A 57,671-nucleotide genomic window follows, 5' to 3' on the forward strand; every position below is an offset into this window, starting at 1 on the left:
TGCCGATGACTCATCTTGATGGAACCGCAATCCGAGATGGTCAAGTTGGCCCTATCACGAAAATGCTGCAACGATCATTTTCTCAGAGTTTGTTACAATCCAATATGTCATCTTCTTAAACACGAATAATTTCTATCCTTTCTACATTCAATATATGTATTTAAATGGAAATCAAGGTATAGATTTATGCCTTGATTTTTTCTTGTAATCTTTTTGTCATATTCAGATTCCCGCATAAGTCTTGACAGTAATCGACATGCTCTTTAGAATTTTTAACAGTTGGTAAATATTTCTTCACTACATTACAGACAGAAAGGAATCGACAAATTATGAAAAAATACCTTGCCGGTCTTGCGGCAGTGTCTGTAGCAGGAGGAGCAGCACCTACACTTGATAGTGTTCAAGCTGCCCCTGAACAAAATACACAAAAAGCTGCTACAACTGTCCAAGCTTCTGCATCAAACAGCTCATCTTATAAGGTTAACGCTGACGTATTACATGTTCGTGCAGGATCAAGTACTTCTCACGACATCATCTCGCGCGTTTATAACGGTCAATCACTAAACGTGATTGGCGAAGAAAATGGTTGGTACAAAATTAACATGAATGGACAAACAGGCTTTGTTAGTGGTGAATTTGTATCAAAAAATGGTGCGAGCAATTCAAATGTAAGTACAACAGGTGGAAAAAATAAAGTTACTGCTGATGTATTACGTGTACGTACCGCTCCTAACACTTCTAGTTCTGTTTCAGGACGTGTATATGAAGGACAAACATTAAACGTAATTGGTCAAGAAAATGGTTGGGTAAAAATCAACCATAATGGACAAGTAGGTTATGTAAGTGGTGAATTTGTATCTGGCGTTTCTGCTAATACAGGTTCTTCAAACAACAATACGAATAATAACAACCAAGAATCTGTAAAACCAGCAAGCGGAAACTATACAGTAAATGTATCTTCCCTTCGTGTTCGTACAGGTCCTAGCACTTCTCACACAACTGTAGGTTCTGTTACAAAAGGACAAGTAGTACAAGTTGTTGGCGAAGTTCAAGATTGGTTCAAAATCAATTATGCAGGCCAAACAGCTTACGTAAGCAAAGACTACGTAACAAAAGGCGGTTCTAGCGATAACGCTACACAAGGAAACAACCAAAATAATAACCAAAACAATAATGTAACTGTTCAAACTGGTGGTACTTACGTTGTTAACGCAACATCTCTACGCGTTCGCACAGGCCCTGCTACTTACCATAGCGTAATTGGTGGTGTATTAAATGGTACGACATTAAACGTAATTGGCTCTGAAGGTAGCTGGTTTAAAGTTAACTATCAAGGAAAAACAGGCTACGTTAGTAGCGAATTCATGAAATTCGTTAAAGGTGGCACTACTACTCCTGAGCAACCAAAACAACCTGAACAACCTAATCAAGGTGCAATTGGTGACTACTACATTAATGCTTCTGCCTTAAATGTACGTAGTGGTGAAGGTACAAATTATAGAATCATAGGCGCACTTCCACAAGGACAGAAGGTTCAAGTAATCTCTGAAAACTCTGGATGGAGCAAAATTAACTACAACGGTCAAACTGGTTATATCGGAACACGTTACCTTTCTAAAACACCAGTTGGCGGCGCAGTAGATAATAAGCCTAACAACAATCAAAATAACAATCAAAACAATAACAACAATACAGGTAATAATAGCGGCAACAGTTCTTCTATACTTGCATATGCAAAAGGAATGCAAGGCGTACCATACGTTTGGGGCGGAACTTCTGCTAACGGTGTGGACTGCAGTGGCTACATCTACCACGTATTTAAGAAATTTGGTCATAACATTAGCCGTCAAAGTGTTGCGGGATATTGGGGTAGCCTACCACAAACTTCAAATCCACAACCAGGCGACTTAATTTATTTCCAAAACACTTATAAATCGGGTCCTTCTCACATGGGTATTTACCTTGGGGGCGGATCATTTATCCAAGCCGGAGATAAAGGTGTAGCAATCGCTTCATTAAGCAATTCTTATTGGAGTAAGCACTTCTTAGGTTATACGAAAGCACCTTAAGTTATATTTTTAGAGCCTTCTAGATTACTAGAAGGCTCTTTTTAATGTGTATAACCTATTTCCCTAAAAAAATAATGTATCTATTTTCCTATTTCATACACTATATTCTACAATAATGATCCATAACGTTATCATAATGTATATTTTCACATAAAAAACATAACCTATTTCATGTCTAATCATTTTATATGTGTTTTTTTGAAGAATTTTCTTTTTATTTAAACTTTTCGTTAGACGTTTGACCTCTGATGTCCATTATGATAAGTTACTTAAGATGTTATATTTGCAGAAGTATAGACAACTGTTTTATACATTTTTTTACTATGAGGAAGGAGCATACACTGCATGAATCTTTTATGGGGAATTGGCGGCGTGATTGGAGTATTAGCAATCGCTTTCTTACTATCTTCCAACCGCAAAGCTATTAATTGGCGCACAATTTTAATCGCGCTAGCATTACAAATGTCATTTTCATTTATCGTATTACGATGGGATGCCGGAAAAGCAGGTTTAAAACACGCTGCAGATGGCGTTCAAGGATTAATTAATTTTTCTTACGAGGGAATTAAGTTCGTTGCTGGGGATTTAGTCAACGCAAAAGGACCTTGGGGATTTATCTTCGTTATTCAAGCACTACTTCCAATCGTATTTATTAGTTCATTAGTAGCAATCTTATATCATTTCGGTATTATGCAGAAATTTGTTAGTATCATTGGTGGCGGGTTAAGTAAACTTCTTGGAACTTCTAAAGCAGAAAGTTTAAACTCAGTAACAACTGTATTTTTAGGACAAACTGAAGCTCCAATCTTAATCAAACCTTACTTAGCACGTTTAACAAATAGTGAATTCTTCGCTATTATGGTAAGCGGTATGACAGCTGTTGCTGGATCAGTTCTTGTCGGCTATGCAGCAATGGGTATTCCGTTAGAACACTTGTTAGCAGCAGCAATTATGGCAGCTCCATCAAGTCTATTAATTGCAAAACTAATTATGCCAGAAACAGAAAAAGTAGATAATAACGTTGAACTTTCTACAGAGCGTGAAGATGCAAACGTTATTGATGCAGCAGCACGTGGTGCATCAGAAGGTATGCAACTTGTTATTAACGTAGCAGCAATGTTAATGGCTTTCATCGCATTAATCGCTTTATTAAATGGCCTATTAGGATGGATTGGCTCTTGGTTCGATATTAAACTTAGCCTTGATTTAATCTTCGGTTACTTACTATCACCATTTGCAATTTTAATCGGGGTTTCTCCTGGTGAAGCCGTACAAGCAGCAAGCTTTATCGGTCAAAAACTTGCAATCAACGAATTCGTTGCATACGCAAACTTAGGACCACATATGGCAGAGTTCTCTGCAAAAACAAATCTAATTTTAACATTCGCAATCTGTGGATTCGCAAACTTCTCTTCTATCGCAATTCAATTAGGTGTAACAGGAACATTAGCTCCTACTCGCCGTAAACAAATTGCACAATTAGGGATTAAAGCAGTTATCGCTGGTACACTAGCTAACTTCTTAAACGCAGCAGTTGCAGGTATGATGTTCCTATAAAATAAAACAAGTCCCCTCTTTCTAAAGAGGGGACTTGCTTTATTTTCTCAGTATATATTAAATACTTTATGCTGAAATATAAAAACATTATGATACAATAATTATCAAGTCTGTTTATTTTTTCTTACAAAAGAGGGATACTACTTTTTGTTGCCTCTCAAAAAGAATATAGTCATCCGGTCTATTTCTTAATAATTGCGCATACTACAAGTATCCTTGTATGAATTATCTTTAAGGAGGAAAGTTTTGTGAAAGATAACTTCTATAAAGTCCTCTCTATGTGGATTTTACAAATTTTATTTTATTTTACAACTGTACATGTAACGCAATATGAGCATGCTCTCATTTTTACAATTATATATGTAATTGTTAATGTACTATTTCTATTTTTGCCTGATAAAACTGCATTTGTTTTCTTCATATTAGGAACCATTATTTCGGTATTCTACCTGTTCTACCAAGCATGGCTTTACTTATGGAGTACATCAGAACAATGGGAATACATTATTACTCACTTCCTAATGGCAGCAAATTTCTTCATTGTATATATCTCCACTCATCTATTAAAGAAGGTTATTCATGAAAATAAAGAATTAACCGAACGTGTGAGAACGTTAGAACAATACATCGGAGAATCGAAATTATTAACAAGACAAGAATTTGAGAGACGACAAGCATTATTAATCAATGCAATGAATCGTCGTAATGAAACAGGCGTTATGATTTATTTTGATTTCACTTCCTTTAGTAAATATACGAAGGAAAGTGTTATGGACCGTGTAGCTTCCTTATTAGTTGAAACGGTAAGAGCTGACTTTGACCTTGCTGCTAAATATGATAATAATACGCTCGTTATTTTATTACAAAATACAAATGAAGCCGGTGCTGACATTGTAATGAACCGCCTAAAGCCAAAAATGGAGCAATGGCTTGCTGCTGAAGCGATCCAAGATATAAAAATTTCACGCGAGCAAATTGGGAACAAAGGACAGACGTTATTATGATGACACTCGTTATACTTCTTTTATTCCTCCTGTTTTGCGTACTTGTTTTTTGGATTAGCATCACATTTTCGATTAAGTATGTACTTATTTTTACAGCCTTTCTATTCTCTGGCTTACTCGTTTACTATTCTTTCTTAACACTCGCAGGTTTAGTTCACCGAAATAGGAAACGAAAAGATCGTACGCTAGAACATTACCCAAGCGTCGATATTTTAATACCAGCTCACAATGAAGGCGTCGTTATTAAAGATACTTTAGAGGCGATGGCAAAGATTGAATATCCAGGCAAACTAACTGTTTATTTATTAAACGATAACTCGCAAGATGAGACACCTGAAATTGGTGACGATTTTGACAAAGCTTATGCTCATATTCGTCACATTCGCGTTCCCCCTGGTGAACCAAAAGGAAAATCACGTGTATTAAACTATGGCCTTAGTATTTCAGATGGTGAATACTTCTGTGTTTATGATGCAGATAACCAGCCTGAACCACATGCATTGCGAATGCTTGTAGAACACGCTGAAACAACCGAGGATGCTGTTGGAGCTGTTGGGCATGTTCGTACTGTAAATGAAAAAAGAAACTGGCTAACACGAATGATTTCGTTAGAATTTCAAATCTTCCAGCTCCTTATGCAATCCGGACGCTGGTTACTATTCCAAACAGGTTCACTAACAGGAACAAACATGCTTCTTCGTCGCGCTGCATTAGAAGAGCTTGGCGGCTATGACCCTTATGCAATTGCTGAAGATGCTGAATTAACATTACGAATTACACAAAAAGGTTATCTCCTGCCAATCGTTCCAGAGTCAATTACATGGGAACAAGAACCTGAGCATTTAAAAATCCTTATTAAGCAGCGTACACGTTGGCTTCAAGGGAACTTGTACATTTTAGAAAAAATGTTTTCTTCATTAAGTTTCTTTAAAGGAAAACTGCTCGTCCATTCTTTACAACAAGTTTTAGTATATGTTGTATTTTGGTTATTCTTAATCATTTCGAACGTTTGGTTTGTAATTGGGTTACTCGGGATATTCCAAATTCAATATAGCATTCCGCTACTATTCATGTGGTATGTCGCATACGTTACATATGTTTCTCAATTATTTAGTGCCCAGAGTGTGGAACGAACCTTTACACCAACTAATATTTTTATTAGTGTGATCATGTACTTTACGTACGCACAGCTCTTTACGTACTTATTCATTCGTAGCTTAATTTTATACTTACGTGCAAAGAGCAAGAAACAAGTCATTGGCTGGGATAAAACTGTTCGATTCAAAAAAGATAAATAATAAAAATAAGCACAGAGCGCCGTATGCTCTGTGCTTATTTATTGCCGTATAAAATATATATCAGACAATACCCCTTAGCTGAAAGTAATTTCACGTCCATCCCCCAACGAACGATCGACCTTCATTTATATACGAAAAAGTGATTGCTATTTTTGTAGAACCAATTGCTTCTCTTGTTGCTCTTTACGCGTTTCAGTCTTAGGTTCCGTGCTTTCTTGGACACTACGATGTGCCACACGTTTCAAACAAATATGCTTCCACTTTCTTTCGTAACGTTTCATTATTCTAGATGTCCCCCTTGAATACGCTTTAAAACTATTTGAAATCGCTTACAGGAAATAATATAGCACATATATATAAACGTGACAACACATTTCCGACAATTTTTTGTCAAAAATACGAATAGAATTTGCAAAACATCGAACATTGTCGAAATATATCGATTTTCATTCGTATAAAAGGCATACTACTAATATAGTATGCCTTTTATTTCCCTTACTTGCAGTTCAAGTTCCTTCTATATAAAAAAGAGCTGATACATAATCAGCTCTTTTTCCTTCTATTATTTATGACGCTTCATACGTCCTTCTTTTTGTAACTCTTTAAATAAGGCTGCCATCATAAAGAAAATAACGAAGACGAATGGGAATGCTGCAATGATAGCTGCCGTTTGTAAGGCTTCTAATCCACCTACATATAATAAGATAGAAGCTAGAGCAGCTAAAACGATACCCCAGATCATTTTAATGCGATTTGGTGGATTTAAACTACCATGTGTCGTTAACATCCCTAAAACGAATGTCGCTGAATCTGCAGATGTAATAAAGAATGTAGAAATAAGAAGAATAGCTAGAACAGATAAAGCCGATCCAAAGCTTCCCATCTGGTCAAACATAGCGAATAACCCTACTTCTGTTCCCATCTCTTTCACTTTTTCAAAAATATGTGCATCACCGAACAGCTCCATATGAATACCAGTTCCGCCGAAAACAGAGAACCAAAGGGCACCAATTACGGTCGGTACGAGCAACACACCGATAACAAACTCACGAATGGTACGTCCTCGTGAAACACGAGCAATAAATGTACCTACGAATGGTGACCATGCAATCCACCATGCCCAATAGAAAATTGTCCACGATTGAATCCATTGGTTTCCACCTTCATCTAATGGACTTAATCGGAAACTCATGCTTGGTAATTCCTGAATGTAAGCACCAATTGTTGAGGTGAAGTAATTCATAATAAAGTTTGTTGGACCCACAAATAATACAATAATCATAAGTGCAAATGCCAAAATAATATTCGTATTACTTAAATATTTAATTCCTTTATCAAGACCTGTTTGCGCAGATAACATAAATAACACTGTTACGATTGCAATAATAACTAACTGAGTCGTTAATGAATTCGGGATGGATGTTAAATAACTAACACCACCGGCAATTTGTTTTGCACCAAGACCTAATGATGTTGCCACGCCAAACACAGTCGCGAAAACAGCTAACACATCAAATAAATGAGCAATACGTCCATGGTCCCCGCCTTTAAATAACGGTCCTACTGTCGCACTAATTGTACTTGCTTTTCCTTTTCTAAAAGTAAAGTAAGCAATACAAAGCGCTACAAATGCATATAGTCCCCAAGGATGTAATCCCCAATGGAAAAATGAAAAACGCAGTGCAAGACGTGCACTTTCCTCAGTTGCACTCTCTCCAAACGGAGGTGCATACAAATGGTTTAATGGTTCCGCAACGCCCCAGAAGACTAAACCGATACCCATACCAGCACTAAATAACATAGCAAACCATGTCATATAACTATAATCAGGCTCGTCATCATCTTTACCTAAACGAATAGAACCGTATTTCGAAACAATTAAAAAGATAGACACACCTAAAATAATAGAAACAGAAATAATATAGAACCATCCAAACTTACTAACTAATGCAGTTTGAATTGCGGTTGTTACATTTCCTAGGCTACCTTTTCCCATAATAGATTCGGGAATAATCCCCCAAAGTGTAAATGCAATACATAATGTTAATGAAACGATGAATGTTTTTGTCAGTTTCCTCATCAAATCCCCCTTCGTAGGTTTCACTTTTGTAAATAACATAAATTCCGATATGTAAAATCGGATAGAAAACTATGATTTTTGTGGTGTTTTTCTTACTTTCACCTTCACCAATTCGAATTCTTATGGACAGCCTTACCTTCCGTATAACCTTTTTCACTCTGCAAGAGCTATAAGATCGAAATACTGCTGTCAAATTGTGCGAGAAAAATGCGGATGGGAATATATTTCCCCAAAAAAAGGTGTGTTACAGATGTAAAAAAGGGCATTTTTCTTCCTTGCAACCCTTTCTTTTTGTAACAATTATGCGGTTTTTTTGCTAGTATATAGCACGTGTTTATAATTTCACAAATGAAATGTTTATGTTTATATAACTATATTACCCATAAAACGGTAAAATACTCAAGGAATGTAATCGTTTAGTAAACATCATGTAACACTCCTGTAATATTTTTATTTACGTCGAAAACAATATGTTGTATTAAATATTTTGAATATAAGTAGAAACCTACTAATCATATAGAATGAAAAACGCTTTCCTATATTTTTTGTTATATTACAGCATGTTAACGACTTATTACGAATGGTTTGTAATTGTGTGTTTTCCCCAAATCCGAAAAAATCTGTTGCTATAATGAGGACACGAAAACAAACGCAATGGAGGCTATCATGAAAAAATTAATTGGTATAGCAACAGCAGCAGTTTTTGGTCTTGGGATTTTCACATCATCTGCTAATGCAGAAACTGTTGTAACAACAGACGTACTAAATGTACGCGAAAACCCTACTACTGAATCAAAAGTTGTCGGTAAATTACTAAACGGTAATAAAATAGATGTTCAAAATACAGAGAACGGATGGTCAAAAATCACTTTAGATGGTAAAGACGCATTCGTAAGTGCAGAGTTCACTAAAAGCATCTACTACGTAACAGCTAACGTATTAAACGTACGTGCTGAAGCGAACACAAACTCAGAAATTCTTGGGACGCTTAAGAAAGATGATATGATTGAAACAACGAACCAAGTACAAAATGAGTGGTTACAATTCGAATATAACGGAAAAACAGCTTACGTTCACGTTCCTTTCTTAACAGGTACAGCACCTGTTATTGAGAAACAAGAACAACCTGCTCCTGCTAAAGCTGTAGCACCAGCTAAAGCACCTGCAGCACAAGCAAAACAAGCTGCTAAGCCTGCTGTAAAAGCTGCTAACACTAGCGCACCTGCTGGTGGTCGTGAGTTAACAGTTGTAGCTACAGCATATACAGCTCATCCGAGCGAAAACGGTGGCACATATGGCGGCCGTGTATTAACTGCAATGGGTCATGACTTAACAGCGAACCCAAACATGAAAATGATCGCTGTTGATCCGAAAGTAATCCCATTAGGATCTAAAGTATGGGTAGAAGGTTACGGAGAAGCTATCGCTGGAGATACTGGCGGTGCAATTAAAGGTAACCGTATCGACATCCTACTTGGATCAGATAGCGCTGCTCAAAAATGGGGCCGCAAAACTGTTAAAGTGAAAATTTTAAAATAACCAATGACTGCTAAGGCCAGTTCTCTTTGTTGAGAGCTGGCTTTTATTTTTTATATAATACATATAAGGAGGTTATACCCATGAATGTACAAGCAAAAGTAGACTGGATCGGTACACCAAAACCGTATATATATAAAGATGAAGTAACATATGACGCTACTTCTATTGATTTTTCACTCACAAATGATGACAATCGCTATAAATTAATTGTGCTCAGTTCTGAAGAAAATACACATTACAAAATCGTCCAATATGGAATCAAACCCGGCTCACAAAAACCATTTCCTATCGACATTCCATTCGAACAAAACATGTTACCAATTATAGAGCAAATATTACATGATCCGTATGTACAAGCGATATTAAAGGAAACGCGCTTCTAATCGTAAAAAGGCTATCTCTATAATTGAGATAGCCTTTTTATATTAGCGAGTTGGACCAGATATTTCCTCTGATTTCAACGTATTATTTGCTCCAAGAGAATGATATAGTATATTTCCATTCCCATCCACTGTTACAATATGATCATTACTAAAGCTCTTAAGTTTAACAGAGCCATCACCATAACGAATATGGTACTCTTCATATGTCGTTACTTTATATTTCGTAGCACTTTGACGCTCTACACTACGAACTTCCATTGTTAATAAGTCTTCTGTAATTCCTTTTTTGTATAAATATTGTAAATACTCACGGTCCTGTTTATAAGATGGTCCGCTCTTATCATAATTATTTGCGATAATACTAAAATCATTTGATGAAATCGCACGTACATTATCATAAATATGTGTTCGTACAAATTCACCAGCTGCTGAGCTCGATATTTCTTTTACGCTTGGCGTTTCTTTTGGGAACTTTAAATAATATGTGCTTTGATCCCCAACTTTGATACTTTCGGATTTAATAGTACCAACCTCTGTGTTTTTCTCTAAATGCACTTCTATCGTTTCATCTGTCGCTACAGGTCCCAATTTATAACTTCCGTTACTCAATTTCCCACGCTTTTTACCATTCACAAAAACAGTTGCTTCATTTTCATCAGAAGAGATAGTTACATAATTTCCTTCAAGTGATAAATTCACTTCTACTGTCCCTTTCTTTTCGTCTGCTAAATCCACTTCTTTTTCTGTCTCTAATTGAGTAAGTTCTGCTTTCGCCTTTGCCTTCACAACATAAGAACCTGGGAAATATGGCCCTAATTCTTTTGAAGTTTTACTACTAGAAAGCTCTATTTCTTTTTTATCATTTACATATATTTCAGCATTCTTCGCGGTTGTGCTAACATTCATGTAGTACGATTTCATATTGAACTTATACTTCGGATATAAGAACCATTCTTTCCCGTCCTCTATAATTCTCCCATCTTCAAAGGATACTGTACCACCTACTGAATCTTTAGTTATCGCCTCTTTTTGCAAGTAGTATAGTAATGCTTTATTGTACGAAGGGTTGTCTTTTAAATAACGTATGTATGCCTGAATGTCTTCTGACTTCACCTTTAGACCTGGATCATCTACTTTCACAAACTCATCTATTGCACTAACATCGTTTTTTTGGAATGCCTCAAGCATTTCATTTACTTGCTTCTCTTTTGAAAATTTATATGCCCCGAATTGATATACTCCAAATAGTAAAGCAGCAATTACGATGAAACCAATGAAAAGAAATATATTTTTCTTACTTCGTACTGGTCGTGTCTCTCGCTGTATCTCCTCACTAGAAGCAACCATACTTGCCGAAGTATCTTCTGATTTATTGCGGCATCTAGGGCAAAAATTCAAATGACCTGCAAACTGTTCCTTACAAGTTTCACAAAACTTCAATATGCTCTCCCCCAATTTTTCTCTAACTTTATTGTGATACAATAAAGCTTATACTTTTTCTATAGCAGGTAATTTCAGCCTTCCTTATTCACTTTACTCCCCCAATTCGGGCCTTCTTTCTCCCTATAAACATTATATATATTACCATGATTTTCAAGTTGTGTAATCCAAATTTCATTTTTTCTGTTTTGGGCATTTTTTGTTTATAATGGTAAAGGAAAGAAATATGTGTACGGAGGAATATTATGCTGCAACACTCAATTACGAAAGATGAAATTATGATGATTGCGAATGAGTTCGTTCAAGGACTAGATCCACAGCAAACAGCTGATCAGGAACATGTCGCTACAGCTCGGCACCTATATCGTAGTGGTGTTGTCTACAACGTTGACTTTGATGGCTATACGCTATCAGGAACTGTAGATGCTGAAGGCAGCGTATATAGCGTCCATATCCTGATTCGTAACGTAGCTGAAAGCTATTGCGATTGCTTCGCACCAACGCAATGTGAGCATATGCTCGCTGTGTTACTATCGGCAGCATCTAGTTTCGGGCAAGTAGGAGATGTATTAACTTTATTCAAAAATAATACGAAACCTTCCCTTCCTCCTATTCGAACTGCAAGACAAGTATTGCAATCATCAGCTTTTGAAGAAACGGATTATAAAAGTTGGCAATCCTATTTTGATAACGAATATGAATCATTTAAAAAAGAACAAGCTCGGCTTACTTATAAACAAATGTATTTTCTTATGAGTATTTTTACGGACTTCTATACGAAACTCGAGCGGAAAGCCCCGCGTATCGTTGTAATACATGAATTGTTCAGGCTACATGCAGCGCTTTATTGCTTTCAAAAATTATTAGAAGAAATTCAGGACTTTGAAGCAAATAAAACGTATTCTTATCATCAGCCTGTTAACGTCGTTCGCCTATTTGTAGATAAAGTGGAATCCATCGTTCGGGACTTACAATCAGAATCGATTCCTTCAGAGTCTAAATCAATTCTGCAAGAAACAGCTCGTCTCGTTCACGAAGTATTTTTCTCCACCGATGCCTATACGCAAGAGAGGTTCTTTATTTATCGTCACATATGGAGTGAACTGTTACACAATAACGAGCAACTACAAGAAGAAGAAAAACGAATCGATACGAAAATGAATCCACTTTCCAAAGCATTAGCATCTTCTCATCTACTCTTTTTAAATGACGAAGATCGATTAGCGATGGACTTACTAAAGAAACAACCTGCTTCTGTTGTAAGTCTGTACTTCTATTGGTTAGAGGAATTATTAAATGCAATGAAATGGGATCGTGCGAAAAACTGGCTTTCCTTTACGTATAAACAAGTGAAGAAAACGATACATGAGCACGAAAATACAATTTTCATAAAAGATATCGTTCGCTTATTCGTCATCATGTATGAAACATATGCAACCCATACAAATGAACAAGCAGGACTCGAAATGATTTTGCAAGAGCTATTACCATATAGTTTCGCAAACTATGAACAATACGTACTGGCGAAAAAGCAGTATCGCACATGGGCAGAACTTCAGCTCTTACACGGTTTTGAAGCAATTGAACTTTTGAAAGAACCGCTGAAAGATATTGAGAAGGAAGCACCAGAAGCAGCCCTTCCTCTTTATCACCTTGCTGCTACCGAAGCTATTGAAGAGCGAAATCGCAAATCATATAGACGTGCAGTTCGTTACTTAAAGAAATTACGTACATTATATAAACGATTAAAGCGTACCGATGAATGGGATGCTTTCATTATTCACATCGCAAACTTACATTCACGTCTGCGTGCACTACAAGAGGAATTACGGAAAGGAAAATTAATCGATGATCAATCAAACTGAAGTAACAATTAGGCTCCAGCACGTTAGTCACGGTTGGTTCCTTTGGGGAGAAGATGATAGCGGTACTCCATTATCCGTAACAAGTTGGAAACGAAATGCATTTACATGGCACTCCACTTCCTTCTACGGCACGTTTCTAAAAGAAGCAAGCTTTGAAGGAAGACAAGGTGTTATGCTAACAAACGCACAAGCATTTGAATACATCGCGAATAAACCGATGAACTCCTTTGCCCGTATTCAAATGAACGGCCCTATTACAGCACTTACGGAAGATGCGAACGAATTGTGGGATGCCTTCACAAGCGGTAGCTTCGTACCTGATATGGAGCGTTGGCCTAAACAACCATCTTGGAAAGTTCAACATACTCCAATCGAAGATGAAACATTGGCATCTCTTTTCTCGGCTGCAGTAAATGAAAGCATATTACAAGATAACCGTTCAAATGACGGATGGGAAGATGCAAAGAGACTTTATGAACATTACGATTTTACGAAAAGACAATTAGACGCAGCACTACATGAAGAAGATTGGCTTCGAAAAATTGGTTACATTGAAGATGACCTTCCCTTTACAATCGGACTACGACTACAAGAGCCGCAAGAAGAATTTGAAATGTGGAAGCTTGAAACAATTGTTACACCAAAGCGCGGGGCACATCGCATATATGTATATGAAAGTATCGATTCTTTACCAAAACGATGGCACGATTATGAAGAACGTATTCTTGAAACACAAGAAAGCTTCAGTAAGCTCGTACCGTGGTTAAAAGAAGGGGATACATTCCGAAGTGAACTCTTTGAAACAGAAGCGTGGAACTTCTTAACAGAAGCAAGTAACGAATTACTCGCCGCAGGTATTACAATCTTATTACCATCGTGGTGGCAAAATTTAAAAGCGACAAAACCAAAATTACGTGTGCAACTGAAGCAAAATGCTACGCAAACGCAATCTTTCTTCGGCATGAATACACTCGTTAATTTTGACTGGCGCATTTCAACGAACGGCATTGATTTATCAGAAAGCGAATTTTTTGAACTCGTTGAACAAAACAAACGGTTATTCAATATAAATGGTCAATGGATGCGACTAGATCCAGCCTTTATTGAAGAAGTACGAAAGCTCATGAATCGTGCTGATAAGTATGGACTTGAAATGAAAGATGTCCTTCAGCAACATTTATCAAACACCGCTGAAACAGAAATTGTAGAAGAGGATAGTCCATTTAACGATATTGAAATTGAACTAGATGGATATTATGAAGAGCTATTCCAAAAACTATTGCACATTGGAGATATTCCGAAAGTAGATGTCCCTTCTTCACTAAACGCTACACTCCGCCCGTATCAACAACATGGCATTGAGTGGTTATTATATTTAAGAAAGCTTGGATTCGGCGCATTGTTAGCTGACGACATGGGGCTTGGAAAGAGTATTCAAACGATCACTTACTTACTATATATAAAAGAAAACAATCTCCAAACAGGTCCTGCTTTAATCGTGGCTCCGACATCTGTTCTTGGAAATTGGCAAAAAGAATTTGAGCGTTTCGCACCGAATTTACGTGTTCAGTTACATTATGGAAGTAACCGAGCTAAAGGGGAATCCTTTAAAGATTTCCTTCAATCAGCAGATGTTGTATTAACGTCTTATGCATTAGCTCAGCTTGATGAGGAAGAACTTAGTACGTTATGCTGGGATGCTGTTATTTTGGATGAAGCACAAAATATTAAAAACCCACATACGAAACAGTCTAAAGCAGTGCGAAACTTACAAGCAAATCACAAAATCGCATTAACTGGAACACCGATGGAAAACCGCCTTGCCGAGCTTTGGTCTATTTTTGACTTCATTAATCATGGATATCTTGGCAGCTTAGGACAATTCCAGCGCCGCTTCGTCTCACCGATTGAAAAGGACCGTGACGAAGGAAAAATCCAACAAGTTCAACGTTTTATCTCGCCGTTTTTACTGCGTCGTACGAAGAAAGATCAAACAGTCGCATTAAACTTACCAGATAAACAAGAACAGAAAGCTTACTGTCCACTAACTGGTGAACAAGCTTCCTTATATGAACAACTTGTTCAAGATACATTGCAAAATGTAGAAGGATTAAGCGGAATTGAACGACGCGGATTTATATTACTCATGCTGAACAAACTTAAACAAATTTGTAATCACCCAGCTCTTTATTTAAAAGAAACAGAACCGAAAGACATCATCGAACGTTCCATGAAAACGAGCACGCTCATGGAACTTATTGAAAATATAAAAGATCAAAATGAAAGTTGTTTAATCTTCACGCAATACATTGGTATGGGGAACATGCTAAAAGATGTGTTAGAAAAACATTTCGGTCAGCGCGTCCTCTTCTTAAACGGTAGTGTACCGAAGAAAGAACGTGACAAAATGATCGAACAGTTCCAAAACGGAACGTATGACATCTTCATTTTATCGTTAAAAGCAGGTGGTACAGGGTTAAACTTAACAGCTGCCAACCATGTCATTCACTACGATCGTTGGTGGAATCCAGCGGTAGAAAACCAAGCAACAGATCGTGCATATCGTATTGGTCAAAAGCGTTTCGTTCACGTTCATAAACTGATTACAACGGGGACACTTGAAGAGAAAATCGATGAAATGTTAGAAAGAAAACAGTCATTAAACAATGCCGTCATTACAAGCGATAGTTGGATGACAGAACTATCTACAGATGAGCTAAAAGAATTACTTGGTGTATAAACAAAAGGAGCTAATCTTTTCGAGATTAGCTCCTTTTTCTATTCCAAAACCAATTACTTATTATAATCCCTGTTAATCCGCCGCACGTATCTAGCAATGAATCTTGCCACATCGGTGTACGATCTCCCGTAAACCATTGATGAATTTCATCAAATGTTGCGTATCCCGCAACGAAAAGGAGAGCGTATATAAAACACCTTTTTCTCGAACAACCTGATCGATGAAAAGCGTAATACGTCAATGAACCGAGCATAAAGAACACCATAAAATGAGCACCTTTACGAAGGAAAAACTCAATAAATCCGCCTACACCTTTATTTGCAATACTAACAGGTGTACCACCGCCGTAATCGATAGATACCCATGAAAAATGCTCTTTCACAAACTCCACATTTACATATTGTTCAATATCCGAACGCATATCCTGCTTTTTATACGGTTGTGCCGAGGAATAGAAAATCAGCCCCATCCATAGTAAAACAGGAATCCAAAATAACCATTTACGATTCATTCTTCCGAAACCCCTCTCTTATTCTTTTAAGAGTACCAAAAAAAAGAATAAATTTCACGCCAAAACATGACATTTGCATCCTATTTATATAGTGAAAGGGGGTGATAAACATGGCAGTCGAAACAATCGTAATGGATTTAACTTTACGTCTCGTCTTAAACAATGGATTAGATAAGAATGGAAAAACAGTTTTTAAGAACAAACAATTTAAGCGCGTAAAAACAAACGCAAACTTAGAGAAAGTACAAACCGTAGCTCGTGCTCTAGCTTCTCTACAAGCATCACCACTTCACGCTGTACAACTTGTTAGCACATCAGATCTTTCTAACCTTTAAGGTGGCAATGTAATCAGTGGGGATGTCCCCACTGATTACAAGATAAATAAAAAGGAGGAATCAACGTATGCAAGTACTAGAATTAATTTTCGCGAAAGAAGATGGAAAAACAGTTGTCTTTTCTATCGAGAAGCCGATCACACCTATTGATGCACAAGTCGTAAATCAAGTAATGGATACGATCCTTGCCTCATCTGTATTTTCATCAATTAATGAAAATACCCGAAAAAAAGGAGCTCGTCTCGTAGAAAGGACTGTATCTGAAGTTCCTATTACCTTATAGACAAAAAGACGAATCTGCATCATTTTGCAGATTCGTCTTTTTTCTTCGGCATTTCAATTGGAATAAAGATTTTTGAAAAACCGACGCATACATATTTATAATGTTCTCCGCCGATATCAAATTCCGTCTTATATGTTGAGAAGAATATATAATCATCTCGCTTCGTATAATGATCGATTAATAATCCAACTTGTGGCTCAACATATTTTTTCGCCAACTTCTTACCAGCCGATGCTAAATCGCCAAGGAGACCCTCTTCATTTTCCTTTTGAACTTCATCTAGCTTCTTACTTACATCATTACGTTTCATAAACTGCTTTGCTGCCCAATCTGTATATTCACCTTTACTCGGATTACTATTTGCTAAATATACTAGAAGAACAACAACTAGAGCCATAATAATATACCTTTTCTTCATACTATCTCACCGCCTACTCTTTTCTATTTTCATATATATGTACAAGCGATGCAAATTAGAAAGACTATCATCTATTGATTGTAAACGAATAGCTAAAATTTACAATATGAAATAAAAGATTAACAATTAATTTACTTAATTCGTATATAATTATATTGAGAATTATTATCATTTATAAAGGGGGAATTAAATTTATGAATGACGAAAATGCTATTATTATTTCTAATTCAACAATGATGTTAGAACCTTGCAAGCACCCTTCTTATTACACAAAAGTGATCGACAGTAGTGGGAACCATCTTTACTCCTGTCAAACCGCTCTCCAGCTCATAAAAAAATCTTGTTTAACCAATGTTCACTCTACTTATCAAGGCAGACGGAAAGCAGTTCAAACAAACTTTCATTTCAAACAAAATGTCCCGATTCCAATTAATCATCGAGAATATATTTGTGCTTTCCCAACAGAGTCTCCTTCTTCTCCAAACTGTATATGGCTGTTTTATAACCATATAGATGACATAGAGTTTTTCAAAAAAAGTAAAAAAGCTACCATTCATTTTTCAAATGGCACAACTACAACTATACATATCAGTCCCCATAAGTTAAAACAACAATTATTAAAAGCTGGATATGTATTATCACGTATGAACATGCAAGATTCACTACAATTTAAAAACCTCTTATTACATTTACTACCTTAACAAAATAAGTAGAATGGAAAGCAATATCCCTTGCCTTCCATTCTTATGATACTATTTATCCTCTTAAGCTATTTCGCATTTTCTCAAGCGCTTGCCTATACACCCATCTCACTTGATAATAGGTCATCTCCGTCTCTAAAGCGATTTCCCCCATCGTCTTTCCTACAAAAAAACGTTCAAAAATAATATACTTCTCCTTCTCATCTAATACACTCATAAAATCCTTCACTTTCATTTCAATATCTTCAAAACGAAAGATATCCTCATACTCTCCTACACATACACACTTTTCTTGCACTGTGAATTCTTTTTTCAACCTCTCTAATATATAACCACGTACCGTTACAACTGCATATGCAGGAAAACTCCCTTTCTCCGCATCAAACTTTTCATACGCATGCCAAAGACCGATTAACCCACATTGATAATACTCTTCATAATCTTGATAAATCCCTAACTTCTTTATTTGATTCACAATCATACCTTCATACAACACAACTGCCTCTTTAAAAGTCGCTGGTTTCACACAGTACCCGTTTCTAAAAGGTATACCTTTCTAATATTCCGCGGTACCTTCACAATATAAAAATAAAGAAAGGATTTCACTGTGGGTAATTTTAAATACTATCACCGAAATTTGAAATTACATGAAGTAGAATTTGAAATTCTGTTAGTGGTATTTGAAATAGGGGTAAAAATAAAAAAGGTGACTCCGAAGAGCCACCTTTTAATTCAATCATATTATTATACAGGCAAACCAGGTAAGAACTTTGCAATCAATACAACAATCGCAGCTAAGAATCCCGCTTTAATAATGAATAAAACAATAATTGGAATAGCTGCTTTCACTTTACTTAATCCGGCTGTAACTTGTAATCCTAACCAAATTAAAACTAAATTCCATAAATAGAACAATTCAATTGTATTACCAATTCCATATGCAAGTGAACCTTGATCGAATAGTGGTCCTAAACTTGTATACGCAGTTGGTCCAGCACCTAAAATTAAAGCTATAACACCGTTAATAAGTCCACCAATAATAACAATAATATCTGCGTATACAATAATCATTACTATTTTTTTATAAGAAGTATCATTCCCGTAAAACATCATGAACACTTTATAAATAGCTGCAACAACTAATGTTGCAATCATAACACCTACTATTCCCCATATCGTACCAGAAATTACATCTGATACAAGCGAATCCTTATTTGCAAATTCGCCTCCTAATTTCTTTTGCATTTCAATCATTTCAGGTGATGTATACGTAATATACGAATTTAAACCACCTACAAGCCCTTGTAATATTGCCACTATGAAGAACATACCCCAAACTTTCTCAGTCGTCTTCATTCTCTCAAACTGTAAACCAGGAGAAGTAATCATTCCGAACAGTGATGGCTTCTCGCCGCCAGCTTTTTGCGTATTCACATTAGCTTCCATTATAACGCCTCCTTCTATTTATATAACCCGTTCTAACGGGCGGTTCACTTCCTCATATAGAGGCTACGAACCGCCCACTAGAACGGTAGTGTGTAGTTCTACTACACGATTACTTACTCATAACGAAGTGCTTCAATTGGATCTAATTTCGCAGCTTTGTTTGCTGGAATTAATCCAAAGATAATACCAAGTGTCATAGAGAACAATACGCCTCCAACGACAACTTCCCATGAAACGAGTGGTGGCCATTTTGCGAACGTGGAAACGATATATGCTCCGCCATATCCAAGACCAATTCCGATCAAACCACCTAGAAGCGTTAACATAACTGCTTCAATTAAAAACTGTAATAAAATTTTACTACGCGTTGCGCCAAGTGCTTTACGTATCCCAATTTCGCGCGTACGCTCCGTTACAGATACGAGCATAATGTTCATAACGCCAATACCGCCAACGACTAATGAAATACCTGCAATACCGCCGATGATCATCGTCATAATGTTAGTGACTTTAGAAACACCTTCTTGGAATTCTTTCAAGTTTACTAATTCATATTTACCTGGAATTTCACTTGGCTTACGACTATTTAATACATCAACCGCTTGTTTCCCTGCTGATTCTAAATCATCTACATTTTTCGACTGAATTGCGATATTTTGAATATCATCTGTTCCATATAAAACCGGCCATAACGTAAGCGGAATTAACGCTTCTTCCATTTCAAATCCCATAAACTCATTATCAGATGTATACACACCGACAATTTGCATCGGTTGTCCCTTCATCTCAATAATTTGTCCGACTGGGTTTACGTCCTTAAATAATACTTCTTCTGTTTTTGTACTAATCATCATAACGTTATTTGCATGAGAAATATCTGATTCATTTAAAGTACGTCCCTTTACGACCTTTACTTTATTAACGGCAAAATATTCATTATCAAGACCAATAACATTCAGATTTGCTTTTTTATCATTTACATCAAGTGTCTCCATCCCCTGATTTGTTGTAATAACGTGGGATACATCCTTCACTTGTTTTACTTCCAGAATATCTTCTTCCGTTAACTTCGGTATTTCATGCCCGCCCATATTAAACTCATCATTAATATCTGCTTTAAATTGAATTGGCATAAGATTATTACCAGAACCAGCGATTTTCGACTTCAGCATCGCTTCCCCGCCTTGCCCGATTGCAACGACAGTAATAATAGAACCAACGCCGATAATAATACCGAGCATCGTAAGAGCTGAACGCAGTTTATGAGCTAAAATAGAAGAGAGGGCAATTTTTATACTATCTAGTAAACTCATACCGCACACCTTCTATCTTCTGTAATTTTCCCATCTCGCAGTACAATGCGGCGGGAAGAATACGCTGCTACTTCCTCTTCATGCGTAACCATAACAATTGTTGTACCTTCCGCATTAAGCTTCGTGAAAATATCCATAACTTGCTCACCAGACTTCGTATCAAGTGCACCAGTCGGCTCATCGGCCATAATGAACGTTGGATTATTCGCGATCGCTCTTGCAATTGCGACACGCTGCTTCTGTCCACCTGACAATTCGTTCGGTAAATGATGCACGCGGTCCGCTAATCCAACTTTACCAAGCGCCTCTAAAGCACGCTGGCGACGTTCTGCTTTCTTTATGCCACCATATACGAGCGGAAGCTCAACATTTTCGACTGCTGAAAGACGCGGCAGCAAATTAAAGTGCTGAAACACAAAACCGATATATTCATTACGAATTAAAGCAAGCTTTGACTCGTCTGCTGTTAAGATATTCACATCATTGAGCATATATTCGCCTTCTGTTGGACGATCTAAACAGCCGATAATATTCATAAGCGTTGACTTACCAGAACCAGACGGTCCCATAATTGAAACGAACTCCCCGCCTTGAATTGTTAAACTAATACCATGCAAAATCGGCACTGCCAATTTTCCTTGATAATACGTTTTAGCAATATTATTTAACGTAATCATTTCTCTTTCACTTCCATTCCGTCATACACATCGTCGGAAGGATTTTTAACCACCTTTTGCCCCACTGTTACGCCTTCAGTAATCTCTGTCCAGTCTCCATCAGTAGAACCTTTTTTCACATTCTGTTTGCGAAGCTTCCCTTTATCCTCAACATAAACAAATGCATCATCGTCTTTTTCTACGATGCTCTTAGTCGGAACAGCAACCATCTTCTTATTCTCTAAATTTACTTGCAGAGAAACGTGATAACCTGGAGATAACCCATCTTGACTATCAAGACTTGCTTTATATGTATATTGAGACATATTTTGAGTCGCTTCACCCATACCGCCAGCTTGCGCCATCTCTGCACTCGTTGGGAATTCACTTACTTCTGTAATCTTACCTGTCCACTTCTTCTTATTATTTGCTTTCGCAGTTACAGTAAATGTTTGATCCTTTTGAATTTGTGATTTTTGAAGCTCCGTTAACGTACCTTGAATTTGGAATGGATCTTTAGAAGCCACTTGTAAGAAGGCTTTCCCTTGACCACCTAACGCTTGAGATGAACTTTGCGCCGCATCCTTATCTAACTTTTGAACGACACCAGCAAAATTACTATAAATCGTAAGCTCTTTTTGCTTTTTACTTAATTCTTCTTTCTGCAACTTCCCTTTTTCTTTCTCAAGATCAGTTGTCTTTTGTGCTATCTCTAACTCACTTACTTGCTCTTCCATCGGATCTGTTACTTCTTTCCCAGCTCCGCTATCTTTCGCTTTCTTAATTTCTTTCTTCAGCGAATCAATTTTCTTCTTCCCTTGATCATAACGCATATCTGCCATCTTCTGATCAAGCTCAGCTTGCTTCATTTGAAGATTAATCTCTTCATTATCATAAGAGAATAACTTCGCACCTTTCTCAACCTCTTGTCCTTCTTTTACCTCAATATCTTTCACTTTTCCTTTGGCCGGATCCGCATAAAAACTTTCAATATTCCCAGGTTTCACCTGACCAGAAATTAACTTCGTATTATTCAGCTTACGCTCCGTTACCTTCTCGAAACTTACAGCATCAGCCGATGTTGATGCCCCCTTCTTCTTACCTTGCATAACAAAAATATTAATTGCTGCTACAATAACAATTAGTGCAATAACCCCGATAATAATCCATTTCTTCTTCTTGTTTGGAGTACGAACCGTATTTGGTACCATATTCTCTCTCCTTTTTATAACTTAATAGTTTAATATAAAATTGTATAAAACTTTCTGAAAATGAATTACATATTATTACATTCTTTTTACAAAGTTTTACACATCCATTTATATTGTAACAAAAATTCCAATGATTAGAAATATGACATTATGTCTTTTAAGATAGATTTAAGGAAAGATTATCTTAATATAAGAAAAGCTATCCAAAATAATAATTGGATAGCTTTTCAAACAAAATATTACGCTGCTTTAGGCGCTTTGCTTTCATGTCCACGTTGAACAATGAACAAGAAGATCGTTGATAAAATAGCACCTGTTAATAGTAAGATGAAGCAACCATCCCAGCCAGAACGATCAACAATAACACCGATTGCTGCGTTTGCTACAAGACTTCCGCCTACGTAACCGAACAGACCACACATACCAACTGTCGTACCTACTGCAAATTTCGGTACTAATTCCATCGCACTTAAACCGATTAAGAATTGTGGTACATAAATTAAACAACCGATAATAGAAACTGCAATACTTACAACAAGTATGCTAGTTGCTTGCCAATATACAAACGTACCAATAACAACTCCGACCATACTAATGATACATAATGGCATACGTTTTCCTTTAAATAATTTATCACTTAAAAGACCAACGATTAATGAACTTGGAATTGCCATACCTTCAAAGATTGCATACGCCGCATGTGCTTCATTTTTTGAGAAACCTTTAACTGTCGTTAAATAAAGTGGAACCCAGTTAATAACGCCGAAACGAATTAAATAAACGAATGCATTTGCAATACATAAGAACCATACAAATTTATTTTTCACTACATACTTCATTAAAATTTCTTTTGGTGACATCTTGTTAGCATGATCTGCTTTTTCAAGATTTTCATAGTCATTACGATACTCATCAATTGGAGGAAGACCTTCTGATTCCGGTGTATCCTTCGCATTAATCCAAACAAGAACTGCAATTACCATTGCGATAATCGCTGGGAAAATAAACACGCCGCCTTGCCAATGGTTTTCACCAAAAATACCTACACCAATTCCGACAAGTGGTGGCACAAGCATTCCACCAACGTTATGTGAAATATTCCAAAGACCTGTTTTCGTACCACGTTCTTTCTTCGAGAACCATTTCGTCATAACGATACTACAAGGAGGTGCACCCATACCTTGTACAATACCATTCACAACAAGTAATGTAACGATCATCCCAAATGAAGATGCAAAACCGAAACAAATATTTACAAGCCCTGATAAGAATAAACCGACTGCGATAAAGCGCTGGGCGAAAGCTTTATCTGATAAATTCCCCATAAAGAACTTACTAAATCCATAAACAATTGCCATTACTGAACCTAGTAGACCAATTTGAGCTGTACTAAAACCATATTCTTGTACTAAATACGTACTTGATAACGTAAAGTTACTACGAACTAAATAATAAGCAGCATATCCAACTGAAATTCCGATTAACACACGAATACGTAGTAATCGATATACACGGTCGATCATATCCGCAGGCAATCTTTCAATTGCAGGTGCTGGCTTGAGCCATTTAAACATATTCTTTCGTCTCCTTTTCTCACTTCTGAGAGAGACGTTGTCTATTCCATATCTCGATTATTCCGCTATTTGATATATGTTGGTTCGTTCTTCTAACCGGCTGTCCTTCTATTTCTTTCTCGTTCTTCGTAAACATCGTTGGTACGCCAAACGAAACCTTTTCTAAAATGTGACCCGCTTCTTCTGATAAACAATAATCAATAAATAAATCCGCAATAATACCATTCGGTGCACGCTTTAGTTTCGAAATCGCATTAACAGATAGCCCTGTTTGCTCAGGTACGATACTTACAACTGGAAAGCCTTGTTTTTGAAGCATTCTCTGATCTCCCATGAAATTGATGCCTATCATATACTCACCACTCGCAACAAGCTCTACTGGCATGTAACCATTTACCGTTACTTCACCAACTTGCCCTGCAAAACTCTTAACATATTCTTTCGCTTCCTCTTCATCTACAGTATCAATAAGTGATTGAAAAAACGTATATGCTGTTCCTGAAACATTTGGATCTGGCATAACAATCTTTCCCTTATATACTGGATTTAATAAATCTTGCCACCTTGATGGATAAGGAAGTCCAAGCGGTGCTAATTCTTCGTTCCACCGCTCTTTATTAATCGCAATTGCCAGCTTCTCTACTTCATAACCGTACCAATAGCCGTCTTTATCTTTAACAGTTTTTGAAATACGGTTCGCATGCTGAGTCGTAACAGGAATAGATAGATTTTTTTGCTTCATCATTTGATGCGCGTCTACCGTACCGCCAATAATAATATCCGCTTTCGGATTTCCAGCTTCCTCTTCTACCCTCCGAAGAAGCTCTTCTGTCGAAAGACGAATAAATTCATACGTACAGCCGCGTGGTTTACAAAATGATGAAAGCAACGCTTCCCCAACTTCCTCGCGAGCCGCTACATACGCAACAAGATGACGATCATTCAAAATAGGGAGACCACTTTTATTATATTTAATAGAGGTCGTATCTCGAGAGCAACTAGACATCGCTCCTCCAATTACTAGCAAAAAGAAGAAAAAGGCTATCTTTCTCATGACACATTCTCCTTTACAAATACATTTGCGAGGGAGCTTTTCATATACATGACATTCCCATTATTATCACCGAGATATTGCACAACAAAATACGATGGATACACAGAAATAGTAAGAATGTCTTCACGCTCATTCTTTATACGCTTACCAGTTTTATAAGCGGTAACATAAGCGATCGGTTCATTCTGTGATTGTAATAACTTCTGAATTTCTCCGTAATCTGTAATTTGCTTTGCATACCGAATCGAATCAAGTATGTGCGTAAGATTCATCGCACGTTCTACATCACCTTGACGTACTATGACATCCTGTGCTGACGCAAAAAAATCATGAATACGTTCTGGTGTGTAATACAGGCTTAACAAATACGTTTGCAATGCTGAAATCATTGGATCCGTACCATTCTTTCCGTACATATCAGCCCCGTACTGGAACAAGTCACCTACTGCAAAAGTACGCTTCTGACCATTCAAGTACGTTACTTCTCCAGTAAATACTTGTTCTTGATTCTTAGCTTCACTCGGATTGATTTGAATTCGGTCAAAAAATGAAACAATCGTATGCAAACGAACTTCATCCGTTATAACAATTTCTCCCCACTTTTCATGCCTAACCTTCATTTCAGTAGGCAGGGATTCATTCACTCTTTGTAAAACAGCTTGTTTGTCATTCACAATTGTGATCCGATTATATATTTGCTTCTCCATCACATAAAACAAAATAAGAGAAACAATGATACAAAAGACAAACATAAGAATTTGAAATGATAGCCTTTTCATTTCTGCCTACCTCCAAGATAAAAAAACGTTGTTTCGAAAATATCGCATAATTGTTTCATAAATGTATCATTTAACCGCTTTCAAGTTTTTTATGTCTTCCATCCGTCTCGGAAGTAAGAATGTAATAAATATGGTAGTACCAACCTCTTCACTACTCTCAATCCGCATACTTCCGCCCTGCTTATTCATAATCTCCTGACAAATATACAAACCATACCCATTCCCGTAACTTGAAGAAAGTACCTTCCCTTCTGGCGATTCATTCCACTCTGCCAGCACCCCTTCATCGATACCAATGCCATCATCATGAACAAACACCTTCGCCTCACGCTCATTTACAATGACATTCATACGAATTTGCGTAGCATCGCTATATTTTATCGCATTATCAAGTACGTTTAAGAAAATCTGTTTCGTCTTATCGAAATCGGCAACAACATATACATCTGTTAACTCATTGATAACTTCAATCTCAAACTTCTGCAGACGAGGTTTCACGATTGAAACTGCTTCTTCGGCTAACTCCTTTATATTCACAACTGTAGGTGATATTTCAAACGTACTCGTCCCGTACTTTGAAGACTTAAGTAATTCCTCTACAAGTGATAATAAACGCTCACTTTCTACAGCTACATAACGCAAGCTCTCCTGTACATCTTCCTTCGCCTTTAACTTCGGAATTAAATCCACATAGCCAATAATCGCCGTTAGCGGTGTTTTTAGCTCATGCGTAATACGGTCTAAGAAATCTTTCTGCTTCTCTTTCTCTTCCTTCAATTGCTTAATATGTAGTTCAATCCCATCAGCCATCGCATTAAAAGACGCTGAAAGCTGCGCAATTTCCACATATTCATTTAACTCAATCTTACTTTTATAATCACCATTCGCAAGCCGGTGCGCCATTTGTCTTAACTGATCAATCGGCTTATGAAGAGACTTTGCCAAACGAATTGCAAAGAAAATACCTGCAGCTACGAGACAAAGAGACGTCATTAAAAACGTCCAACCAACATTTGTTAAAACTTCCTTCTCACCCGTTAACTCATTTATAAAACGAACACTACCAATGACATCGTTTCCATAATAAACCGGGCTTGAAAACAAAAGAATTGGAGCTGGGTCTCCCTCTTCAAACACATACGATTTCTTTCCCTTCAAGGAACTCTCAATATCAATATTCCGATGAAGAAGCGCTCCCTTTTGCGTATCCGCAACAACATCTCCATTCTTCCCAATCATCTGTACACGGACATCCATGCGCTTCGCTAAATACGAAGCAATTAAAAGTGAATTCGGACCGAGCGTCTCTACCTCTGCTTCCTTCTCTAAATAATTCATCGTATAAATTTGTGCTTCTACACTTAACTTTTCCAAAGAATTTGCTGCGTTATGATACATATTCTTTTCTAACGTAATATAAACAACTGCGTACAAAAGGACAAAAATCGGGATTAACAGTCCAACGATTCCAAATACCATATTTCTTTTTAAAGACATACCATCACCACTTAACAATCTAGTTTATAGCCAACGCCATAAATTGTCTTAATATATTCTCCGCTATTCCCTAACTTCTTCCGCAGTCTTTGTACCATAATATCAACCGCTCGCGTATTTCCGATATATTCAAATCCCCATACTTTCTCAAGTAACTCATCTCTCATAAATACACGTTGCGGATTTGAAACAAACAACTGACATAAATTAAACTCTCTGTACGTTAACTGAACCTCTTGTCCACTCACATGCACTTTTCTTTCCTTAGGACAAATCGTTATCTCTCCCGCCTCGATTACTTCATGACTTACCGTTACCTCTGTCTTCTTCACGCGCCGCGCCATATTCTTAACCCGAAGAATAAGCTCCGCATAATTAAATGGCTTCGTCACATAATCATCAGCACCCAGCTGCAAACCAAGCAATTTATCATTCATCTGACTCTTCGCAGTTAACATGAGTACTGGAATATCCCGATCCTTCTCACGGAACAAACGAAGCAACTCATACCCATCTGTATCTGGAAGCATAACATCCAAAATCAAAACATCCGGCCCTTCCTTCCATCTCTCTAAAGCTTCTCTCCCGTCAGCCGCCGTAAGCACTTCATATCCTTCCATCTCAAGCTGCATCCGAATCAAATTACGAATACTCGACTCATCATCCACTACAAGTATTTTCATTGTTCTCCTCCTTCCATCCTGTATTATAGTACAGTTTAGTATAGCAAAAATCTTATAAAAAAAGAGAGAGTATTGTCGAACATATGTTGAACGACAATACCCTCTCCTTCACTTATTAGTCTTACTTATCATACCCATTAGGTTTCTTCTGATGCCAATTCCAAGCATGCTCAATGATTGTCTTCACATTTACATACTGAGGATCCCAACCTAACTTCTCTTTCGCTTTCTGAGAAGAAGCAACTAAACGTGCTGGATCTCCCGCACGACGTGGTGCTACCTCAGCAGGAATTTCATGATTTGTAACTTCACGAACTGCATCAACGATTTCTTTTACACTGAAACCATTACCATTTCCTAAGTTATAGAAATCACTCTCTCCGCCGTTCTGCAAGTCTTTAAGACCTAAGAAGTGAGCCGCTACTAAATCTTCAACATGAATATAATCACGGATACAAGTACCATCTGGTGTATTATAGTCATCACCAAACATCATAATCTTCTCACGTTGACCTAACGCCACTTGCAATACAAGAGGAATTAAATGTGTCTCTGGGCGGTGATCTTCCCCAATAATACCATTTGGAGTTGCACCCGCCACGTTAAAGTATCTGAAAATCTTATAACGTAAATTAGAAGCTTGGCTATACCAATGAAGCATCTTCTCGATTGCTAACTTCGTCTCCCCATACGTATTCGTTGGATTTGTCATCGTTTCCTCAGTAATAAGGTCTACATCTACCTCACCATACGTTGCCGCAGTAGAAGAGAAAATAAACTTATCTACCTTAAACTCATCCATTACCTCTAATAAACAAAGTGCACCATACACGTTATTATTATAATATTGAAGAGGCTTCTCCATACTAACTCCAACTAAAGAATCAGCTGCGAAATGCATAACAGCCTCAATATTTTCTTGTGTAAACACATCTCTTAAAAATGCTTTATCACGAAGGTCACCATTATAAAACTTCGCACCTTCCGTAATTGCATCCTCATGACCCGTTTGTAAGTTATCTACTACTACTACAGATAAACCTTCGTCTACTAATTTTTTCACAGCGTGAGAACCGATATAACCAGCTCCGCCGCAGATTAGGATTGAACTCATTGTCTTCCTCCTACTATATATTAGGATTTTTTATTCACTCTCTTATTATAAAAGGTATACGACTGCTCGTATACCTTTTGTGTACCTTTATTACTTAGCAACGAAATAATCCGTTACATATTGTGCCCAAACTTCGTGACCTTTAGCAGTTGGGAAACCAAACTCTTCTTTTAAGTATGGTAGGATAGCCTTTGTTGTTGCATCTGGCCACGCTCCCCAATGATCAATATATGTATAATTATTTTGCATCGCAAATTGCTTTAACGCCTCAATTGCTTTCGGATAATTCTTCGCACCATACACTGGGTTTGGTGGCTGAATCATAATCGTAGCACCCTTTGCACTAGTAGCAAGTGCTTGAACAAACTTCTGTGTACTCGCAACAGAGTTTCCATTACCAGTTTTACCATTGTCAGTAATAAATGGTGGTTCAAATAAAATCACATCTGGCTTTTCTTTCGCAATCTCTTTATCACGTTTATTCGTAATTAACTCGTCTGTACTTTCACCCTTATATTCCTTTACCGTCACATTCCATAAACCTTTACCATAAGAAGCATCTAGGTTAGCCGTTAACTTAGCTGCCCAAGCACCTTTTTCAGATGAAGAAGCTTCATCACCAACAATAACAAGATTTACTGCCTTTTTATCTTCAGCGGCTTTCTTTAACTTCTCTTTCACTTCATCTGGTAAATTCTTCGCATATGCTTCATTAAAAGATGACTTCGCATCTTGTTTCTTCTCTGATTTCTTCGTTCCACTATCTTTCACTTCAGACTTCGCTTTCGTTACTTCACTCGTCTGTCCCGTCGCATTCGCAATCTTCTTATTCCAATATAATTTACCGCTCACAACCGAAGCGACAAACAATACAAAAATAACTAGGACAAGTACTGCTTTCTTATTCATCGATTCACCTCATCTATTATTCTCACAACATATAATACTAATATAAATTCACGCAAAAATAAACCCAACTCCTACCAAAGGAGTTGGGTTATTACATATTACTTAGTCACTTCAAGATGCGCTCTTAACTTATTCGTTAAATCTTGTTTCGCTGCATCTGGAACATAGTAGTACCAAATACCATCAGCGGCTTTGTGACCGTCACCTGGAATTTGAATATCCTCACTATTTTTCAAGCAATCTTTATAATTCTTTTGCATATCAAACATTTGATCTTGTGTTAAGTTTGTCTTCACATTCTTTTGAATCGCTGTTAACACATCACCGTAGCTTGATAAAGAAGAGAAGCTTGCACCTTTCTTAATAACAGCTTGCATCACTTGACGTTGACGCATTTGGCGTCCGAAGTCTCCGCGAGGATCTTCTTTACGCATACGTGTGAATGCTAGAGCTTGGTCACCTGTTAAATGTACATTGCCTTTAGCAAAATGATGACCATTTTGTGTAAACTCTAAATCATTATTTACATCTACTCCACCGACTGCATCAACAATATCTTTAAATCCTTCCATATTCACTTCAATATAATAGTTAATCGGTACATTTAAGAATTTTTCTACTGTCGCTACAGACATATCAACGCCACCAAATGCATAGGCATGGTTGATCTTATCACTTTTTCCCTTTCCAACAATTTCTGTATATGTATCACGAGGGATACTTACTGTTTTCATTGAATTATTTTTAGGGTTTAATGTAATAAGCATTAAAGAATCTGAGCGACCTTTATCATCACCACGTTCATCGGCTCCTAATAATAGGATTGAAACTGGTTCAGATTTACTGATTTTTTCTTCTTGTTTATTGCCTTCATCGCGCTTTAATGGTTTATGAACTTCTTCTAATGTTTTTGAGACTTTTGAATATACATTATAGGCATATACTCCACCGCCTATAATTATTACCCCTATAATCCCTAGTATCCATAATAGGATTTTCTTTTTCATTGCTATAGACCTCTTCTTTCCATTATTCCGGATTTCCCCAGATAATACAAATACTAATTTAGTCCATTATACTAGGAATGATATTCTATAACTAGTATATTATCATTCCCGTAGGCCTTTAATTATTTTACTTTATAGTAATCTACATACCAATTAGTAAACTCTTGTAAGCCCTTTTCGATAGATGTCTCAGGTTTAAAGTCCACAGCTTTCTGCAACAAATCCGTTGATGCGTAAGTAGCCGGTACATCACCTGGCTTAATAGGTTCAAAATCCTTTTTAAACTCTACTGCTCTTCCTAATGAGTTACTCAATGCTTTCTCTAATGCTTTAATAAATACCATCAACTTTTCAGGGTTATTATTACCGATATTAAATACTTTATGCTTTACATCTTCTATAGGCGGATTGCTTAAAAGACGTTGAATCCCCTCAACAATATCATCTATATAAGTAAAGTCACGATATAAATCATTTGCAAAGTCACCATTATTAAATATCTTAATGGATTCATCATTGAAATACTTATTTGTAAAACCAAAGTAAGCCATATCCGGACGCCCCATTGGTCCGTATACTGTAAAGAAACGCAACCCAGTTGCAGGAATCTTGTACAAGTGACTATACGTATGTGCCATTAACTCATTTGATTTTTTAGTAGATGCATACAGTGATACCGGATTATCTACAAAATCTGTTTCCTCAAATGGAACTTTTTTATTAGCACCATAAACAGAACTTGATGATGCATATACAAGATGATCTACTGGATAATGTCTACATGCTTCTAAGATATTATAAAAACCAATAATATTGCTTTGAATATATACATCAGGATTTTCAATTGAATATCTCACACCAGCTTGCGCGGCTAAATTCACTACAATATTTGGCTTGTACTCTTTAAAAACCTTAGTAATCATATCCTTATCAGAAATATCACCTTTAATAAAGGTAAACGTTTCATATGGCTTAAGTTTCTCTAAACGAGCATATTTAAGTTTCACATCGTAATAGTCATTTATATTATCAATACCTATTACTTGGCACCCTTGTTCTAGTAGTTTTTTAGATAAAAAATATCCTACAAAACCAGCTGCTCCAGTAATAAGATATATTTTACTATTATCTAGAGGCTTGTAGTTCAATGTTATTCAACTCCTTCATACGATCTCTATTTGTTGATTTTCTGCCAATGGAATGATATTCTATGCCCACTTCTTGCATTGCTTGAACATCATAAATATTTCTTCCATCATAAATTAGTGGTGTTCTCATTAACTTTTTATACATCTCTGGAGTTAGTGCTTTCACTTCTCCCCACTCGGTGAAGATAAAACAAACATTAGCCCCTTCTAATGCCTGTTCAATGTCTGTAACATATGTGATATTCCCATTTTTATTTCTTCCCTCAGGATATACTTTCGCAAAATTATTTGCACCGACCGGATCAAAAGCATAAATGTCTGCACCTTGCTCTAGTAGTAGAGGAATATTTTCAAGAGAGGCAGCTTCCCTTAAATCATCTGTACCAGGTTTAAATGTCAAACCTAGTACCGCCACTTTAAGACCATTAAAAGTAATTAACCTTTGGCTCGCCTTTTTGTATAATAAAGTCTTTTGATCCTTATTCACATCAATTGCAGCCTTTATGGTTCTTAGTTCATAGCCATTTTGTCGCGCTAAATACTCTAATGCTTTAGTATCTTTAGGGAAGCATGAACCACCAAAACCAATACCTGCATTTAAGAACTTACTTCCAATACGCTCATCAAAACTCATGCCTTTTGCAACATCTTGAATGTCCGCACCAACTAGCTCACAAAGGTTTGCAATATCATTCATATAAGAAATTTTAAGAGCTAAGAAATCATTGGAAGCGTACTTAATCATTTCAGCGGATCGTCTATTAACTGAAACGATAGGTAAATGAAATGGTTTATAAAGATTCATTAATACTTCTTCCGCCCATTTACTTTCAGTACCGATAACAATTCTTTCTGCATATAACGTGTCATGAACAGCGGAACCTTGAGCTAAAAACTCTGGGTTTGATGCAACTTCTACTTTCACATCATTAACTAAAAAGTCTTGAATAAATTGTTCAACTTTATCATTTGTTCCAATTGGAACAGTTGATTTTACAACAACGAGACAATCTTTTTCTACACTTTCAGCAATTTGTTTTGCAACAGTTGCAATATATGAAAGATTAGCAGAACCATCTGCTTGTTCTGGAGTTCCAACTCCAATAAAGATAGCATCTGCATCTTTATATGCTGATTTATAATCTGTTGTATAATTAATTCTTCCAGCAGCGTAATTTTTTTGCATTAAACCCTCTAAATCCGCTTCATAGATTGGTGAAACACCAGACTTCATTAATTCAACTTTTTCTGCATCAATATCGACACAAGTTACTTGGTGTCCAACTTCTGCGAAACATACACCAGCCACTAGACCGACATATCCAGTTCCTGCTACTGCTATTTTGTACATATTTACCTTCCTCTTCATATGATAATTAACAATTCTATATTCCTCAATAATATAGAAGAGACAAGAATTCTACTATTGTGTATTATTGCCCAATATTCATTTCATAAAGAAAAGCCCATCATTTAGTATCCCACTAAAATAAAACTAAATCCCCTTTATCTTTTTAGCTGGTACCCCAGCATATAATGAATCTTTATTAATCTTACCTTTAACAATCGAACCAGCACCAATAACAACATTATTTTCAATAGTCGTTCCTGATAAAACCCTTACCCCTGCTCCTAACCAAACATTAGAGCCTATACTAATAGAATTAGGGATTACTGGATTATCCCTATATATAGTTCCAGATGTATAATCATGTTCAAAGGAAACAATCGTACAATTATGTGCAATAGAAACATCTTTTTGTATTTCTACTCCACCAGTAGCGTCAATATAACATAAAGGGTGAAAACTAACATTATCTCCTACTACTAAATTTTCTAGCTTAAAGAAATATACCCCGGGTCCAATTACAACATTCTCTCCACAAGATTTACATAAAACCTTAAATATAGTATATCTTATGCCTAACCCTAAATAACCTGGCACGTTTCGATTTAACACCAATAAGGAATACAATACCTTCCGTGGAAATAAACCCCAAATTCCTATCACTATTCTTAAAAAAATTTGGAATTTCTTTGCTTTTTCTCTTCCTCTCAACTTTTTCAAGCCCTCCCCGTTAAATAATTAATAATATCCCGTTTTACTTTATTTTTGTTTGCACCATACTTAAATCTCCAAATAAACAAAACAAGCATTCTACAAGGGACTGGATAAACTCTATATCTATTAATAATTTTTGGCACTGGATGATTATTTTCTTTTAAAATATTAAACAGTGTAATTCTTGCCAAATCCTTATTTAAAATTTTCCCTAGCCTTTTTTTCATAGATACCTTTTTTATGGACGAACTTGTATTATTCTGATGTCTCCTATAACACATTAAAGGTTCCTTAAAAGCATACCCCTTATTATAAGCCAATAATAATTGTACTAAAGCAAAATCTTCTCCCTGAATTAGGGTAGGAAATCCACCAACCTTAATAAAATCATCTTTCCTTACAATAAGACTACTAGTAGGAACTGAATGAATACGAAAATTCCAATCAAAATCTACTATTTTTGGTGGTAAAGTGTATAAATCAAATACTTTTTCATGATTTTCTAAAATTATACTATCTACTTCAATATCATCATGTATTATTAAACCGTTTGAAAATACAAAAGAAATATCCTGTTCCTCTTTAAAAATTCCCATTTGTTTTTCAAGTTTATTAGGAAACCAAATATCATCAGCATCAAGAAAAGCAATAAAATCCCCGGTAGCAATATTTACACCTTTATTTCTTGCACTAGAAGCTCCACTATTTTTTTGAGTAACATATTTAAATCTTTCTTTATTATTTTCTAACCATTCCAGCGTTCCATCCGTTGACCCATCGTCTATAATAATAATTTCTTTATTTTTATATGTTTGATTTTCTACACTTTTCACCGCAAATTCTATTAATCGTCCCGGATTATAACTTGGTATTATAATACTAACTAATGGCTCTTTCATCAATCTACATCCACCTTAAAAGCTTCTTTAAATTCGTTAAAGTAGTTTATCTTTTTTTCTTTTAAAATCCCCTCTCTATAATTCCTAATCACATTAATTCCTAAATTAGAAAGTTCACTTAGTAAGGAAGGAGATTCCATTAATCTTCTAATTGCTTGAGCTAATCTCTCATAGTCACCAACAGGAGCTATACACTCTTTAGGTAAAATTTCAATTGATCCAGAAACCTCTGTTGATACTACTGGTAATCCCCTAGCTAATGATTCAAGTACTACCCTTGGCATACCTTCTGTAAGAGAAGATAGGACAAATAAATCATTTTGATCATATAAACTAAAAAGTTCCTCTCCCCATGATACAAAACCATGGAATTTTACATATTGTTCTATTTCCAACTCTTTTACAAACTGTTTTAATTCTGATTCAAGGGGACCTTTCCCTACTATATTTAATTGAATATTATAATTAAAGTTTTTTATAATAAAATGAACTGCCTTTATTAAAGTTCTTTGATCCTTATAAGGACTTAAATTACCTACATTAATTATCTTAAAGGGTTCTGAAGTTTGCTCCCAAACCCTTGGTGCTTTAATAAAGGAATCCGGTAATCTTAAATCACTTATTACTGCTGCTTTAATTATATTTTTGGGTGCATATCTTTCTTTTAAAGTATCAGAAACATAAATACATCCGTATGCTCCTTCAAGATGCTTCATATGCATTTTTAAAAAAATTTGCTTTACGAACTTGGCAAAAGGAATACCTCTAGCCTTTAAAAAGCCTTCGTGCATTGATTGCTCGCCTCTACTTTCAACAACATAAGGCTTTTTATATTTTTTTAAAGCACCGAACGCCAACTCTGCTTCAAATGATGGACTATGTAATATCCCACCATCTAATGATTTAACTAATAAATTAATCTTATTTCTTAACTTTATTATACCCATCGCATCCATTTTCTTAATAACAGATGAGTCAATAAACCTAACATTCTTATTATCAGCTCTTTTACATCCAGTTGGAAGCTCATTTACTTTTTTTAATGGAGCTAAGACAAAAATTTCATTAAAACTTTTAAGATACTCATCCCACATCGTATTATTATATGATGTCGTTGTCCAAACCCCACCTTCACTTTCATAGTATTGTGAACTTATAGCAAAAATTATTTTCATGCATTAAACCTCTTTTTCTTAAATTTTATATATATTATTAATGGGAAGATTAAAAATAAATCCTTTGTAACATGCCATAATATTAACCTTGAATCGTGCAGTAAAAATTCCGCACCAAATGTAACTAACAAACCCGCTACAACGGGTGTAATACTCCCAAATTTATTTCTATTTATTACTTCATTTATAAGTTCTAGGAAATAGCCAAATATAATTGCTAAAGTCCATATTCCTAAAAAGCCAAAGTTCACATAACTTTCTGCCCAGAATCCTCCTATTTTTGCTGTAGTAGGCCTATATTGTTCATAAAACCCTCTACCAGATTCCGCATCATGAGACAAGGCAATCATACCCGGAGGCTTATTAGGTACAATCCAACTAGGTAACATAGTTAAAGCAGCGTCTACATAGGTCTTTCCATGCTGGTAATCAATATTACCATTAGGTTGTAATTCCTTATAATATAACATCCAAATATAATAGCGCCCTAAATCTGTAGCAATTGTATAACCGGGTGTCAATTGTTCATATTGATTTTGAATAGACTCTCGGTAATTACTATCTACCAAATAATCAGTGCTATATTCCGAATACTTGAATAATTTATATTGTGTGAGTAATGGTATTAATATAATTGTAATTACTATTAACTTTGTAATATTAAATTTTTTATTCAAATAATTTACATAGATATGTAATCCCCAAAATGCATAAACTAGAATAAAAAATCTGCTACCTCTATCTAAGTTAAATAAAGAAATTAAGACCACAATAACTAGTAAATATATTAACCCCAGAAACTTTACATTCTTACCTTTCTTAGTGACTTTACTAGCCCAATTAAAATATAAAAATATTAATCCTACACTAAAAAAATCATTTAAAACATAAAGAGTACCCGTTAATACACCTAAGCCTATCCCTGACTCTATAATTATATTTGCACTAAAACCAACCAGTATATAAACTAAAGCGATGAAAGAAATATTAGGTACTTTTATTTCTTTATTCTTAAAAGCTTCTTTTTTTATCCTCCATTTAATATTTTTTCTAATATAGCCCCCAAAATAAAACAATGGTATCACCGGTAATGAAGTCCAAGCGATAATAGCTATTAGGTTTGTAAAATCTGATGGTAAATTATTCGCAATCGGCTGATGCGTTATTAGATGGTACAATGGAGAATAGATAAAAATTAGTATTGAAGTATACGTAAAAATAGCCCAAATATCCAAAGTGGGTATCTTACGAAAAATTATTAATATTATTCTTCGGATGATAAATAAAGCTGTAATTGCAATTGGGATTAAAGCAACTACTTCATTGGTGCTAAAAAATAAAAGTGATATTGAACTAAGTATTACAAGTAGGGCTACGAGTAATACATTAATTAATAGTGGGAATGAAATTACATTCCCACTATTTCTCATGTTACTGTGCTTCATAACTTACTTTCCTTTCATTTTCTTTATTCACCCTTAAAATTATTACAAATCTTCCAATTGCAGTAATACAAGAGCCTACAAGTAATGTAACAGCAGCACCGTATAATCCCCATATCGGGATTAGTAAAAATGCACAAATACATGTTGCAATTAACATGAAAATAAGCTGAGGTAACTCATTCTTATAAGTTTTAGTAGCGATAGTTGCGTATCCCATAAACTCAGCAGGATATCTAAAAATAGTCGCTGCCATTAAAAGTGTTAAAAGTGAAGAATATTCAATATAATCTGACCCAAAGAGAATATACAATAAGAACTCTCCAAGATAAAAGGTCAATAATGTACTTATTAGACCTAACATCAAGCCAAAGGCAACTAGTTTATTAAATAATTTATTAAAATCAATTTTCGACCCTCTATCACTATAACGAGATAACCTATTGCAAAACGACTGCCCTATCGCCCCAACGAGGGTATTTCCTGCTATCATCAGATACGAGAGAGCTGTAAAATAACCTAATTGTTCTGTATCAGTATAATAAGTAATAAAATATCTAGTTATATTTGTATTTAATGAATATAGAAGTGAGATAATTCCTAAAGGTAACAAGGACCTATATAAATAACTAACCTTTTTTATATCATTAGGTAATTTCAGGTAATCTTTAATATTTCTCTTCTTATTCACATTAATTTTAGAAATATCGTATATTAAAAGAGTTGCTAACCATGATAATCCTATACTAAGAGTGGCCAATAAAATATCTCTTGTGAAGTAGTAAAAAATAAAAAATAAAAAAGTTGATGAAATACCTTTTATAAAATTTGAAAACCCTACCTCGTGAAGCTTTTCTTGTTGTTGCAAAATACCATAAACTAATTCAGAAACTAATTGAACATTTTTTGCTAACAAGTAGATAAATACTAATTGTATTACATCCGAACTAGCTTTTGTAATAAAACAAATGCCTAAGGATACTATAGTTGCTAATATTACATTTAAAAATACGATTTCAATATACGCAGATGAATTACTTTCTTCACTGGTAACTTTATTTCTAATTTGCATCGTAAAAAACATGTATACAGGACCTGTAATCGCTAGCATTAATCCAAACTCTCCAACAACTTCAGCATTACCTAATCTCGCCAATATTATTATTATTAAAAATTGTGATGCCATAAAAAATGCTGATCCCATAAAAACCGATATAACCTTAAGTAACATAGACTTAGAATTAATCATAATATCATATAACCCTCTTACCTATAATTATTTCTGTACACTGTTTATTACGTCTAGATAAGCATTCAGAACAATGTTTCTATCAAATTCCCTTTCAACTTTTTTTCTCCCCGCTAAGCCCATGTTCTTTTTCTCTTGCCAATTCATACTTAAAAAGTATTCTATTTTTTCTATTAAGTCCTGACTATCCTGTTGTTTGACAATTAAACCATTCTCCCCATTTTCCACAATTTCCCTACAACCACTTCTATCAGTGGTAATAATAGGTCTTCCACAAGCAGCACTTTCGAGTAATACATTGGACATACCTTCTGGATAATATGTAGGATGAATAGTACAATGAGAAATTTTATGGAACTCTCTTATATCACTTTGCATTCCATGATACTGAATTATCCCTTTTTCCTGCATTATCTTTAATTTTTCTTCGTATTCACCTTCACAAAATCCTAAAATATGAAATATAGTATTTGGGTATTTCTCTCTTATGTATTTAGCAGCATCTAAATATTGATCAATACCTTTTTCCCTCATTACACGAGCGATAAATAAAAAGTTAACCTCTTTATCTATTGGATATTCCAGTATAGGATAATAATTAAGATTAACACCAGATCCTGGTATCAATCTTGAGTTTCCCTTAACAATCTTTTTTGCACTAAAAAAGATTTTATTTGCTTCATTTTGAAAGAATACACATTTCGCATCCTTTAGGGCGTTTTTATATAGGAATAAGGTAACTTTCTGTAATATCCCATCATTTTCTACCGCCGTCCCAAGACCAGTAATATTACATACATAAGGAATACCAGCCATCCTACAAGCTAAACCACCATATACATTAGGTTTTATTGTGTAGGTTAACACCACATCAGGTTTTACCTCTTTAATAATTTTTTTATAGTTCATAAATAATTTTATGTCAGTTATTGGATTAGTACCCCTTCTACTAATCGGTGTATTAATGAACTTACATCCTATTTCTTTTAATTGATGTATAAACTCACCATCTGGGAGTGAAATATAGACTTTATATTCTTTCACTAATTCTTGAATAAGTTCTTTCCTAAATTTATATAAACCAACATCATTATTCGCTAATATTAAAACCTTTTTCATCCTGTATTCTCCTAGCTGGAACTCCCACGTATGTCCCTAATTCTGTTATATCTTTAATAACAACCGAGCCAGCACCTATTCTACATTTATCAGGAATGTTAATATTATTACTTACTACACTACCAATTCCTAACCATGTGCTTCTACCAACTCTAACTGCTCCTGCCAAATTTGCACCTGGTGATATATGAACATAATCCTCAATTACATTGTCATGATCTATTGTAGAAGCAGTATTAATGATGCAACCTTTTCCAATTTTAGTGCAACAGTTAATTATAGCTCCTGCCATAACTACTGTTCCTGCTCCTAAAAAAACCTGTTCCCCAATAACTGCATATGGATGAATTAAAACTGGTATACTTGCCCCCTGAGATTCAATTTGTTCTTGAATCTTTTCACGTATAGTATTATTACCGATGCCCACAAAAACATCGTAATCCTTTATGAATTTCGAAACATCTGTGGATTCTCCAATAATTTCTATACCCATTGAAGTTTTTGCATGTTCACTATCATCAAGAAAAGCAATATACTCCCACTTATTCATTTTTAATGCAATATCAGCAATAACCTTTCCATGTCCGCCAGCACCTATTATAAGAAGTTTTTTTTTCATAACTCTATACTTCCTTTTTGATTTCCCTTAAATGGCTCCATTGTTGCAGCAGTTTCTGAATTAATTCCTTCTCTAATAAAAACTTTCTTAATTGTTAAAAGGATAATCTTCCAATCTGTAGTGAAACTTACATTATCTACATACTCTACATCGTAATTAAATTTCTCTTCCCAACTAATAGCATTCCGACCGTTAACTTGTGCTAACCCTGACAATCCAGGCCTAACTTCATGGCGACGCTTTTGATGTTCATTATATAGTGGTAAATACTGAACTAATAAAGGCCTTGGTCCTATAATTGACATATCACCTTTAAAAATATTAAACAGACCTGGTAATTCATCAAGTGATGTCGAACGTAAAAATTTACCGAACTTAGTAAGCCTTACACTATCCGGTAGTAGCTCGCCATTTTCATTTTTTTCATCTGTCATTGTTCTAAATTTATACATTTTAAAAATAGTTCCATTTAATCCCGGTCGCTCTTGTTTAAATAATACCGGACTACCTAACTTTGTTTTCACAAGAAAAGCAACGATAAGGAATACTGGACTAAGCATTATAATAGCAATTAAAGACAGCATAAAATCCATGGGTCTTTTTACAAACCGTCTATAGATGCCAACTTTAGAACTCCTCATTACGCGATCCACAACCCTTTAATAATTTTCACAACTCTATCTAAATCTTTATCTGTCATTTTTGTATCACTTGGTAAACAAACACCATTCTCGAAAAGTCTTTCTGATACATCTGTACCAACAAAATCATATTTCTCAAAGAATGGTTGTAAGTGCATAGGTTTCCAAACTGGTCTAGATTCAATATTTTCTTTTTCAAGAGCTTCCATTACATCAATTGGGCGAATCTTACCGTTTAGTGTCATAGAACTTAGCCAATAGTTTGGTTCGTTCCACTCATTACTAGGCATAAATTCAATACCTTCAAGCCCTTCTAATTCTCTCTTATAAAAATCAAATATGTATCTTTTCTTCTGAACCCTTTGATCTAACACTTTAAGCTGTCCTCTACCAATACCAGCAACTACATTACTCATGCGATAGTTAAAACCTAATTCACTATGTTGGTAATGTCTTGCTTGATCCCTACTTTGAGTAGCCCAAAATCTTACTTTTGAAATACGTTCTTCATTATCAGAAACAAGCATACCACCACCCGAAGTAGTGATAATTTTATTACCATTAAAAGAAAAAATACCGTAATCTCCAAAGCTACCAGTATGTTTGCCTTTGTAATAAGTTCCTAAAGATTCTGCAGCATCTTCAATTAAAGCCACATCATACTTTTTACAAAGTGCAACAATCTTATCCATATCCGCAGAAAGACCATATAAATGAACTACTATAACTGCCTTTACGTTCGGATATTTTTTAAAAGCTTCTTCTAAAGCTTTAGGACACATATTCCAAGTTTCATAGTCACTATCTATGAAAACGGGAGTAGCATTTTGATAAACGATAGGGTTGGCAGTAGCTGAGAATGTAAGTGTTTGGCAGAAAACAATATCTCCCTCCCCTACTCCCGCTGCTTTTAAAGCCAAATGAATTGCAGCTGTCCCAGAAGATAGCGCTGCAGCTTCTTTAGACCCAACTTTCTCGGCTAGTTCTCTTTCAAATCCGTTTACATTTTCCCCAAGTGGCGCAATCCAATTTGTATCGAAAGCTTCCTTAACATAACGCATTTCATAACCTTCATCACTCATATGTGGTGATGAAAGAAATATTCTGTCTCCCATTTAAAAAACTTCCTTCCCTTAAATTAGTTCTTTAGATTAACTTTATTATTTGCAATATCTAATAATCGTTCTCTTATTTCTTCTTTACTAATTCCTTCAAAATCATTCATAAACTGTCTTAGAATCGCTTGATCCATTAAAACAGCCTTTCCTATGTGAATTTTAGGGAATATTTGCTCTGGATGAATCTCGCCTTCATTTAATAGCTCTTCATACATTTTTTCACCGGGTCTTAATCCAGTAAATTCAATTCCAATTTCTTCAATAGAAAAACCTGAGAGAGTAATTAAATTTTTAGCTAAATCTACAATCTTTACTGGATCACCCATATCGAGAACAAATAATTCTCCACCTCTAGCTAATGTACCAGCTTGAATTACTAACCTAGAAGCTTCTGGTATTGTCATAAAGTAACGAATCATATCAGGATGAGTAACTGTTACAGGACCACCTTTTTGAATTTGTTTCTTAAATAGAGGAATTACACTTCCCCTACTTCCAAGAACATTACCAAACCTAACAGCAACAAATCGTGTACCCGTACTTACAGACGCCATATGTTGAACAAGCATTTCAGCAAATCGTTTCGTAGCCCCCATTACGTTCGTTGGATTTACAGCTTTATCTGTAGAAACCATAACAAACGTATTTACTTTAAATGTATCTGCAGCTTCTGCTACATTTTTTGTGCCAAAAATATTGTTTTTTACAGCCTCTTCAGGATTACGTTCCATTAAAGGTACATGTTTATGTGCCGCGGCATGATATACGATATATGGCTGATGTTTTTTCATGATTTCAAAGATTTTATGTCTATCTTGAATATCAGCAATTTCTGTCGTAATTTCAACTGTATCTTTATAGGTAACTCGCATTTCCATTTCGATATTATAAATGCTGTTTTCACCATGTCCTAAAAGTACGATTTTTGCTGGTTTATACTTCATTACTTGACGGCAAATTTCTGATCCAATTGATCCACCAGCACCAGTTACTAAAATTGTTTTACCAGCAATTTTTTCTCCAATTCCTGCATCATCTAATTGGATTGGCTCTCTTCCTAATAAATCTTCCACTTGTACATCTCGGAATTCATTAACAGAAACTTTGCCATCTAAAAGATCTTCAAGCATTGGTACAATTTGCGTTTTCGCCTTCGTTTTTCTACACTTCTCAAAGATCTCGTTTATTTGATTTCTATTTAAAGAAGGAATAGCAATAATAATATGTTCAATATCATTGTCTTCCACAATTTCTTGAATATGATTTGTTGTACCCACAACCGGTACATTATAAATTTCTAATTTCTGTTTATTTCTATCATCATCAACAAATGCAATTGGATATAGGTCTGCTTCTTTATTATGTTGTAATTGACGTACTACCATTGTTCCTGCTGAACCAGCACCGATAATTAATGTTCGTTTTTTATCAGCAGCTTTTGTAATATATGTATCACGGAACATACGCCATACAAAGCGAGAACCACCAATTAATAATAAGTGTAGCATCCATGCAATTGCTAAAATCCGAACATAAATATCGTGATTTATAATCTGTTGAACAACTGCTGTTACTAAAATTGATAGCGTAATCGCCTTAAATATTTGTTTTAATTCACCAATACTTGCATATTCCCACGCCTTGTTATACAACTTATAAATAGCTGCAAAAACATGATGACTACACAATAATGTCATAGAACTAATAACTACTGTCATAGGAATTTTGTTTAATACATTTGGATGTATAAACCAATAACTTAAATACACGGCAGTTAATACGATAAATGAATCTAATAAAATTAATAATGAGAGCCGTTTTCGATAACTCAATATACCTGTTCCCTTCTTTATATAATTCTTATCTTATTCATAATAAAAAAGTACATTCTCTTACGAATGTACCTCTTCCTTTTTTACAAGTTCCTTCATATATTTCATTAACTCTACATTTAATTCTTCATTTTGTAGTGCCATCTCAATTGTCGTCTTAATAAATCCAAACTTCTCCCCAACATCGTAACGAGTGCCTTCGAAATCATACGCGAATACACGTTGAATTTCATTTAATCGTTGAATTGCATCTGTCAATTGGATTTCCCCACCAGCACCCGTTTGTTGATTCTCTAGGAACATAAAGATTTCTGGTGTTAATACGTAACGACCCATAATCGCTAAATTTGATGGAGCTGTGCCTTCCGCTGGTTTCTCCACAAATTGACGCACTTGATAACGACGATCATTTTGTTCAACTGGATCGATAATACCGTAACGATGTGTTTCATTTTCAGGTACTGTTTGTACACCAATAACTGACGACTGTGTACCTTCATATTGATCCATTAATTGACGTAAACATGGCGTTTCTGCTTGTACAATATCATCACCAAGTAGTACCGCAAATGGTTCATTTCCTATAAATTTACGCGCGCACCATACCGCATGTCCAAGTCCTTTCGGTTCCTTTTGTCTTATGTAATGAATGTTAATTCTTGAAGAAGCTTGTACCTTTTCAAGCATTTCATACTTTCCTTTTTCTAAAAGGTTTTGTTCTAGTTCGAATGAATGATCAAAATGATCTTCAATGGCACGCTTTCCTTTTCCAGTTACAATAATAATATCTTCAATTCCTGATTCTATCGCTTCTTCTACTATGTATTGAATTGTTGGTTTGTCAACAATAGGTAACATTTCTTTCGGCATCGCTTTCGTTGCTGGTAAAAATCTCGTTCCAAGACCAGCCGCTGGAATAATTGCTTTTCTTACTTTTTTCAAATCTAGTACCCCCAAATATATTATTTAATCCATATGTAACAATAACAAAAACCCTACTTATAGGGTCGTCTTTACAACTCTATAAGTAGAGTTTCTAACACAAATAAATGATGGGCATCTAACCCAACCTCACGTCATACTCCCGACGACAAGCGTCTAAGGTAGGTTCGAAATAAAAATTTCTACCCACAGCACGACCGAGTGCCTCCATTGATAACGGTTAGGAGACATCACCAATTCTTTATTTAAAAAATACCAAACAGCTTTTTACGACGAATTTGTTCTGGATCTTCTTTATAAATCGCTTTCCCGCTAATGATTAAATACGGATTCTCTCTTAAATCATTCATAACAGTTGCACCGAATTCTTTCTCTATTAGTTCATAGCTTTCTTCTAAATGAAATCCTCTTGACGTTGTGTTATGTGCATCTGATGCAATCATATGTGTTAAATTGTGTTCAACAAGTTGTAGTGAAAATTTTTTAATTTTTTTCCCGAATTTACCTAGGAGACTTCCTGCCGTCACTTGTGTTAAAGCTCCCTTATTTACGAGGTTATATAACTTATCTGGCCGCTCAATTAACTCGGCATTACGTTCGGGGTGAACGATAATTGGGATCATTCCTTTTACACGTAGTTCATACAATAGTTGTTCTGTATAACGAGGTACATGATTAGATGGAAATTCAATAAATATGTATTTGTTTGTTTCATTTAAAGTAACGATTTTACCAGCTTCATAGTCTTCTAATAAATCACCGTATAACCTGACCTCTTGCCCCGGTAAAATGGTAAGTGGAATATTATGTTGTTGTAATTCATCATTTAATTGCTTCACTTGATGAATAATAGACGTACGCTCATTTACATATTTTCCATTTTGATGATGTGGTGTTGCGACAATTGTATGTATTCCTTCTGCCACAGCTTGCTGTGCCATTGCTAAGCTATCAGTTACTGTTTGTGCACCGTCATCGATACCAGATAAAATGTGGCAATGTAAATCAATCATTTGTTTTGTCCTCCCTCGCTTATAGTAATCTTTTTTCCCTTGAATATGAGATATTCCTCATATTCAAGGGGAAAAAGGAGATATGTTCTTCCCATATCTCACTCTTTTCATTACTTTGCACCGTAGTAATAATATAAGCCATGTTCTCGTTCACGATCGTTCAGAACAACACCTAACAATTTACCTTTTGCAGATTCTAATAATCCTTTTGCTTTTAGCGCCGTTTCCTTTTCTGTTGCTTCACTACGTACGACAAGAATAGATGCATCACATACATTTGCCATAATTTGCGCATCCGTAACAGCTAAAATCGGTGGTAAATCGAAAATAACTAAATCGTACGTACTGTATGCTTGTGCCAGAAGCTCCTGCATTGATTTTGAGCCTAACAATTCTGCTGGATTCGGTGGAATTGGCCCACACGCTAAAAAGTGTAAATTCTCTACAGATGTAGTTTGTACACATTTTTCTAAACGCTCACTATGCGTTAATACGTTCGTCAATCCGAAAATATTATCAACTTGGAACATTTGATGCATCGCTGGTTTACGCATATCTGCATCAATTAATAATACTTTCTTACCTTGTTGAGCAAATACAACTGCCATATTCGCTGTCGTCGTTGTTTTCCCTTCACTCGGGTTTGCAGACGTTACCATTAATGAATGTAAATTTGTATCAACAGACGCAAACTCAACATTCGTTCGAATATTACGATATTGTTCGGAAATTGGTGATTTCGGTTGTTGATGAGCAATTAATTGACGACGTTGACGATGATTCTTTTTCTTTTTAAATAAATTAAGAGCCAATTGTTTGTCCCCTCACTTTTCTTGATGATGGAGCGTGCGATTTCACACTTGGTGTTTCTTCATCCATGCGAGCTACAATACCTAACACTGGTAATCCAAGTAAATTTTCTACATCTTCTTCTTTTTTCACTGTGTTATCTAAGTATTCTAGTAAGAATGCAAGACCAACTGCAGCCATTAAGCCAACAACGAAGGCAATTGCCACATTTAATATTGGACGTGGTTTAATCGGAGATTGGTTTTCTGCAACTTCTGCTTTAGATAGTACTGTTACGTTATCCACGTTCATAATTTTTGCAACTTCACCTTTAAATACATCTGCAGTAGCATTTGCAATATCACGAGCTAATTTTGGATCTTTGTCCTCAGCTGTTACAGAGATTACCTGTGAATCTTTTTCATTCGCAACATTTATCTTCTTCATTAAGGCTTGCGCTGTCATATTTAAATTTAAATTTTCATTTACTTGTTCTAAGATTACTGGACTTTTAATAATAACCTTATATGTATTCGTTAATTGAATATTCGTTTGAATCTCACCAGCTTGGAACATTGCACCCTCTTGTTTCTTCTGGTTAACAAGAATTTGCGTCGAAGATTGATAGATTGGTGTCATAAAGAAGAAGCTAATGATAGCACTTACTATAGCGGCACCAAAGGCGATTACGAGGATCATTGCTAAACGTTTTTTTAAAATATGAAATAACTCTTTCAAACTAATTGTTTCTTCCATAAGTTCCTCCAACTTTCTAAAATTTGCACATAAGAAAAATTATAACATATAAATCTTACATTTTTTATTTTGATTGATTTCGTTCGACATTTATTCACATCAAGCACATATAATCTTACAAAATAATCTTAAATATGACAACACATTCCAACAAATTTCCAAAATTTCCATTATATCACGATTTTTGTATAATACAATAATCGATTTTAAAATAATTCAAAAAAGCCGATAAAAACACTTATCGGCTACAAAATTTATTATATCATACATTATTTTCTAATAATATCCATATTGTTCCTTTTCTTCCTTCTTATCGTTTAAAACGACACCTAGTAGTTTACCAGATGCCTTGTCTAATATTTGCTTCGCTTTTACCATTTTATCTTTTTCTGTTTTTTCACTGCGCACGACAAGTATAACTCCATCGCATTTGTTCGCAAGTATTTGCGCATCTGTAACCGCCAGAACTGGCGGTGTGTCTATTAAAATAATATCAAACATGTTATATGCTTCTAGTAATACCTCGTCCATTACTCGATTTCCTAACAGTTCCGTTGGGTTTGGTGGTATTGGACCTGATGCCATTAAGTATACATTCTCTATATCTGTTTTTTGAATGCATTGCATTAATTTTACTTGCCCTAATAATACGTTCGTTAATCCATTAGAATGATGAATTGCAAATAAGTTTTGTATCGTCGGCTTACGTAGGTCAGCTCCGATTACTAAAACTTTCTTTCCTTGTTGACCGAAAACAGCTGCTAAGTTTGCAGTTGTCATCGTCTTTCCGTCACCCGGATCCGGTGAAGTGACAATAAGAGAACGCATATGATGATCTACAGATGTAAATTCAATATTTGTACGAATATTGCGGTATTGTTCTGCAATACGCGATTTAGGCTCTTTATGTGTAATTAATTGTTTTAATGGTTTTCTTTTTTTTCTCCCGAACATGTCCTAGTCTCCTTTTTTAAACGCGACTCCTTCTCCCTATCTCTATATGTTCGATACACACGCCCAATTCATTCACGATCGATATATTACACTTTTTTTCTACTTATTTCCACTGGTAAATCCGCCCATCATCTCCCATATCTTACCATAATTCATACCATTCTATTTTCTCCTATATAAAGACCGTGATAATGTGACAATAGCTTCATTTCTTTTATGCCTTTATCATTTATCTCAAAAGCAAGATAAACGATAAAGTAATTATATGGTAATTCAAATTAGTTGTAAACAAATTTTCTGACTAGTTTGTATTTTAATATTTTAAACAAAAAATATATAAATAAAAAAATCCTTCTGTAATATACAGAAAGATTTTTTTATTTATATCTATTCTTTTTTATCACCAATCGCAAATGTAATTTCAGCTTCACAAGCAATTTCACCATCTACTGTTGCGATTGCTTTTCCTTTTCCGATTGGACCACGTACACGTGTCATTTCAACTTCTAGGCGAAGTTGATCACCTGGACGTACTTGTTTTTTGAAACGACAATTGTCGATACCTGCGAAGAAAGCAAGTCTTCCGCGGTTTTCTTCTTTCTTTAATACAGCAACTGCTCCAACTTGTGCCAATGCTTCTACAATAAGTACACCAGGCATAACTGCGTAGTCAGGGAAGTGCCCGTTAAAGAATTCTTCGTTTGCGGATACATTTTTAATTCCAACCGCTCTTTTCCCTTCATCTACTTCTAATATTTTATCAACAAGTAAAAATGGATAGCGGTGAGGAATGATTTCTTTAATTTGTTCTATATTTAGCATATAACAATCGCCCCTTTTGTAATATTGGTCTTACCACTTGGACATATTGTCTATTATCCCATTTTGTTTATTGTTTGTCATTATAAAGTGAAACTTTACTTCCTATTTATAAAAAAATGCATACACTCTATTCTCTTAAAATAGTTGCATATCCTTGCAACTGACACGGAGGTAGAAAAGAGTGTATGCCCAGATTAGGGAAAGGCAATATGTATTAACACATGATTTGCCTTAATGTCGTATTCGACTCATTATATTATAAACGTTTTCAAATACGGAAATATTAAATTTAACCATATATATGAATATTTCACCTATATTCTTCGTTTTTCTTTATTTTTCTTCTATTTTCTCAAAAAATCGAAATAAAAAAATAAAAATACAAAAAAAGAACTAAGGTTTACACCTTAGTTCCTTTCACTTTATCGTAAAGCACGCTTTGGTAATCTATCGATATTCTCTAACATAATACCTGTACCAACCGCAACGCAGTGCATTGGGTTTTCAGCAATTAATACTGGTACTTTTAGTTCTTCTGCTAGGAGCATGTCAATGCCGTGTAGTAAAGCTCCACCGCCTGTTAGAATGACACCGCGGTCGATGATGTCCGCTGATAATTCTGGTGGTGTGCGCTCTAGTACGCCTTTTGCAGCTTGTACAATAACAGCTGCATTTTCTTTTAATGCTTCTGTAATTTCTTCTGAGCATACTGTAATTGTGCGTGGTAAACCTGTTACCATGTCACGTCCGCGAATTTCAAGTTCTTCGCTACGTGCACCTGGGAATACTGTACCAACTTTAATTTTAATATCTTCTGAAGTACGTTCTCCGATTAATAGCTTATACTTACGTTTAATGTAGTTTAAGATCTCCATATCAAACTTATCGCCAGCCATTTTGATAGAGGAAGAGGTAACAATATCACCCATAGATAGTACAGCGATATCCGTTGTACCTCCACCAATATCAACAACCATGTTACCGCTTGGTTGGAAGATTTCCATACCAGCACCAACTGCGGCTACTTTTGGTTCTTCTTCTAAAAATACTGTTTTACCACCTGAACGTTCAGCAGCCTCACGAATTGCTTTTTGTTCTACTGATGTGATATTTGTTGGACAACAAATTAAAATGCGAGGTTTTGAAAAGAAGCTCTTTACGTCCAATTTGTTAATGAAATACTTTAACATTGCTTCTGTAATTTCGAAATCTGCGATTACACCATCTTTTAGTGGACGAATGGCTACAATATTACCAGGCGTACGTCCCACCATACTTCTTGCTTCTTCACCTACTGCTAATACTTTACCTGTGTTACGATCAATAGCAACAACAGATGGCTCATTTAATACAATACCCTTACCTTTAACATGGATTAATACGTTAGCCGTACCTAGGTCAATTCCGATATCTCGCGCAAACATTCCCGTTTTTTCCTCCTCGATATTCAAAATCAGGTTACACCCGAATTCTTTTACACCTAATTTCTGATTTTATCATAAATTTAACAGAAACGTAATATTCGCAAAAAGAATTCTTCTGAAAAATATTACCGAATTGAAACGGAATGTTTGCGATCGCATACTTATTGACGTACCGGCTTTTCTACATCTTCTTTTCTATACTTTTGCTTTGTTGCTTCTCCGCCTCTTAAATGACGAATAGACTTATGATAATCAAGAATTTCTTTCACTTCATTTGCGAGCTCTGGATTAATTTCTGGTAGACGTTCCGTTAAGTCTTTATGGACTGTACTCTTTGATACCCCAAATTCCTTTGCAATGACACGCACTGTCTTTCTTGTCTCCACGATATACTTACCAATCTTGATAGTTCTCTCTTTGATGTAATCGTGCACACCACTCGCCTCCCTAAATTGGATGTGAGAAGGGTGAAATGAGCCTCGCTGCATACGACTTAGAAGTAAGTGTGAGTGCTGTTTGTAAGCGTTAAACATTCTTGGATTTATAATGAAATGATTCACGATTTCTCACCTCAAACACTCTCTTTGCTTTGGTTTATACCATTGTATTGCCCGCACTACTGATATATGCTACATGTTCACTATTTTTGCGGACTAAGTTAAGAAAAATTACGTTTTTTTGTGAGAAATACGTTAACAGTGACTATTTTGGCGAAAAAAATGACACCTTGTATACAAGGCGTCATTCTTCTCGTTCTAACTCTTCTTCTAACAATTGATGGTGGGGAACCTCTTTCTTACCGGCAATGTAATAATATAAAGTAAATAAAACAAACAATAAAATAATAGCAGTCGACAGAACAAACAAAAATGACACAGTATCCCCTCCTTTTTGTAATATATATTCGAGAATCTCGTCATTTTTCCTTGTTATTGCAACTTTTTTCTCGAAATTGAGTATTTTTATATAGAAATAAAAAAATCAGCTCTCCTAGTGAGAACTGATTTTTTCACTTTCTTATTCTTGTGAAGAAGAACTGTTAGATGATTCTGTAGAACCATTTGTTGATTTTTCTTCTTTCTTCGGTTCTTCTTTTTTGTCACTAGTTGAACCGCTAGTTGATTTCTCTTCTTTTTGAGACTTGTCTTCTGTTTTACTTTCTGGTTTCGTGCTCGTTGACTTTTCTTCTTTTTGAGATTTGTCATCAGCTTTTTTACCAGAAGCGTTCGTTGCCTTTGCAGCACCTGCATCAGCTTTAATTTCTGCTACTGACTTATTTAAGTAGCGCTCAGGATTCACAGCCACATTGTCTTTACGTACTTCAAAGTGAACGTGAGAACCTGCTTCTTTATTCATGGCACTTAGACCGGATTTTCCTAATACTTCACCTTGTACAACTCGTGCACCTTTTTCTACTTTTACACTGCCTAAGCTTTGATAAGAAGCTGCTACACCATTTCCGCTATCAACTGTTACAACATAACCAAGAAGTGAATCTTTTTCAGCTTTCGTTACTGTACCACTTAAAGCAGCTGTAACATTGAATTCTTTTCCATTCTTCGCAGCAATGTCAATTCCTTTGTTCGGGGAATATGTGTTGTTATAAAAGACAAGTGCTTTTTCTTGTTCCGCCTCAGTTGCTGCATCTTCATAGAACTTCTTCTGTACAACTACTTCCGCATTAGCAGGAGCTGGCATTTTCACTACTTCTGAAGACTTCGTTACTGGTACTGCTGGATCTTCCGTTTGTGTATACGGCGTTGCTTGATCTTGGTTCGGAGTCTTCTTCGGATTAGCTCCTTGGAACCATAGCGCAACCATTAAGATTACCGCTGCACAAGCAATGTATAGTGCCGGAAATACCCATCTTTTTTGAAATAAATGTACTACCTTTTGCGACTTTTTATTATTTCTTCCTCGCATTCCATCATCACCTCAGCAATCATTTTGAACAATATTCACGCATCCTATACAACCTATAACTAATTACTTTTCGACAAAATCTGTAAAAATATGTATAGGAATTGTAAAATTTCCGAGGAAATGATAGAAAAAAGAAAAAACTGAGCATTTCGGCTCAGTTTTTAATCTAATTGTTTCTTTTTATACACGATTAAACATGCAATAAGTGAAATAATAAGCCAAGCTCCAACATTTATCATATGGCCACTAATACTACTAAATCCTGCACCCTCTACTAAGCTTTTAATTGCCTTTTCGAGATGAGATGTTGGAAGATAACTAATCATTGTCTTAATTACTTTATTTTCAACCATTGGCTCAAATTGTACAGCTAAATACATCGTCATTAATATTGGCATTCCAATTAGTGATGTTTGTGGGACAGACTCAGCTAGTAATCCAATCATCGTTCCAATTAAAGTAAATAGAATTGTTCCACATAAGAAAACAAATGCTAGTAATAAGAAATTTCCACTTAATTGATCCAAAATGAATAAGTTTACAATAGAAATACCTAACGTTAAACATACTGTTAATATACTTTTCCCAAAAAGAACTTCAACAGATGAAGCTGGTGATAGCATTAACACACGTAACGTATGCTTTTCTTTCTCTTCTGCAATTACCATTGATTGAACAAACCCTGCAACAAATAGAAAGGCCATTAAGGTAATAATGCCAACCCCTGCACTCCCTTGTCCAAACCTGCTATATATAAATGCAAATATAATTGGTAAAGATGCCATTAGCAGCACTTGTGAATTCGTCTTAAAATCTTGTACTTCTTTTCTAAAAATAGCTGATACACGTCTCATTGAAAATGTCATTATAATCCCCTCCCAGTAACTTCAATAAAGATATCGCCTAGCGTTGGTTCGTGTGAATGAATCGATAGTAACTCGCCTTTTTTCATCCATTCTGAAATGCGTTTTGCACCTAATTCGTCTTTTTGCACGACTTCTTTTTGCTTATCTTTTAATACGACCTGTATTTGATCTTTCGCGTACTGCAAGCGAAGATTTTCTGGTGTATCAAGCGCTACAATTTCTCCGCTACATAGAAAGGCAATGCGGTTACAAAGCGTCTCTGCTTCTTCCATATTGTGCGTCGTTAAAAAAATTGTCGTTCCTTCTTTATTTAAATCTTTTAAGACTTTATGAATGTTTTGTACGTTAACTGGATCGAGTGCAGATGTTGGTTCGTCTAAGAAGAGAATATCTGGTTTATGAAGTATTGCTCTAGCTAATGTAACGCGCTGCTTCATTCCTTTTGATAGTTTCTTTACTAATGTTTTTTTATCATCTAATAAGTTCACTTGCGCTAGTACTTCATCGATTCGTTCTTTTTTACAATCGTATAAGTCACAAAATAATAGTAAGTTATCATAAATGCTAAGCCTTTCATATAAGCCACTGTTGTCTGTTAAAATACCAATTCGTTTATAATCGATGCTGCTTGGCCCTGTAATATCTTTCCCTAATACTTTTACCGTTCCAACGCTATGAAGTAATTGAGAAGTTAATATTTTTACTGTCGTCGTTTTCCCAGATCCACTCGGTCCGAGGAATCCAAAAATCTCTCCTTGCTTCACTTCAATATTTACATTTCGAAGTGCTGTTTTTTCGTTGAAACTTTTCATTACATCTTTCATTTCAATTGCCAATGTCATCTCGTCATCCCCTTTGTTTTTTTCTTTTATAGATGAAAGTCGCTTTAGCGCTTTTCGTTTGTTTGTTTCGCTTTTCTTGACTCCATCATATGAAAATCAAAGGGTTTACGCAGTAAAATACCGGTAAAAGGAGTATTTTTACCGGTGAATGAATCGTATTTTGAGCTTATTGGAGTACTTCTTATAGCCCAATTACACCTTTCAACTCATCCATTCGTCCTTTCGAAAGCGGAATTGAACTTTTTCTTTCGTCGTCTAAAATTAAGCTGAAACTGTTACGAGTCCAAGTAATTACTTCTCGTACTCTTTGTAAATTCACAAGATAAGAGCGGTGACATCTAAAGAAACCAAAACCTGTTAATCTCGCTTCTAGTTCACTTAATGTTAATGCACATACGAAATCACCTTCACGCACATGAATATGTGTTACTCCGTTTTGCGTTTCAATGAACTGGATTTCCATTGGATCTAATAAAATGATTTTATCGTTCACTTTCGCTGGTATTCTTTCTAACTTCATTTGTGGAATCATTTGAATGACTTTTTCTTCATCGACTTCTTCTGCTTCTTCTTGTTCGATTTCTATTTTTTTCACACCATCATTGTTTAATATGTATACATCTTCTGTTAACGAAAGGGCGTCCGATAGAAACGATGATGTAATAAAAATTGCCTTTCCTTGCTCTTTCATTTTCATAATTGCTTTTCGAATCATAATCGTACTCTCTGTATCTACATTTTGCTCTGGTTCTTCCAAAATAACTAAATCCGGATTATGGATCATAACTCGCCCAATATGAAGACGACGTTTCTCTGAAAATGATAGTTTTTCTATTTTAACGTTTAATTTATCTAAAAGGCCGACATATTGTACAACTTCTTCCGTACTCATATTTGATTCATAAAGCCCTATTAAGAACTTGAAGTATTCCTTTACCTTCAAACGATCATATGCTTCATCTTTCAAAAAACAAAAACCGATGCGGGAATAATTTTTCTTTCCAATCGCTTCGCCTTCAAATAGTACATTACCAGTTGAAGCTTCTTCTGCACCAATAATAATGCGGTGCAATACTTTAGCTGTATGGTTATTACATTGCAAAACAACACATTGCCCCTTCTCAACCTTCATTTCAACTGCCGGTAACTGGTTCGTCTTACCTAATTGTTTCAACTCCAGTAACGCCATTTTGTCTCCCCCAAATACTTTTTATCTTATTATACCAAACAATTAATGGAAAATTATGATATTTTAAACAAAAAGCAGGTGCCAGGAGACCCTGACACCTACTTCTTCACCATCAACTTACCTTCATAATCGTTCATCGTCTTTATTTCAACGCCTTTGTAGTAATGAGCGACGATATCTGTATATTTCTTGCCTTCTGCTGCCATGCCGTTCGCGCCGTATTGGCTCATGCCAACGCCGTGACCGAAGCCCTTCGTCGTAACAACGATTTTATCTCCCTCTTGTTTCCACGTGAAATCAGAGGAGCGTAGATCTAATTTGTCACGCACATCTCTTCCGGTTAATGTTTTCCCTTGAAATGCTACATCTTTTACACGTTTTCCTTCCGTACGCCCTTTAATGTCGCCAACTTTTCCGTCTGCTAACACTTTCACACCGAGACGTTTTTGAAAGTCAGCTACGGTAAAGGTTTGCTCACTCGTAAATTTCGGATCCCACGGACTATCTACACTCTTTAAGTACGGATAATCATTTCCCCAATAATCGGCTGCATTTTCTGTCCGGCCATTACTCGTTGAGAAGAAGGATGCTGAGATTGGCTTTCCGTCATACGTTAAAACTTGTCCTGCGGTTTTCGAAACAGCTTCTTCAATTTTCTTCAAATTATTTTCGTAGTTATTGCCCCATTGTTTTTTCAATTCTTCTTTGCTTTTGTACACTTGATCTTTCACCGTATCTGTCACGTCCGCATTGTTTTTCTTACCTCCGCTTAGCATACGCTGCACGACAAATGTTCTCGCTGCTAATGCCTGCGCCTTTAGCGCCTCTATTTCAAAACTGGCATTCATCTCAGAAGCTACTACACCGGTCACATACTCCTCCATAGGTAATGACTCTACCTTTTTCTGTTTCTCGCGATATACAGCAACTTGAACCGCTGTATCCACTTTCCCTGGAGCTGGTATACTTTCTATCGCTGGAGGAGTTTTAGAAGCTGCTTTTTCCTCTACTTTTGCTTTCGCAAACGGAATCACAAGAGCAGCAGGTACAATGATAACGAGCGCTATGAGAAGCGCTACTGTAATAAAAAGTGGCTTTGAAAATTTCATCTTATTTCCCCCAATATGAAAAAGCTTTACTCCATTCATTCTTATGGAACAACTCTTTCTTTTAGAACATACTTAAGGGGAACCATATAAAACAAAAATTTTCTAAATATTTTTACTGGTACGTGCATAAGTATAGAATTTCTTGACTATAACAGTAATAAGCCCAAAAAAAATAGCCTCTATGTCAAAAGACATAGAGACTATTTCAATTAAGCGTGAAGATCAGAAACTTCTTGTTCTTTCACTTCTTCTACTTTTTCGTTTACACGTTC

57 protein-coding genes (2 of these 57 cut by a window edge) are annotated in these 57,671 nt (G+C 35.6%); 12 read left to right on the forward strand and 45 right to left on the reverse strand.

Features of this window, described 5'->3' with window-relative positions:
• The 5 genes from ACTFR9_RS17420 to ACTFR9_RS17440 all read left to right on the forward strand — a co-directional run.
• A protein-coding gene (locus ACTFR9_RS17420) for a D-amino-acid transaminase (protein WP_229136624.1) crosses the window boundary here: on the forward strand, window positions 1–119 show its end. It extends 766 nt beyond the left edge of the window; the window shows 119 of its 885 coding nt (coding positions 767–885); its start codon lies beyond the left edge, outside the window; the stop codon is at window positions 117–119.
• A gap of 210 nt (window positions 120–329) precedes the next feature.
• A complete protein-coding gene (locus ACTFR9_RS17425; RefSeq protein ID WP_000760286.1) occupies window positions 330–2,069 on the forward strand; it encodes a C40 family peptidase in 1,740 nt (579 codons plus the stop codon).
• A 345-nt stretch (window positions 2,070–2,414) separates the two neighbouring features.
• Entirely contained in the window at window positions 2,415–3,626 is a 1,212-nt protein-coding gene (locus ACTFR9_RS17430) for a NupC/NupG family nucleoside CNT transporter (RefSeq protein WP_001051012.1), read from the forward strand.
• A gap of 248 nt (window positions 3,627–3,874) precedes the next feature.
• Complete coding sequence (locus ACTFR9_RS17435; protein ID WP_000654292.1) at window positions 3,875–4,630, forward strand: GGDEF domain-containing protein; 756 nt, start codon at window positions 3,875–3,877, stop codon at window positions 4,628–4,630.
• On the forward strand, window positions 4,627–5,928 hold the full coding sequence (locus tag ACTFR9_RS17440) for a glycosyltransferase family 2 protein (protein WP_229136622.1): 1,302 nt from the start codon (window positions 4,627–4,629) through the stop codon (window positions 5,926–5,928). The genes ACTFR9_RS17435 and ACTFR9_RS17440 overlap by 4 nt, the downstream gene beginning before the upstream one ends.
• Window positions 5,929–6,074: 146 nt before the next feature.
• On the opposite strand, the gene ACTFR9_RS17445 is transcribed toward ACTFR9_RS17440, so the two are convergent.
• Both ACTFR9_RS17445 and opuD read right to left on the reverse strand, forming a co-directional pair.
• Window positions 6,075–6,209 (reverse strand): hypothetical protein, encoded by a 135-nt coding sequence (locus ACTFR9_RS17445; RefSeq protein ID WP_000833067.1) that lies wholly within the window; start codon window positions 6,207–6,209, stop codon window positions 6,075–6,077.
• 281 nt (window positions 6,210–6,490) lie between these two features.
• A complete protein-coding gene (opuD, locus tag ACTFR9_RS17450) occupies window positions 6,491–8,008 on the reverse strand; it encodes a glycine betaine transporter OpuD (RefSeq protein WP_098946382.1) in 1,518 nt (505 codons plus the stop codon).
• 666 nt (window positions 8,009–8,674) lie between these two features.
• On the opposite strand from opuD, the gene ACTFR9_RS17455 reads away from it, so the two are divergent.
• Entirely contained in the window at window positions 8,675–9,547 is an 873-nt protein-coding gene (locus ACTFR9_RS17455) for a cell wall-binding protein EntA (protein ID WP_000733324.1), read from the forward strand.
• 80 nt (window positions 9,548–9,627) lie between these two features.
• Entirely contained in the window at window positions 9,628–9,930 is a 303-nt protein-coding gene (locus tag ACTFR9_RS17460) for a DUF3910 family protein (protein WP_001102534.1), read from the forward strand.
• A 42-nt stretch (window positions 9,931–9,972) separates the two neighbouring features.
• Here ACTFR9_RS17460 and ACTFR9_RS17465 read toward each other — a convergent pair whose 3' ends face one another.
• Window positions 9,973–11,370, reverse strand: a complete 1,398-nt coding sequence (locus tag ACTFR9_RS17465; RefSeq protein WP_000666846.1) for a zinc ribbon domain-containing protein — start codon at window positions 11,368–11,370, stop codon at window positions 9,973–9,975.
• A gap of 245 nt (window positions 11,371–11,615) precedes the next feature.
• Between ACTFR9_RS17465 and ACTFR9_RS17470 the strand changes: the two genes are divergently transcribed.
• On the forward strand, window positions 11,616–13,235 hold the full coding sequence (locus tag ACTFR9_RS17470) for an SWIM zinc finger family protein (RefSeq protein WP_229136621.1): 1,620 nt from the start codon (window positions 11,616–11,618) through the stop codon (window positions 13,233–13,235).
• Window positions 13,219–15,975: a DEAD/DEAH box helicase gene (locus tag ACTFR9_RS17475; protein WP_000610070.1), complete on the forward strand. Its 2,757-nt coding sequence runs from the start codon at window positions 13,219–13,221 to the stop codon at window positions 15,973–15,975. The genes ACTFR9_RS17470 and ACTFR9_RS17475 overlap by 17 nt, the downstream gene beginning before the upstream one ends.
• A 25-nt stretch (window positions 15,976–16,000) precedes the next feature.
• On the opposite strand, the gene ACTFR9_RS17480 is transcribed toward ACTFR9_RS17475, so the two are convergent.
• On the reverse strand, window positions 16,001–16,486 hold the full coding sequence (locus ACTFR9_RS17480; protein ID WP_001080713.1) for a VanZ family protein: 486 nt from the start codon (window positions 16,484–16,486) through the stop codon (window positions 16,001–16,003).
• 110 nt (window positions 16,487–16,596) lie between these two features.
• Between ACTFR9_RS17480 and ACTFR9_RS17485 the strand changes: the two genes are divergently transcribed.
• Both ACTFR9_RS17485 and ACTFR9_RS17490 read left to right on the forward strand, forming a co-directional pair.
• Window positions 16,597–16,821: a DUF1659 domain-containing protein gene (locus tag ACTFR9_RS17485; protein WP_000257701.1), complete on the forward strand. Its 225-nt coding sequence runs from the start codon at window positions 16,597–16,599 to the stop codon at window positions 16,819–16,821.
• A 67-nt stretch (window positions 16,822–16,888) separates the two neighbouring features.
• Window positions 16,889–17,104 (forward strand): DUF2922 domain-containing protein, encoded by a 216-nt coding sequence (locus tag ACTFR9_RS17490; protein ID WP_001197597.1) that lies wholly within the window; start codon window positions 16,889–16,891, stop codon window positions 17,102–17,104.
• 19 nt (window positions 17,105–17,123) lie between these two features.
• Here ACTFR9_RS17490 and ACTFR9_RS17495 read toward each other — a convergent pair whose 3' ends face one another.
• On the reverse strand, window positions 17,124–17,522 hold the full coding sequence (locus ACTFR9_RS17495; protein ID WP_000747726.1) for a DUF4359 domain-containing protein: 399 nt from the start codon (window positions 17,520–17,522) through the stop codon (window positions 17,124–17,126).
• A gap of 194 nt (window positions 17,523–17,716) precedes the next feature.
• Here ACTFR9_RS17495 and ACTFR9_RS17500 point away from each other — a divergent pair, with 194 nt between their 5' ends.
• Window positions 17,717–18,223, forward strand: a complete 507-nt coding sequence (locus ACTFR9_RS17500) for a competence protein ComK (protein ID WP_000997432.1) — start codon at window positions 17,717–17,719, stop codon at window positions 18,221–18,223.
• A 55-nt stretch (window positions 18,224–18,278) separates the two neighbouring features.
• Here ACTFR9_RS17500 and ACTFR9_RS17505 read toward each other — a convergent pair whose 3' ends face one another.
• From ACTFR9_RS17505 to murA, 40 genes are all read right to left on the reverse strand, one after another.
• A complete protein-coding gene (locus ACTFR9_RS17505; protein WP_061185478.1) occupies window positions 18,279–18,749 on the reverse strand; it encodes a sigma-70 family RNA polymerase sigma factor in 471 nt (156 codons plus the stop codon).
• Between the two features lie 218 nt (window positions 18,750–18,967).
• On the reverse strand, window positions 18,968–19,669 hold the full coding sequence (locus ACTFR9_RS17510; protein WP_000387982.1) for a Yip1 family protein: 702 nt from the start codon (window positions 19,667–19,669) through the stop codon (window positions 18,968–18,970).
• Window positions 19,670–19,782: 113 nt separating this feature from the next.
• Window positions 19,783–20,982: an ABC transporter permease gene (locus ACTFR9_RS17515; RefSeq protein ID WP_229136620.1), complete on the reverse strand. Its 1,200-nt coding sequence runs from the start codon at window positions 20,980–20,982 to the stop codon at window positions 19,783–19,785.
• Entirely contained in the window at window positions 20,979–21,659 is a 681-nt protein-coding gene (locus ACTFR9_RS17520; protein ID WP_000631616.1) for an ABC transporter ATP-binding protein, read from the reverse strand. Before ACTFR9_RS17520 ends, ACTFR9_RS17515 begins: the two co-directional genes overlap by 4 nt.
• Window positions 21,656–22,849, reverse strand: coding sequence for an efflux RND transporter periplasmic adaptor subunit (locus ACTFR9_RS17525; protein WP_000249028.1), 1,194 nt, complete (start codon window positions 22,847–22,849; stop codon window positions 21,656–21,658). The genes ACTFR9_RS17520 and ACTFR9_RS17525 overlap by 4 nt, the downstream gene beginning before the upstream one ends.
• Before the next feature lie 239 nt (window positions 22,850–23,088).
• Window positions 23,089–24,423 carry an MFS transporter gene (locus ACTFR9_RS17530; RefSeq protein ID WP_000477605.1) on the reverse strand — a complete coding sequence of 445 codons (1,335 nt, stop codon included), beginning with the start codon at window positions 24,421–24,423 and terminating at the stop codon, window positions 23,089–23,091.
• Between the two features lie 19 nt (window positions 24,424–24,442).
• A complete protein-coding gene (locus ACTFR9_RS17535; protein WP_098486929.1) occupies window positions 24,443–25,477 on the reverse strand; it encodes an ABC transporter substrate-binding protein in 1,035 nt (344 codons plus the stop codon).
• Window positions 25,474–26,256: a DUF3919 family protein gene (locus tag ACTFR9_RS17540; protein WP_076856033.1), complete on the reverse strand. Its 783-nt coding sequence runs from the start codon at window positions 26,254–26,256 to the stop codon at window positions 25,474–25,476. The genes ACTFR9_RS17535 and ACTFR9_RS17540 overlap by 4 nt, the downstream gene beginning before the upstream one ends.
• 66 nt (window positions 26,257–26,322) lie before the next feature.
• The gene (locus ACTFR9_RS17545) at window positions 26,323–27,753 is read right to left on the reverse strand and encodes a HAMP domain-containing sensor histidine kinase (RefSeq protein ID WP_000054049.1); all 1,431 of its coding nucleotides are present in this window, start codon (window positions 27,751–27,753) and stop codon (window positions 26,323–26,325) included.
• Between the two features lie 11 nt (window positions 27,754–27,764).
• Complete coding sequence (locus tag ACTFR9_RS17550) at window positions 27,765–28,436, reverse strand: response regulator transcription factor (protein ID WP_229136619.1); 672 nt, start codon at window positions 28,434–28,436, stop codon at window positions 27,765–27,767.
• Window positions 28,437–28,557: 121 nt separating this feature from the next.
• Complete coding sequence (galE, locus tag ACTFR9_RS17555; protein ID WP_000095013.1) at window positions 28,558–29,550, reverse strand: UDP-glucose 4-epimerase GalE; 993 nt, start codon at window positions 29,548–29,550, stop codon at window positions 28,558–28,560.
• 90 nt (window positions 29,551–29,640) lie between these two features.
• On the reverse strand, window positions 29,641–30,459 hold the full coding sequence (locus ACTFR9_RS17560; protein WP_001034180.1) for an SGNH/GDSL hydrolase family protein: 819 nt from the start codon (window positions 30,457–30,459) through the stop codon (window positions 29,641–29,643).
• Window positions 30,460–30,557: 98 nt separating this feature from the next.
• The gene (gene tagU, locus ACTFR9_RS17565; protein ID WP_229136618.1) at window positions 30,558–31,466 is read right to left on the reverse strand and encodes a polyisoprenyl-teichoic acid--peptidoglycan teichoic acid transferase TagU; all 909 of its coding nucleotides are present in this window, start codon (window positions 31,464–31,466) and stop codon (window positions 30,558–30,560) included.
• A gap of 122 nt (window positions 31,467–31,588) precedes the next feature.
• Window positions 31,589–32,614, reverse strand: a complete 1,026-nt coding sequence (locus ACTFR9_RS17570) for a GDP-mannose 4,6-dehydratase (RefSeq protein ID WP_229136617.1) — start codon at window positions 32,612–32,614, stop codon at window positions 31,589–31,591.
• Window positions 32,592–33,965, reverse strand: coding sequence for a UDP-glucose dehydrogenase family protein (locus tag ACTFR9_RS17575; protein ID WP_229136616.1), 1,374 nt, complete (start codon window positions 33,963–33,965; stop codon window positions 32,592–32,594). Before ACTFR9_RS17575 ends, ACTFR9_RS17570 begins: the two co-directional genes overlap by 23 nt.
• A 144-nt stretch (window positions 33,966–34,109) precedes the next feature.
• Entirely contained in the window at window positions 34,110–34,673 is a 564-nt protein-coding gene (locus ACTFR9_RS17580) for an acyltransferase (protein ID WP_229136615.1), read from the reverse strand.
• 5 nt (window positions 34,674–34,678) lie between these two features.
• Window positions 34,679–35,575, reverse strand: a complete 897-nt coding sequence (locus ACTFR9_RS17585; protein WP_440049009.1) for a glycosyltransferase family 2 protein — start codon at window positions 35,573–35,575, stop codon at window positions 34,679–34,681.
• Window positions 35,575–36,750: a glycosyltransferase family 4 protein gene (locus ACTFR9_RS17590; protein WP_229136613.1), complete on the reverse strand. Its 1,176-nt coding sequence runs from the start codon at window positions 36,748–36,750 to the stop codon at window positions 35,575–35,577. Before ACTFR9_RS17590 ends, ACTFR9_RS17585 begins: the two co-directional genes overlap by 1 nt.
• Window positions 36,747–38,195, reverse strand: a complete 1,449-nt coding sequence (locus ACTFR9_RS17595) for an O-antigen polysaccharide polymerase Wzy (protein WP_229136612.1) — start codon at window positions 38,193–38,195, stop codon at window positions 36,747–36,749. Before ACTFR9_RS17595 ends, ACTFR9_RS17590 begins: the two co-directional genes overlap by 4 nt.
• Window positions 38,182–39,441, reverse strand: coding sequence for an oligosaccharide flippase family protein (locus ACTFR9_RS17600; RefSeq protein WP_229136611.1), 1,260 nt, complete (start codon window positions 39,439–39,441; stop codon window positions 38,182–38,184). The genes ACTFR9_RS17595 and ACTFR9_RS17600 overlap by 14 nt, the downstream gene beginning before the upstream one ends.
• Before the next feature lie 27 nt (window positions 39,442–39,468).
• The gene (locus ACTFR9_RS17605) at window positions 39,469–40,560 is read right to left on the reverse strand and encodes a glycosyltransferase family 4 protein (RefSeq protein WP_229136610.1); all 1,092 of its coding nucleotides are present in this window, start codon (window positions 40,558–40,560) and stop codon (window positions 39,469–39,471) included.
• Window positions 40,532–41,179, reverse strand: coding sequence for an acetyltransferase (locus tag ACTFR9_RS17610; protein ID WP_229136609.1), 648 nt, complete (start codon window positions 41,177–41,179; stop codon window positions 40,532–40,534). Before ACTFR9_RS17610 ends, ACTFR9_RS17605 begins: the two co-directional genes overlap by 29 nt.
• The gene (locus tag ACTFR9_RS17615; protein ID WP_267497088.1) at window positions 41,176–41,820 is read right to left on the reverse strand and encodes a sugar transferase; all 645 of its coding nucleotides are present in this window, start codon (window positions 41,818–41,820) and stop codon (window positions 41,176–41,178) included. The genes ACTFR9_RS17610 and ACTFR9_RS17615 overlap by 4 nt, the downstream gene beginning before the upstream one ends.
• Window positions 41,820–42,935 (reverse strand): DegT/DnrJ/EryC1/StrS family aminotransferase, encoded by a 1,116-nt coding sequence (locus ACTFR9_RS17620; protein ID WP_229136608.1) that lies wholly within the window; start codon window positions 42,933–42,935, stop codon window positions 41,820–41,822. Before ACTFR9_RS17620 ends, ACTFR9_RS17615 begins: the two co-directional genes overlap by 1 nt.
• 23 nt (window positions 42,936–42,958) lie before the next feature.
• A complete protein-coding gene (locus ACTFR9_RS17625; protein ID WP_229136607.1) occupies window positions 42,959–44,770 on the reverse strand; it encodes a polysaccharide biosynthesis protein in 1,812 nt (603 codons plus the stop codon).
• A 60-nt stretch (window positions 44,771–44,830) separates the two neighbouring features.
• Window positions 44,831–45,712: a UTP--glucose-1-phosphate uridylyltransferase BpsC gene (bpsC, locus tag ACTFR9_RS17630; RefSeq protein ID WP_229136606.1), complete on the reverse strand. Its 882-nt coding sequence runs from the start codon at window positions 45,710–45,712 to the stop codon at window positions 44,831–44,833.
• A gap of 245 nt (window positions 45,713–45,957) precedes the next feature.
• Window positions 45,958–46,725, reverse strand: a complete 768-nt coding sequence (locus ACTFR9_RS17635) for a tyrosine-protein phosphatase (protein ID WP_229136605.1) — start codon at window positions 46,723–46,725, stop codon at window positions 45,958–45,960.
• A 110-nt stretch (window positions 46,726–46,835) separates the two neighbouring features.
• Window positions 46,836–47,537, reverse strand: a complete 702-nt coding sequence (locus ACTFR9_RS17640; RefSeq protein ID WP_001207187.1) for a CpsD/CapB family tyrosine-protein kinase — start codon at window positions 47,535–47,537, stop codon at window positions 46,836–46,838.
• Window positions 47,527–48,270, reverse strand: a complete 744-nt coding sequence (locus ACTFR9_RS17645; protein WP_229136604.1) for a YveK family protein — start codon at window positions 48,268–48,270, stop codon at window positions 47,527–47,529. The genes ACTFR9_RS17640 and ACTFR9_RS17645 overlap by 11 nt, the downstream gene beginning before the upstream one ends.
• 276 nt (window positions 48,271–48,546) lie before the next feature.
• Window positions 48,547–49,224 (reverse strand): CpsD/CapB family tyrosine-protein kinase, encoded by a 678-nt coding sequence (locus ACTFR9_RS17650; RefSeq protein ID WP_229136603.1) that lies wholly within the window; start codon window positions 49,222–49,224, stop codon window positions 48,547–48,549.
• Window positions 49,225–49,611: 387 nt separating this feature from the next.
• The gene (gene fabZ / locus ACTFR9_RS17655; RefSeq protein ID WP_000931956.1) at window positions 49,612–50,046 is read right to left on the reverse strand and encodes a 3-hydroxyacyl-ACP dehydratase FabZ; all 435 of its coding nucleotides are present in this window, start codon (window positions 50,044–50,046) and stop codon (window positions 49,612–49,614) included.
• Between the two features lie 422 nt (window positions 50,047–50,468).
• Window positions 50,469–51,470, reverse strand: coding sequence for a rod shape-determining protein (locus ACTFR9_RS17660; RefSeq protein WP_000457987.1), 1,002 nt, complete (start codon window positions 51,468–51,470; stop codon window positions 50,469–50,471).
• A gap of 161 nt (window positions 51,471–51,631) precedes the next feature.
• A complete protein-coding gene (spoIIID, locus tag ACTFR9_RS17665; protein WP_000544012.1) occupies window positions 51,632–51,904 on the reverse strand; it encodes a sporulation transcriptional regulator SpoIIID in 273 nt (90 codons plus the stop codon).
• Between the two features lie 307 nt (window positions 51,905–52,211).
• On the reverse strand, window positions 52,212–52,346 hold the full coding sequence (locus tag ACTFR9_RS17670) for a hypothetical protein (protein ID WP_000008903.1): 135 nt from the start codon (window positions 52,344–52,346) through the stop codon (window positions 52,212–52,214).
• 141 nt (window positions 52,347–52,487) lie between these two features.
• Window positions 52,488–53,393, reverse strand: a complete 906-nt coding sequence (locus ACTFR9_RS17675; RefSeq protein WP_001214941.1) for a M23 family metallopeptidase — start codon at window positions 53,391–53,393, stop codon at window positions 52,488–52,490.
• Window positions 53,394–53,554: 161 nt separating this feature from the next.
• A complete protein-coding gene (locus ACTFR9_RS17680) occupies window positions 53,555–54,259 on the reverse strand; it encodes an ABC transporter permease (protein WP_000144473.1) in 705 nt (234 codons plus the stop codon).
• Window positions 54,259–55,101 carry an ABC transporter ATP-binding protein gene (locus tag ACTFR9_RS17685; protein WP_000170843.1) on the reverse strand — a complete coding sequence of 281 codons (843 nt, stop codon included), beginning with the start codon at window positions 55,099–55,101 and terminating at the stop codon, window positions 54,259–54,261. The genes ACTFR9_RS17680 and ACTFR9_RS17685 overlap by 1 nt, the downstream gene beginning before the upstream one ends.
• A gap of 181 nt (window positions 55,102–55,282) precedes the next feature.
• Window positions 55,283–56,290, reverse strand: coding sequence for a LytTR family transcriptional regulator DNA-binding domain-containing protein (locus ACTFR9_RS17690; protein ID WP_229136601.1), 1,008 nt, complete (start codon window positions 56,288–56,290; stop codon window positions 55,283–55,285).
• A 98-nt stretch (window positions 56,291–56,388) separates the two neighbouring features.
• Window positions 56,389–57,399, reverse strand: coding sequence for a stage II sporulation protein D (spoIID, locus tag ACTFR9_RS17695; RefSeq protein ID WP_440049003.1), 1,011 nt, complete (start codon window positions 57,397–57,399; stop codon window positions 56,389–56,391).
• 209 nt (window positions 57,400–57,608) lie between these two features.
• Window positions 57,609–57,671 carry the 3' end of a UDP-N-acetylglucosamine 1-carboxyvinyltransferase gene (gene murA / locus ACTFR9_RS17700; protein WP_000411259.1) on the reverse strand. The gene runs 1,242 nt beyond the window's last position, so the window shows 63 of its 1,305 coding nt (coding positions 1,243–1,305); the start codon falls outside the window, past its right edge — the gene reads right to left on this strand; the stop codon is at window positions 57,609–57,611.

The sequence above is a fragment of the Bacillus cereus group sp. MYBK222-1 genome, from assembly GCF_051916425.1.
GTDB classification, from domain to species: domain Bacteria; phylum Bacillota; class Bacilli; order Bacillales; family Bacillaceae_G; genus Bacillus_A; species Bacillus_A paranthracis.

What these genes read in the sequence shown, in the direction of transcription:
- ACTFR9_RS17425 (WP_000760286.1), top strand. Translation starts at nt 330, where the DNA reads ATGAAAAAATACCTTGCCGGTCTTGCGGCAGTGTCTGTAGCAGGAGGA.
- ACTFR9_RS17430 (WP_001051012.1), top strand. Translation starts at nt 2,415, where the DNA reads ATGAATCTTTTATGGGGAATTGGCGGCGTGATTGGAGTATTAGCAATC.
- ACTFR9_RS17440 (WP_229136622.1), top strand. Translation starts at nt 4,627, where the DNA reads ATGATGACACTCGTTATACTTCTTTTATTCCTCCTGTTTTGCGTACTT.
- ACTFR9_RS17445 (WP_000833067.1), bottom strand. Translation starts at nt 6,209, where the DNA reads ATGAAACGTTACGAAAGAAAGTGGAAGCATATTTGTTTGAAACGTGTG.
- opuD (WP_098946382.1), bottom strand. Translation starts at nt 8,008, where the DNA reads ATGAGGAAACTGACAAAAACATTCATCGTTTCATTAACATTATGTATT.
- ACTFR9_RS17455 (WP_000733324.1), top strand. Translation starts at nt 8,675, where the DNA reads ATGAAAAAATTAATTGGTATAGCAACAGCAGCAGTTTTTGGTCTTGGG.
- ACTFR9_RS17460 (WP_001102534.1), top strand. Translation starts at nt 9,628, where the DNA reads ATGAATGTACAAGCAAAAGTAGACTGGATCGGTACACCAAAACCGTAT.
- ACTFR9_RS17470 (WP_229136621.1), top strand. Translation starts at nt 11,616, where the DNA reads ATGCTGCAACACTCAATTACGAAAGATGAAATTATGATGATTGCGAAT.
- ACTFR9_RS17475 (WP_000610070.1), top strand. Translation starts at nt 13,219, where the DNA reads ATGATCAATCAAACTGAAGTAACAATTAGGCTCCAGCACGTTAGTCAC.
- ACTFR9_RS17480 (WP_001080713.1), bottom strand. Translation starts at nt 16,486, where the DNA reads ATGAATCGTAAATGGTTATTTTGGATTCCTGTTTTACTATGGATGGGG.
- ACTFR9_RS17485 (WP_000257701.1), top strand. Translation starts at nt 16,597, where the DNA reads ATGGCAGTCGAAACAATCGTAATGGATTTAACTTTACGTCTCGTCTTA.
- ACTFR9_RS17490 (WP_001197597.1), top strand. Translation starts at nt 16,889, where the DNA reads ATGCAAGTACTAGAATTAATTTTCGCGAAAGAAGATGGAAAAACAGTT.
- ACTFR9_RS17495 (WP_000747726.1), bottom strand. Translation starts at nt 17,522, where the DNA reads ATGAAGAAAAGGTATATTATTATGGCTCTAGTTGTTGTTCTTCTAGTA.
- ACTFR9_RS17500 (WP_000997432.1), top strand. Translation starts at nt 17,717, where the DNA reads ATGAATGACGAAAATGCTATTATTATTTCTAATTCAACAATGATGTTA.
- ACTFR9_RS17510 (WP_000387982.1), bottom strand. Translation starts at nt 19,669, where the DNA reads ATGGAAGCTAATGTGAATACGCAAAAAGCTGGCGGCGAGAAGCCATCA.
- ACTFR9_RS17515 (WP_229136620.1), bottom strand. Translation starts at nt 20,982, where the DNA reads ATGAGTTTACTAGATAGTATAAAAATTGCCCTCTCTTCTATTTTAGCT.
- ACTFR9_RS17520 (WP_000631616.1), bottom strand. Translation starts at nt 21,659, where the DNA reads ATGATTACGTTAAATAATATTGCTAAAACGTATTATCAAGGAAAATTG.
- ACTFR9_RS17525 (WP_000249028.1), bottom strand. Translation starts at nt 22,849, where the DNA reads ATGGTACCAAATACGGTTCGTACTCCAAACAAGAAGAAGAAATGGATT.
- ACTFR9_RS17530 (WP_000477605.1), bottom strand. Translation starts at nt 24,423, where the DNA reads ATGTTTAAATGGCTCAAGCCAGCACCTGCAATTGAAAGATTGCCTGCG.
- ACTFR9_RS17535 (WP_098486929.1), bottom strand. Translation starts at nt 25,477, where the DNA reads ATGAGAAAGATAGCCTTTTTCTTCTTTTTGCTAGTAATTGGAGGAGCG.
- ACTFR9_RS17540 (WP_076856033.1), bottom strand. Translation starts at nt 26,256, where the DNA reads ATGAAAAGGCTATCATTTCAAATTCTTATGTTTGTCTTTTGTATCATT.
- ACTFR9_RS17545 (WP_000054049.1), bottom strand. Translation starts at nt 27,753, where the DNA reads ATGTCTTTAAAAAGAAATATGGTATTTGGAATCGTTGGACTGTTAATC.
- ACTFR9_RS17550 (WP_229136619.1), bottom strand. Translation starts at nt 28,436, where the DNA reads ATGAAAATACTTGTAGTGGATGATGAGTCGAGTATTCGTAATTTGATT.
- galE (WP_000095013.1), bottom strand. Translation starts at nt 29,550, where the DNA reads ATGAGTTCAATCCTAATCTGCGGCGGAGCTGGTTATATCGGTTCTCAC.
- ACTFR9_RS17560 (WP_001034180.1), bottom strand. Translation starts at nt 30,459, where the DNA reads ATGAATAAGAAAGCAGTACTTGTCCTAGTTATTTTTGTATTGTTTGTC.
- tagU (WP_229136618.1), bottom strand. Translation starts at nt 31,466, where the DNA reads ATGAAAAAGAAAATCCTATTATGGATACTAGGGATTATAGGGGTAATA.
- ACTFR9_RS17575 (WP_229136616.1), bottom strand. Translation starts at nt 33,965, where the DNA reads ATGTACAAAATAGCAGTAGCAGGAACTGGATATGTCGGTCTAGTGGCT.
- ACTFR9_RS17585 (WP_440049009.1), bottom strand. Translation starts at nt 35,575, where the DNA reads ATGAAAGAGCCATTAGTTAGTATTATAATACCAAGTTATAATCCGGGA.
- ACTFR9_RS17590 (WP_229136613.1), bottom strand. Translation starts at nt 36,750, where the DNA reads ATGAAAATAATTTTTGCTATAAGTTCACAATACTATGAAAGTGAAGGT.
- ACTFR9_RS17595 (WP_229136612.1), bottom strand. Translation starts at nt 38,195, where the DNA reads ATGAAGCACAGTAACATGAGAAATAGTGGGAATGTAATTTCATTCCCA.
- ACTFR9_RS17600 (WP_229136611.1), bottom strand. Translation starts at nt 39,441, where the DNA reads ATGATTAATTCTAAGTCTATGTTACTTAAGGTTATATCGGTTTTTATG.
- ACTFR9_RS17605 (WP_229136610.1), bottom strand. Translation starts at nt 40,560, where the DNA reads ATGAAAAAGGTTTTAATATTAGCGAATAATGATGTTGGTTTATATAAA.
- ACTFR9_RS17610 (WP_229136609.1), bottom strand. Translation starts at nt 41,179, where the DNA reads ATGAAAAAAAAACTTCTTATAATAGGTGCTGGCGGACATGGAAAGGTT.
- ACTFR9_RS17615 (WP_267497088.1), bottom strand. Translation starts at nt 41,820, where the DNA reads ATGAGGAGTTCTAAAGTTGGCATCTATAGACGGTTTGTAAAAAGACCC.
- ACTFR9_RS17620 (WP_229136608.1), bottom strand. Translation starts at nt 42,935, where the DNA reads ATGGGAGACAGAATATTTCTTTCATCACCACATATGAGTGATGAAGGT.
- ACTFR9_RS17635 (WP_229136605.1), bottom strand. Translation starts at nt 46,725, where the DNA reads ATGATTGATTTACATTGCCACATTTTATCTGGTATCGATGACGGTGCA.
- ACTFR9_RS17645 (WP_229136604.1), bottom strand. Translation starts at nt 48,270, where the DNA reads ATGGAAGAAACAATTAGTTTGAAAGAGTTATTTCATATTTTAAAAAAA.
- ACTFR9_RS17650 (WP_229136603.1), bottom strand. Translation starts at nt 49,224, where the DNA reads ATGTTCGGGAGAAAAAAAAGAAAACCATTAAAACAATTAATTACACAT.
- fabZ (WP_000931956.1), bottom strand. Translation starts at nt 50,046, where the DNA reads ATGCTAAATATAGAACAAATTAAAGAAATCATTCCTCACCGCTATCCA.
- ACTFR9_RS17660 (WP_000457987.1), bottom strand. Translation starts at nt 51,470, where the DNA reads ATGTTTGCGCGAGATATCGGAATTGACCTAGGTACGGCTAACGTATTA.
- ACTFR9_RS17675 (WP_001214941.1), bottom strand. Translation starts at nt 53,393, where the DNA reads ATGCGAGGAAGAAATAATAAAAAGTCGCAAAAGGTAGTACATTTATTT.
- ACTFR9_RS17680 (WP_000144473.1), bottom strand. Translation starts at nt 54,259, where the DNA reads ATGACATTTTCAATGAGACGTGTATCAGCTATTTTTAGAAAAGAAGTA.
- ACTFR9_RS17685 (WP_000170843.1), bottom strand. Translation starts at nt 55,101, where the DNA reads ATGACATTGGCAATTGAAATGAAAGATGTAATGAAAAGTTTCAACGAA.
- ACTFR9_RS17690 (WP_229136601.1), bottom strand. Translation starts at nt 56,290, where the DNA reads ATGGCGTTACTGGAGTTGAAACAATTAGGTAAGACGAACCAGTTACCG.
- spoIID (WP_440049003.1), bottom strand. Translation starts at nt 57,399, where the DNA reads ATGAAATTTTCAAAGCCACTTTTTATTACAGTAGCGCTTCTCATAGCG.